Here is a 55,419-nt window from a genome sequence, read left to right as displayed (position 1 = left end):
TGGCGGTGTATAACCCCGCCAATGGGCAACAGATCGCCACCACCGCCGACGCCAACGAACACGACGTCGCGCTGGCGGTGCAGTCCGCCCACAAAGCCTTCAGCGAAGGCGTCTGGGCGCAGCGTCTGCCGGTAGAGCGCGAACGCATCCTGCTGCGCTTCGCCGATTTGGTGGAGCAGCACGCCGAAGAGCTGGCGCAGCTCGAAACCCTGGAGCAGGGCAAATCCATCAACATCGCCCGCGCTTTCGAAGTCGGCAGCACCCTGAACTGGATGCGTTACACCGCCGGGCTGGCGACCAAAATCACCGGCCAGACGCTGGACGTCTCCATTCCGATGCCGCCGGGCGCCAAATATCAGGTTTATACCCGCAAAGAGCCGATCGGCGTGGTCGCCGGCATCGTGCCCTGGAACTTCCCGCTGATGATCGGCATGTGGAAAGTGATGCCGGCGCTGGCCGCGGGCTGCTCCATCGTCATCAAGCCGTCGGAAACCACCCCGCTCACCCTACTGCGCATCGCCGAACTGGCAAGCGAAGCCGGCGTGCCGCCAGGCGCGTTCAACGTGGTCACCGGCCGCGGCACCGTGTGCGGCAAGGCGCTGACCGAACATCCGCTGATCGCCAAAGTCAGCTTTACCGGCTCCACGCCGGTGGGCAAAAGCATCGCGCGCGCGGCGGCGGATCGCCTGACCCGCGTGACGCTGGAGCTGGGCGGCAAAAACCCGGCCATCGTGCTGAAAGATGCCGATCCGCAGCAGGTGATCGAAGGCCTGATGCTCGGCAGTTTCCTCAACCAAGGGCAGGTGTGCGCCGCCAGCTCGCGAATTTATATTGAAGCACCGATTTATGATCGGCTGGTGGCCGGATTCGAACAGGCGGTGAAATCGCTGTCGGTCGGGCCGGGGATGGATACCGGCGCGCAAATCAACCCGCTGGTGTCGCTCGCGCACCGCAACAAGGTGGCGGCCTACCTGGACGACGCCCGGGCGAAAAACGCCGAGCTTATCGGCGGCGCGGCCGGGCCGGACGCCAACGGCTTCTACATTCCGCCGACGCTGGTGATCAACCCGGACGATCGGCTGAACCTGACGCGCGAGGAAGTGTTCGGCCCGGTGGTCAACCTGATTCGGGTGGCGAGCGCCGAAGAGGCGCTGAGCAAGGCCAATGACACCGACTTCGGGCTGACCGCCAGCCTGTGGACCACCAGCCTGCAGCAGGCGATGGCGCTGACGCCGCGCATTCAGGCCGGCACCGTGTGGGTCAACACCCATACGCTGATCGACCCGAACATGCCGTTCGGCGGGTTCAAACAGTCGGGCAGCGGCCGCGATTTCGGCCCGGATTGGCTGGATGCCTACACCGAGTCGAAATCGGTCTGCATCCGCTATTGAGTGAAGCGGCGCGGGCCTGGCCCGCGCCCTGACTTACTGATGCTGCCGACGGTACTCGCTCGGCGACATGCCGAAACGCTGCTTGAAAGCGGTCGAGAAATGGCTGTGATCGGCGAAGCCCCAGTCGAGGCCAATGCCGGCCAGCTTTTCTTGCCCGGCGGCGCTGCGCAGCGCCTGCGCGCACAGATCCAGCCTGCGGTTCCTGATGTACTGCGCCACCACCAGCCCCTGACGGGCGAACAACCGATACAGGCTGCGTAACGACACCCCCAACTCGGCCGCCACCCACTCAGGGCGCAGCTGCGCCGACTGAATATGCCTGTCGATCAACGCCAGCGCCTTGTCGAAGACCGATTGTTGTCCCTCCGGGCGCGCCTGTTCGAGCGCCAACGCCGGGCGCAGCAGCGCCGCCAGCGCATTCAGCACCGCCTCGCTTTCCGCCGCGGCGAGCTGAGGATCCTGCATGCTGCTCAGCACCAGCTGGCGGCTGAGGCGCACCGCGCTGAGCTCGGCTCCCAGACGCTGCGCGCAAGGCGGCGGCAGCGGCAGACAGCCGCGCGGCAGTAGCAAAGAGATTTGGCGCGAATCGCGCTGGAAGGTGAAGCTGCTGGGCTGTGAGGCGTCGATCAGCGTCATGTCGCCGGGAGAGAGCAGCGTTTGGCGATCGCCCTGCTCCATCAACGCGCTGCCGCGCAGCTGGATGACGGTGAAAAAGTGCGCGCCGTCGCTGCGGGCGATTTCACGCGGCGTGCGATACAGCCGGGCCTGGGCCACGTCGACCACGCTCAGGCGCAGGGCATGGGCGCGAAACTCCTGCATCGCCCCGCTGAAGCCGGGCCCCAACGTTTTCGCGCAGAATCGGCCGCAGGCGGTGTTGATTTTCCCCAGCCACTCTTCGAAGCCGACGTCCCGGAGCGTTGCCAATGCCGTCATGATCTCTCCCTTCAAACAGCAGCGGTGCTGCGCCGTTGAACAGAAAAACACCATAACAATCCGTTAACACACAATCAATGGCGAGCGGGGGATTTGGCGCCGCGATCACAGATCATCGGGCGCCGGGAGGCATCGCCTTAAGGCTGCGTATCCAACAGATAGCGCACCACCGCCGCGTACTCTTTGGCGTAGCCTTCAACGCTGGTGCTGGCCATGCCGGCATTGTCTATCTTGTATTTGCCTGCCACGTAGAACGACGGGGTGCCGCGCACCTCGAACGCTTTCACCGCTTCGTTCTGCTTGGCGATCAATCCTTTGACCAGCAGGCTGTGGCGCGCGTTTTCATAGGTGGCGGCATCGATGCCGGCCGCCGTGAACACCCGCTGAATATCGTCGGCGCCGTTGACGGCGCGCTGTTTCTGCACCGCGTCGAACATCGCGCCTTCAATCTTGTCTTCCACGCCCAGCACCGTCGCCACCGCCCAGGCTTCGGTCAGCTCATTGCCCAGTTTGCCCATCAGGCTGACGTGATATTTGGTGACTTTCTCACCGGCGGGCAGCGCCTGCGCCACGGTGCCGCCTACGCGGTAGGTTTCGGCGAACTGATAGCAAGGGCCGCAGTAGAAGGAGAAGAACTCCACCACCGCCGGCGCGGCGGCCACCGGCTTGTCCAGCCGGGTATATTGCTCGCCCGCACGGTAATCCGCGGCCTGAACCGCGGGCAGCGCCAACATCAATACGACGGCGGCGGCGAACGAACGCTTAACTTTTGCCAACATAAACACTCCTGGTTTCATCTATGAACATCGTCCTTAGCGGCGGTTTTTATAATCAAATAACCGCCAGAAGACCAGTTTTTATTACCTTCTATTTGTGAGGGATTAAGTCAGCGTCCTTCGTAGCCGTCCCAATAGGCACCCACCGCTTCCTGCGAGAGCACCTGGCGGCGCTTAGGATTGTCGGCGCTGCTGTAGGCGCGATTGATGAAAATGGTTTTGTGTTCCATGTTCTGCTGGAACTCCGCGCTGGCCAGGTAATCGGCCTTTTTCTGCGCCTCGCTGCGCGCCACGCCCGCCGCGCGATCCTTTTTCCCTTGCTGGTAGAACTGTTCGAACATCGGCACGGCGTTTTTAATGCTGCCGTTCACATCGGTGCGGAATTGCGGATCGAAGTCGTCGCGGGTTTGATAAACGTAGTGTTTGGCATGCTGCTCGGCGCTGCTGAGGTGATGAGTGCAGGCGCTGAGCGCCAACAGCGGCAACAACAGCGCCGCGCTTTTCAGTCTTTTCATGTCGTCTGTCCCTGTCAGTGAGGAAGGTTCCTTTAGCGCCACGAGCATAGCGCCGGCCCCCGGTAAACGTCAAACGACAAATCGCGCATCACTTTGTTTTATATTAATATTATATACATTGATTGGTATTCATTGCCTGAAACACTATGCTTTAACAGACAGGGTAAACACTCACCGACAGCGAGGCGGCCAATGAAACCGATCGACAAAAACGTGGGGGAGTACGACCTCACGGCGGAAAAAAAAGCGGGCATGATCACCGGCACCATCCGCGGTGAACTGCCGGACAGCGACGCGAATCTGCCGCTGGTGCCCTTCTCCGGCACTTTCGCAGGCCCCAGCGTGGCCGAAGCCATCGCCGATATTCAGCAGCAGTTCCCCGACATCGAACCGGCGATTATCGACGATTTGCGCGAGGAACTGCTGAAGGCCGGGTTCTAAGCCGGATCGCAGTGCCGCACGAACGGGCTGTACACCGGCGCGCCGGGCTTCAGCGCCAGATCGGCGTCAAAATCTTCATTGCGATTGAACGGCACCGCCGGCCAGGCGGAAAACGCGTTCAAACCGTCCCGGTACGCCTGTGTCACCTGCGCCAACGCGGCGTTTTGCGCCTGCAGAGCTTCACCCGCCAACCCGCCGCGCACGCCATAGACCAGGAACGGCTCCAGCACGCTAAAGCCGATATAGTGCAGCGCATGCATGATTGGCCACAGCATCAGCCGCATGTCGCCGTCGCGCCCGTCCGGCGCACAGGCCTGTGCGGAAGCGCCGGCGGTGACGGTCAGCAGCGCCCGCTTGCCGCGCATCACGCCATTCTCATGGCGGTGGCGGCTGTCGTAGATCCCGCCGTAAACGAACACCCGATCCATCCAGCCCTTGATGATGGCCGGCGCGCCGAACCACCAGAAAGGGAACTGCAGCACCAGCGTATCCGCCCAGCGCAGCAACTCGATATGCCGCCGGATCTCCGCCGGCAGCGCCTGGATCGTCCAGTGATGGCGCTGTTCCTGCATCGCATCGAACCTGTCCGCCTGCTTTCTGCTGGGGTAGTGGCCGGCGCCCTCGCGCGGATCAAACCCCTCCTGATACAGATCGACCGTTTTCACCTGATGCCCCTGCGCCAGCCAGGCCTGCCGCGCCTGTTCGGCCAAATGAGCATTGAAAGAATGCGGCTCGGGGTGAGCCAGCACAATCAGCACGTTCATCCTGTGTCTCCCGTTGTAAGGTGGTGCTGTTATGCTGTGGCTTTATCGCCCCCTTGGCAATTACGCACCTGAAGGTAACCCCCAATGGCTTATCCCGGCGACGTCTATTCGAGCAAGTGTTCCGCGCGCGATGCGCTGGCGCTGATTTCCGGCAAGTGGGTGATGCTGATCCTGCCTGCGCTGGCGCAGCGCCCGATGCGCAACGGCGAGCTGCTGCGCCGTATCGACGGCATTTCGCAGAAGGTGCTGACGCAAACGCTGCGCCAGCTGGAACGCAACGGGCTGCTCGAACGGCTGGATTTAAGTGAAAAGAATCAGGCGCATGTGGAATACCGGCTCAGCGCCGTCGCCCGCTCGCTGGTCGAGACGCTGACTGCGCTGGACCGATGGGCGGAATACCATTTCCCCGAGCTGGACGCCGCCCGCGAGCGCTATGATGCCGACCGCGGGCGCGAAGCCGATTAAAGCGGTTTGGCCCGCAGCGTCTCGCCGCTGCGCACGAAGTTGCCGGCCCCCAGATGATGAATGGTGTGCAGATCCGCATTGGCGGCGGTGAAGTTCCAGCGCCCTTGCTGGAACACCCGCTCGTCCGCCGCCGCGCTCAACACCTCGCCGAAGCAGGTGTCGTATTTTTCCTGCGCGCCGCTTTCCGGCAATAAGCGGCACTCCAGCCACGCCACGCAACCCTGTTCGATCAGCGGCACCTGCAGCGTAGCGCTCGGCGCTGCGGCGATGTGAAAGCGGGCGAACTTGTCGTCATCCAGCCCGGACACGCTGCCGACCGCGTAGGTGGCGTCGATGAACATGGCCGCCGGCACGCAAATGCCGAATGCGCCGCTCTCCTCGATCATTTGCCGGCTGTGCGCCCCTTTGTCCACCACAATGGCGATGCGCGGCGGGCTGAACTCCACCGGCATCGACCAGGCGGCGGCCATCACGTTGCGTTTGGCGCCGTCGCGGCTGCGGCTGGTGATCAATACCGTCGGGCCGTGGTTCAGCAGGCGGCTGGCGTGTTCGAGGGTGACAGGACGAAAGTGGCTCATCGGGAAATCCTTGCGAGTGACTGTTTGCCCAGCAGTGTAGATCTGCGCCGTAAAGGCGAGCAACGCGGGGCGCACAGAATGCACCGATGAGACGCTTGTTCCCGATCTCGCCATCCGTTATCTATAGTTAGATCAATTCGCCGGTAACGGCCCACTCCACCTGAGGATCTTGCCTTGACGTTTTTAAAACACCCTATCGCCGGATTGGTGCTGGCCGGCTGCGGCCTGTTGTCGGCGGGCGGCGCGCTGGCCGCTTCCGATGCGCTGGTGTACTGCACCGTCGCCTCGCCGGAATCGTTCAACCCGCAGCTCTCCAGCTCCGGGCCGACCTTTATCGCCACCTCGCAGGTGCTGTACAACCGCTTGGTGACGCTGCGCGAAAGCGATAAAACCCCCGCCCCGTCGCTGGCCACCGAGTGGAGCGTCAGCCCGGACGGCAAGACCTACATCTTTACCCTGCGCCAGGGCGTGAAATTCAACAGCAACAAATACTTCACCCCAACGCGCGACTTCAACGCCGAAGACGTAGTGTTCACCGTGATGCGGCAGAAGGATCCCGCTAACCCGTATCACAAGGTCTCCGGCGGCAACTATGAATACTTCACCGACATGGGCCTGGATAAGCTGATCACCAAGGTGGAAGCGGTGGACGAGCATCACGTGCGCTTCACGCTGAGCCAGCCCAACGCCGCCTTCGTCGCCGACTGGGCGATGGATTTCGCCTCGATCCTGTCCGCCGAATACGCCGACGCGATGCTGAAAAAGGGCACGCCGGAATACGTCGACAACTGGCCGATCGGCACCGGGCCGTTTGCGCTGCAGCAGTACAAGCAGGATTCGCTGATCCGCTACACCGCCAACCCGCACTACTGGCAGGGCGAAGTGGCCAGCAAGCACCTGATCTTCTCGATTACGCCGGATCCGCAAACCCGGCTGGCCAAGCTGAAAACCAACGAATGCCAAATCATCCCCGCGCCGCTGCCGGAACAGTTCGCCGCCATCAAGGCCGACGGCAACCTGCAGCTGCACGACATTACCGGGCTGAACGTCGGCTATCTGGCGTTCAACACCCAGAAAAAACCGTTCGACAACCTGCTGGTGCGCCAGGCGCTGAGCTACGCGGTAGACAAGAAAGCGATCGTCGCCGCGGTGTTCAAAGACAGCGGCACGCCGGCCAATTCGCTGCTGCCGCCGGGCATGCTGGGCTACAACGACAAACTGCCGGAGTACGCCTACGATCCGCAGAAGGCGCGCGAGCTGCTGAAGCAGGCAGGGCTGGAACAGGGCTTTGAAACCGACATTTGGTCGATGCCGGTACAGCGCCCTTACAACCCGAACTCGAAACGCATCGCCGAGATGATCCAGAGCGACTGGGCGAAGGTGGGCGTGAAAGCCAAGATCGTCACCTGGGAGTGGGGCCAGTATCTGGCCGGGCTGCGCAAAGGCGAGCAACAGAGCGCGCTGTACGGCTGGGTATCGGACAATGGCGATCCGGACAACTTCGCCACCCTGCTCGGCTGCGCCGGCGTGCAGAGCGGCGCCAATGTGGCGCGCTGGTGCGATAAGGATTACGACCGGCTGATCCAGCAGGCGATCCAGGAGAACCAGCCACAGGCGCGCGCCAAGCTGTATCAACAGGCGCAGGTGATCTTCGCCAAACAGGCGCCGTGGCTGCCGCTGGCCACCGGCAAAGTGTTCTACGCCACCCGCAGCAACCTGAGCGGCTACGTGGTGGACGTGAACGGCAGCGATTTCGCCAAGGCCAAATTGAACTGATCGCAGGCGCCGCAGCGAGGGCTGCGGCGTAATCCGCTTCATCGCTTAATAAGCTGCCAGCCTCTGAACCTATCGTTTATTAGCTTCATAACTTGCGAAGCTCACCTATCGCCAGGCGCATATCCCCCTAAACCAATAGCTTAATAAGTGAGTTGAACCTGGCGTTTTGCCTAAATTGCGCGCACGCGCTTTCCTCCGATGTAACATTTCGTTACCATCGGCGCACTGACCCTTTAACATCAAAAGGTAACCCGGTGCAGAACACCTACATGCCGTGGCAAATTCGCCTGCACTGGCTGGTGGCGATCCTGCTGGTCATCACCTGCGTCACCATCGAACTGCGGGGCCTTGCCGAACCGGGCAGCGCCCCCTGGTACGTGCTGGTTGTCACCCACTTCAGCTGCGGCGTAACGGTGTTTGCGCTGATGATCGCCCGCCTGTTCCTGCGCTGGCGCCGCCCCTCACCCGCCATCGCGCCCAAACCGCCGAAGTGGCAAACCGGCCTGGCGCACCTGACGCACACCCTGATTTACCTGCTGCTGCTGACGCTGCCGGTGCTGGGGGTGTATTCGCGCTATCTGGGCGGCAAGGAGTGGTTTCTGTTCGGCCTGCCGATGCCGTTCGCCGACGTGGCCGATCGGCCGCAGGCGCGGACGATTATCGGCTGGCACAAAACGCTGGCGTCATTCGGCTACTGGCTGATCGGCCTGCATGCCACCGCCGCGCTGTTCCACCACTATATCGTCAAGGACAATGCGCTGGTGCGCATGCTGCCGCTGATGAAAAAGCGCTGATCAGCCGGCGCCAGGGAAGAATTTTCGGGCCACGCCCGCTGACAGGGAATGATATGCAAACCCAATTTTTTAATGTGACCGTCGAACAATGCGCCTGCCAGCAGACGGCGCCCGACAACCTGGTGAGGATCATCGCCTCCGGCCAGACATTCTTTTTTTACCGTGACGACTTCAGCGACAGCGAAAATCTGCTGGCCAGGCTCGCCGCCGGCGATCGGGTGAAGATCGGCGCCCACCGCCTGCAAGACGGCAGCTACTGGCTGCACTGGCTGCTGCACGGGACAAAAGGCCGGCTGGAGCCGGACAGAACGCTGAAATACAAACTGAAATACTTCGCCCTGCTGCTGCTGGGCGCGGTGCTGGCCGGCGGTTTCCCGGCGGCCTTTTTCATCATGGACGGGGAAGATTCCTGGCTGACCGTCGTCCTGTTCTTTATCGCCATCATCGCCGGCCTTATCGGCATCGGCATAGTGCTGTTCGTCGGTTCGGAGCTTCTGCTGATCGGGCACCGCGGCCGCAGGCGCCTGCTCCGGGCGCTGGATCGCGTGCTGCTGGGGCAAGACGTCACGCCGCCCGGCTCGCTCAGCCTGAAAATCCCCGGCATCAAATACCGGGCTGTCCGCGCAGACGCTGTGCCGGCAACCGCACCGCTGCAGACCGCGCCCCCCCTCCCGGACGGCGTCGAGACCTCTGGCATCGAGACGGTCAACGCCCTGAACTACGAACTCTGCCAATATGAGATCCCGCGGCAGGTGCAGTATTTGGATACGTATGCATGGCGCCAGAAGGAGACGCACTTTGCGTTGACGACCCGCGCGCTCAACGTTTCCAATACCAAACTGCATCCGGTATTTCGTCGGCAACATCCGCTTTTCATCGCCAAAGGCGATCCGCTGCAGGTGCTGTATTGCGAGAACGACGTCATTCCCGAGTTGCCTAAAGTGCGTGGGATCATCAATCATCGCGATCGCCAAACCTATCTCATCGGCGGCAATCGCTACTTCACCGAAGCCGGTCTTAACCTGTGCGCGCGCGTTGTCTTCATTTTTGGGGCAATCGTGGCGTGTTTTGTGCTCGGCATGATGGTGGTGGATAACGCCGATACCCCGGCCGGCTTTCACCTGGATGCCTGGACCCTGAAGCGTCTCGGCAGCGAATTGCCGCCGATTATTCTGCTGCTGATGCTGATGGTCAGCGGCCTGGCGCTGTTGATCGAGGGGTTCGCCCAGATCTGCCGCCTGTACTCTTTTGACCAGCACCGCACGTTTAAAACGTTTAAATACCTGCGAAATCTGCGCCGCAGGTTATGGCGGCAGGCTCAGGTGACGGAGCTGAAATGATGACGTTAGCGCTTTATAAAAGACCCCTTATTATCCTGACGCTGTTTTTGGCCAGCGCGCTGGGCGTCTATTTGCTCGCCCCTGAGCAACGCTATGCGCAGTGGCAATGGACTCAGGGCGACCAGGCGTTGCCGACGATAGCCCGTTACGATCTCATCCACAGCTACCCGGCGCAGGACGGCGCTCTGCTGCTCACCAGCAAAAGAAGTGAAGACCGCGCGTACAATAGCTTTTACGGCTGGGCGGCCAACTACCTCAGCCAGGTGCTGTTTGCCGGCCCAAAAGGGTTACAGATGCTGGGGGAACTCGACGACTTGATCCACGATGCGGTGTGCGGCGAACAGGAGTGCGTGCTTTTTCTCTCTGAGGGCCGCAGGCTGGTTGACGTGCAACGGGGCACCATCGGGGCGCTGATCCCCTGGCCGGAAGGCGATGACAACCGGCCTTCCTTTGTCGGCGGCAAACTGGTGGCGCAACCGGGAAAATGCGCGCTGTATCTCATCAGCACCGAAGGCGTATTCTACAGCCCGGACTTCGGCGCCCATTGGCGGCAGACGCTGGAGCTGCCGGCGCTGCTGGACGCACGACAACTGCTGGGCTTTGAGCGCGGCGAAGAGGACTCACCGACGGCTTACGCCTCCGGTAAGCGCAAATCCATGCCCGAGATTTTTACCGCCGTTGATGGCGATCGCGTGCATTTCTGGATGAACCCGGTGCTCGGCTCCGGCGCGTTACACATCGCCGTTAACGGTAAAACCGGCGAGGTGACTGAACTGCATTGGCTGCTGGTGCGCGTCAAGGAAAGCGCGCAGGCCCCGGACGGCGGCATCTACCTGATCGCACAAACGCTGGACAGGGGACTGTATCAGCTTCTGCGTTATCAATCCGACGGGCAGTTGAAGGTGCTGCTGGAGACCGGCGATAAATCGCTGTATCAGCTCTGGGCGGGCAACGATAAGCTGGTCGCCCAAACGGATAACGGCGATGCGCGTCTTTCGCTGATTTTCGATCTGCGCTCATCCGAAGTGCGCTACCGACAGCCGTTGGAGTACCGGTACAACGGGCGCGACGACACGCGCCAAACCGTGATCGAACCGGAAAGCCACTATGACGATGACGGGGAGACCCCGGCGCTGCCTTACTTCGTTCGCTATCGCTCCACCACGCCGTGAACATAAGGAACTTGCCATGCTGTTAGGTTATGGCGCCGGCGTCGCCGGCCTGCTGGCGCTGTTATTGGCCCTGCTGCTCGCCGGCATCCTGCTCGCCTGGTGGGGCTGGCGATACGCCGCCGCCCGCTGCGGCCGCCCGCGCCCGCCGCTTTCCTGGGGCGGCTATCTGTTGGCCTCGGCGCTGGCGATCTACCCGGTGGCGTTCGCGCTGATGCTGATCGACATTGCCCTTCAGGATCTCAAGAGCCAGCGGGCGGAAGAACGCTGGAATCGGCGCAGTTACCTGACGCTCGAGGCGACAAAACCGTTCGGTGAAATCACCCTGCCAAAAGGCAGCTGGGTAAACCGGCAGGAGCCGCGCCAGCCCGGCACCGAAGACAGCCCCATCACGATGAACGGCGTGACCGCCGTGCGTTTTCCTCAGCCGCAAAGCGTGGCCGGCGTGCCGATCATCGCCTTCGAGGTTTTACCGCCGGTGATGGAGCTGGCGAGCGCACACACCTTTATCCGCCCGAGCGGCCAAAGGGTGCACTGCGAAGCCGGTTGGCTGGTCTCTTTCTCTTTACCGCCGGATAAGCCGGCCCCGCAGTGGGAGGAGTGGCAGGCCGGCCTGCCTGCGGCGGCGTTTCGGCCCAGCGATTGGATCTTTAGGGAGTGCTTCTCCGGCAGCCCGATCGCGGTGCTGACCTTGCACAACGGCGAAGTAAGGGTGTTGCCTTAAGCCTTACGCCGTGGCGTTGGGCAAGCGCACGGTCACGCGGTTGTTGGCCGTTGGCAACTGCAGCGGCGTTTCCTGCCAACTCACCGCGATAACCAATACCGGCGGGGCCGGCACGCGCGGCTCACGCCCGTCGGGCCCCACGCTGTAAGCATCCCATTCAATCACAAAAACCCCGCCGTCTTGCGGCTCGACCCGCTCGACGAAAAAGGTGGTGTCCGAACCGCGCCCGCCCGCCGGTTTATGCGCGTAAGAGAGCAGGCTGAACCACTCGCCGGCGAAGTACAGATGGTACAGACCATCGACGATATGCTCGCCGTGGAACTGGCAGCCGCCGACGCTCAAGCCGTCACCCGACGGGGATCCCGCCACGCGTTCAAGATCGCGCACGAAGCGATCGGTCGGCCGGTTATCCAGCAACAGCTCATAAGGCGGCGTGTGCAGCAGCGCGGCAGGATCGTCCGCCTGGCGCAGATCCGCCGGCAACATCGAGCGCGCCGCCAGCATCCGGCCGTTGGGTAAGGCGATCTCCAGCCGATCCGCCGGATCCGCTACCCACTGCGGCACCCACAGACCGCGTACAAGGTGCAACGGCGTAACCTCCGCCTGCCGGCATTTCTCCCGCAGCCACGCCAGCGCCTCGGCGGAGCCGGCGGCCAACGCGTCCTGCTCGCGATCGGTCAATGCCGGCAGCGCGTACATCATGCGGGCAGCAGGCTCGTAGACCGTCAGCCCCTCTCCCTCGCGGCCGCGGGTCGGGATCAGGCGCAGCTTGCCGTCGTCCACGTCCTGCGGCGCGGCACAGGCGCCATGCACAATCGCCCCGTCGCGCAGCAGCAGCGTCCAAAAGCTGGGGCCGCCCATGCCCAGTTCCCCCACGCCGCCAATCTGCCGATCGCTGTCGCCGGCGTGCGCCATTTCAATCGGCTGCGAATGCCAGTCGGTCTTGCGCCACTCTGCCGCCTCTTCGGGTTCTTGCCCGCTTTTAGCGGCGTACTTCGCCCATTGCAGCACGGCAAACAGCGCGATGCACAGCACACCCCAAACCGGGTGATCCTGCCAAATCAACACCCAACCGACGATCAAAAGCGCCCAGGCGGCCATGACGATATCCTTTTCCACGAGAAAACCGCCTGATTCTAGCGCAGGAAACGCAAGCGGTTGAAGCCTATACCATGAATAATTAGCCGTTAAATAGAAAGTTAATAATTTCAGCGTTATTTCTGTGACTATGAAGATTACATAAATAATGCTTCACTGCGTGATTTTAACGTAGAAAAGACAACTCCCTGTTTATCAATGCAATATTTATAACCCTGTTAAAAATAGAAAAATGAAAGTGAAAAAAACCGCAATAATTTGTGCATATTCTAAACATTGACTATGTTTATACGTACTCTTTATATGCAGGTAAACAGACTGAGAAACAAAAGATAAAGACTCTCAATATAATTAAGAAAACCTCGCGTACCGCGTGGGTGAAACGCTATTTATTATAAAAATTCCGAGGCTATTTTATCTCCACGGAACGGGTCACTTTGCGTTTTATCAGGCCAATAGGCTACACACCGCAATTAATATCATTATTAGCTTTCCGGAGATCGACAATGAAAATCGTTACGGGCATTATCCTTACCTCTGTGGCCGCCTTCAGCGGCGCGGCTTACGCGGCCGATGCGCAACCTACCACCGGCAACGCAGAAGTGACGCTGGAACACGTGCACGCCGTGATGGAAAACGGCAGCCCGGCGCCGCAGCATGACGCCGCCTGCAAAAAAGAACTTTCCATGCCGGAATCGAAATATATGGGCATGAAGGTTAAAACCGATTACACCATCAACAGCAGCACCATGATGATGTCGGCCAAATCGATGTTCCCATCGCCGGATTCCATGAAGCCCATGGAACTGACGGTCGATCTCTCCGCGCTGGGCCTGGCGGATGTGTATGCCTTCGGCGCCTTTAAACCGGCCGCATTGCCGCAGGCCTATATCTATTTCACCATCGACAAGGATTTTAAAAATCCGGTCAGCACCTTTATGATCATTAACCAAGGCAAGCAATATAACTGCGTAATTTCCAGCTCGAATAAAATGATGAGTGAAGAAATGCGCGGCAAGATGATGAAGAAACAATAACGGAATGAAAAACGGCGCTTCCCTTAGCAGGAAGCGCCGCCAGCAAAGCCTTAAATCAGACCAGGATTGTATTTCTGGTTGAACTTCTCTTCCGACTGGAACAGATAAATAATGCCTTCGATAAAGCCGACAATCGCCGGGATCCCCGTCCAGCAGAACAGCAGGTAGAACAGCCCCCACCACTTCATCCCCAGGTAAAACTTGTGAATGCCCAGCCCACCCAGGAAGATGGCCAGCAGGGCCGCCGCGAGCTTGTCTTTTCTGCTCATAGTGCACTTCTCCTTACTTCTCACCGAACCACCGGCATGTCCAAAAAACGGATGCCGCCCCGCAGAGCGCCGCATCGCAATGCTTGAGGAGAAAACATTCACCCATCAAGACTCAACAGGGGTAATTATAACAGTGATTAATTAAACGGTTGTTTAACCGGCGAAAGGGTAAGCACATGGAGTCTGGAGAGGGAGTGGTGCCGATAATAGGAGTCGAACCTACGACCTTCGCATTACGAATGCGCTGCTCTACCAACTGAGCTATATCGGCATCGAGCCGGACCTGCGGGGCAAGCCGGAAGTGCGTTGAACAAGGTAGACCCGTGCACGAAATGAGTCAATAGCCACCGGGGCGTTTGGTTGTTTTGCAAGCAGCCAGACTGCCGCGCGTTGCCCCCTTCACAAAAAAATCAGGGCGCAGCCCGCTGCGCCCTGACCTCTTTATGACCGCAATGCGGCCTTAGCTGCGCACCAGATCGTCGCCATAGCCGATCCACTTGTAGGTGGTCAGCGCGTCCAGGCCCATCGGGCCGCGGGCGTGCAGTTTCTGGGTGCTCACCGCCACTTCTGCGCCCAGGCCGAACTGGCCGCCGTCGGTGAAGCGAGTGCTGGCGTTAACGTACACCGCCGAGGAGTCCACCGCGCGCACGAAGTGCTCGGCGCTGCTCAGCGAACGGGTGAGGATCGCGTCGGAGTGGTTGGTGCCGTGGGTGCGGATGTGGTCGATGGCCTGATCGATATCGTCCACCAGCAACACGTTCAGATCCAGAGACAGCCATTCGTCGTCGTAATCCTCCGCGTTCACCGGCACCACCGTCGCCGGGCCGCCCTGCAGCAGCGGCAGCGCGTTTTCCGCCGCGTGCAGCGTCACGCCGGCCGCCGCCATTTTGGCGCTCAGCGCCGGCAGGAACTCGGCGGCGATGCTGCGGTTCACCAGCAGCGTTTCCAGCGAGTTACAGGCGCTCGGGCGCTGGATCTTGGCGTTTTCAATGACCGTCAGCGCCTTGTCGAAATCGACGTCGGCATCCACATAGGTGTGGCACACGCCGATGCCGCCGGTGATCACCGGAATGGTCGATTGCTCGCGGCACAGCTTGTGCAGGCCGGCGCCACCGCGCGGGATCAGCATGTCGACATAGCGATCCAGACGCAGCAGTTCGTTCACCAGCGCGCGATCCGGGCTGTCGATCGCCTGCACCGCCGCCGCCGGCAGGCCGCACTGTTCCAGCGCCTGCTGGATCACTTTCACCGTCGCCTGGTTGGTGTTGTGCGTCTCTTTACCGCCGCGCAGGATCACTGCGTTGCCGGTTTTCAGGCACAGGCTGGCGACGTCGATGGTGACGTTCGGCCGCGCCTCGTAAATCACGCCGATCACGCCGAGCGGCACCCGGCGGCGCTCCAGCTTCAGCCCGCTGTCCAGCAGGTTGCCGTCCAGCACGTGGCCGACCGGATCGTTCAGGCGGCATACCTGGCGCACGTCGTTGGCGATCGCCGCCAACCGCGCCGGGGTCAGCAGCAGGCGATCGAGCAGCGCTTCGCTCATGCCGGTGGCGCGCGCCTGCGCCATGTCTTGTTCGTTCGCCAGCAGGATCGCCTCACTGTTGGCTTCCAGCCTGTCGGCCATCACCGACAGCACCTGATTCTTCTTCGCCGTGCTCAGCACCGCCAGCTGCCAGGAGGCCTGCTTGGCGGCCTTCCCCATCTGCTCCAGCATGCTCACTCCTTAACTGACAATCATATCGTCGCGGTGCACTGCCACCGGACCGTATTCGTAACCGAGGATCTCGCTGATTTCCTGCGAGTGGTGCCCGGCGATCATGCGCATCGCATCGCTGTTATAGCGGCTGACGCCGTGCGCCAGATCGCGCCCCGCCAGGTTGCGGATGCGGATCACTTCGCCGCGCGAGAAATCGCCCTTCACTTCGCGGATGCCCTTCGGCAACAGCGAGCTGCCGCGCGCCATCATCGCTTCCACCGCGCCGTCGTCGACGGTGATCTCACCGGCCGGCGGCGCGCCGAAGATCCAGCGCTTGCGATTTTCCAGCGGGGTTTCCAGCGCGTGGAAACGGGTGCCCACCGGTTTGCCTTCGATCACGTCCGCCACCACGCCCGGCTTGCTGCCCGCGGCGATCACCACATCGATGCCGGCGCGGCAGGCCACGTCGGCCGCCTGCAGCTTGGTGCCCATGCCGCCGGTGCCCAGGCCGGAGACGCTGTCGCCGGCGATGGCGCGCAGCGCATCGTCGATGCCGTGCACTTCACGGATCAGTTCGGCCTGCGGGTTGTTGCGCGGATCGGCGGTGTAGAGGCCCTGCTGATCGGTCAACAGCAGCAGTTTGTCGGCCCCAGCCAGAATGGCCGCCAGCGCCGACAGGTTATCGTTGTCGCCCACCTTGATTTCGGCGGTGGCGACGGCGTCGTTCTCATTGATTACCGGCACGATGCGGTTGTCCAGCAGCGCCGTCATGGTGTCGCGCGCATTGAGGAAGCGCTCGCGGTCTTCCAGATCGGCGCGCGTCAGCAGCATCTGCCCGACGTGAATGCCGTAAATGGAGAACAGCTGTTCCCACAGCTGGATCAGCCGGCTCTGCCCCACCGCCGCCAGCAGCTGCTTGGAGGCGATGGTGGCGGGCAGCTCGGGGTAACCCAGGTGTTCGCGCCCGGCGGCGATGGCGCCGGAGGTGACGATGACGATGCGGTGGCCCGCGGCGTGTTGCTGCGCGCACTGGCGCACCAATTCGACAATGTGGGCGCGGTTCAGACGCAGCGATCCGCCGGTCAACACGCTGGTGCCCAATTTCACAACCAATGTCTGGCTGCCGTTCATAGTATTTCTGCCGTGTGTAATGATGAGAAGAAGAGTGCAAAGGTCTTTGTAACAGGAGAGACGCGTTATGCCAACAGGCACAACGCGAAATCAGCACAATACGTGGTCAAACGGGGTCAGGCGGAGAGTTTGATCAGTTTTTCTTTGAAATCGTCGGCGGGTTCCAGCCCCAGCTCCATGGTCGCCAGCAGCTCGCCCAGGCGGCGATGGAAGTCGCGCAGGGTGTCTTCCAGCTTGGCGTTCACTTCATCATCCTTAATGTTTTGCGCCGTCCAGTCGCCTTCCTTGTCGAACAGGCCGAATTGGTACGAATAGGTGAAGCGCGCCTCTTCCGCCTGCAGCTCCATCCACCAGCCCCAGAACTCACGCTTCTCCGGAGCGGGCTTTACATTGACGCAGACGGCCAAACAATCAAAGAAAAAACGGTCGTTTTCACATTGCCCTTCACGCAGGTACGGCCCCAAGCTGGCAAAACGTTTCATTAGTCGGCTTTTAGGGTGACCACTCGGTAACGTCATTCTCTAACCTCCTCAATGTAGACCACTCTTTTTAACAAACTGTTAAAATTTAGCAACTAATTAACGCATTTTGTCCCTCAGCCAACCGGACATCTGCAGCAACGCCCGGTGGAAGCTGTCGTAAACCGGGGTGCGCGGGATGGCGACCAGCTTGCCGCTCACCGAGGAGGTGACGATCAGCTGCGACTCCTCTTTCGGGCTGAGCGTATCGCGCTCCCAGTAGCCGGAGATCATCGGCGTCGGGCAACGGCGCCCCAGCAGCCCCTGCATTTTCAGCGAGTAGCTGTTCAGCTCCACCTTCAGCACGTTGTCCGAGGCGTTAGCCATGCCCATGCGGCTGGCCAGCACGTCCATATACATGTCCGGCACGTTCAACTGGGTGCTGCTGTCGCACAGCAGGCGATGCACCACCGGCCCCAGGCAGGCCACGCCGCGCAGCCGCTGCGGCTCCAGATAGGCCAAGCGCACCGCCACGTTGGCGCCGAAACGGAAGCCGAAAGCGCTCACCCGCTGATGATCCACCCACGGCACCGAGGCCAGCTGGATCAGCACCTGCTGGTGCAGGTAGCTGGAGTCCTGCGTCAGCTTCCACTTGCAGGAGGAGCCGATCGACGGCATGTCGAGCGTCAGCATGGCGATGCCGTGCGGCGCCAGGTAGTCGCGGAACAGACGGTGATAGTCGGTCTGCAGCGTATCGAGACTGCCGCACATCAGCACCGTCGGGAACGGCGCCTCGCCCTTCTCGGGCATGTGCAGGAAACCGGTGACGCAACCGCCGCCTTCGATGCGGAACTCCAGCTCTTTCAGCTGATACGGCAACAGCAGCGCCGCCTCTTCATAAGCGCGGTTGGCGAGCATCTCCGCCTGTTCAGCCAGCTCGTCGCCCTTCAGATGCGGGTAGCCGGCGATGCTGTACAGGCTCGCGGCCTTCAGCCAGTACTCGCCGCCGAGCAGCGGATCCTGCTGCTCCGTCGCCCGCTGCTGCCACTGCATGCCCTGATGGATCCACTCGTAGATCCAGTTGCCGTTGCGGTAGCCCACCACGGTATCCAGCCGCTGCGGGTTGCTGCGCTCGGCGTCCGAGGCGGCGATGCGCGCCAACACTTCGTGGATTTCGATCGGGCTGACGCCGCGCCAGGCCCACAGCAGCGGGTTCAGCATGCGATACCAGCTGCCGGTGGTGTCGCCTTCCAATGCGGAATGCATGGCGGCGCTCACTTTGTTGCGCGCGCGCAGCACCAGCGTCGAGGTTTCAGGGTGTTTGAATTTGGGCTTGAAAAGAATTTCAGAAAGGTTGGCCTGTGCCATGGTAACAACAGCCTCCGTAAATCTGGCGATAGGCCGCAACAGGCCTACTTAACTGGAGGTAGTGTACCTAACTCTGGCGGGATAAACCAAGATAACGCAAACGCCCGGCATAACCGGGCGTCAGGTGGCTGACAAAGGAGGAAAAAGCGTGGTTTTTCCTCCTTTGTGGTTAACGGCCGAAAATCAATAAATTGATTTTCCTGATTTTTTATATCTTGCCTTCGGTAAGCCTGACAACGCCATCACGTTTATCATTAAACAAACGCCCGGCATAACCGGGCGTTGACTTGGAACTGGCTGGGCTTAGCGACCGCCGATAGGGGGAACGAAGCTGACGCCCATGTCCCACGGCTGCTCAATCCAGGTGTCCTGCGGGATGTCGATCACGTAGTCGTCCACCAGCGGACGGCCCGCCGGCTTGGCGAAGATGGTGACGAAATGCGCTTTCGGGTACATGTCGCGGATCGCTTTCGCGGTGCCGCCGGTATCCACCAGATCGTCCACCACGATGAAGCCTTCACCGTCGCCTTCGGCGCGCTTGAGCACTTTCATTTCGCGTTGGTTGTCATGGTCATAGCTGGAAATGCAGACGGTATCCACATAGCGGATGCCCAGCTCGCGCGCCAGCAGGCCCGCCGGCACCAGGCCGCCGCGGCTGACGGCAATGATGCCGGTCCATTTGTCGGCAGGCAGCAGGCGGTGCGCCAGCTTGCGTGCATGTATTTGCAGCATATCCCAGGTAACAACGTATTTTTCGCTCATAGAATCGTGTCCCAGCCGGTTGGTGAAGCGGCTTACTTTATAGTTCAGGGGAAAAAAGGTTGCGCGAGATTATAGAGACTGGCCGCGTTGAATTCCAGCTGTACCGAGGAAAACCTCGCGATTTCCGCCGGGCGGCTTTTCGGTGATTGATGCTGAAAAAGCGAGCGTTCCCGCCGCAAAGCCGTGTGATCAAGCGCTTAAACCGCACAATACGGGGGGCGCACCGCCGGAAATAAAGTGATATTCTCTGACGATCGTGCCACGACGCACAGATACCCGCTCACCTTAACCGCGCGGCACGCCCGTCCTGTCGGAGCCTGCCGTCACAGGAGACTTATAGTGTCTGAATTGTCTCAGCTTTCGCCACAGCCGCTGTGGGATATTTTCGCCAAGATCTGTTCTATCCCGCACCCTTCTTATCATGAAGAAGCGCTGGCGCAGCACATCCTCACCTGGGCCAAAGAAAAGAACCTGCACGCTGAGCGCGATCAGGTCGGCAATATCCTGCTGCGCAAGCCGGCCACCAAAGGCATGGAAAACCGCAAGCCGGTCGCGTTGCAGGCGCACCTGGACATGGTGCCGCAAAAGAATAACGACACCGTGCACGACTTCGCCAAGGATCCGATCCAGCCTTATATCGCCGGCGAGTGGGTGAAAGCGCGCGGCACCACGCTGGGCGCCGACAACGGCATCGGCATGGCCTCCGCCCTGGCGGTGCTGGCCGACGACAGCGTTGAGCACGGCCCGCTGGAAGTGCTGCTGACCATGACCGAAGAAGCCGGCATGGACGGCGCCTTCGGGCTGCAGCCGAACTGGCTGCAGGCGGACATCCTGATCAATACCGATTCCGAAGAAGAAGGCGAAATCTACATGGGTTGCGCCGGCGGTATCGACTTCATCACCACCCTGCCGCTGCAGCGCGAAGCGGTGCCGGCCGGTTACCAAACCCTGAAGCTGACCCTCAAGGGCCTGAAAGGCGGCCATTCCGGCGCCGAGATCCACGTCGGGCTGGGCAACGCCAACAAACTGCTGGCGCGCTTCCTGTTCGCCCATGCGGCGGCGCTGAACCTGCGCGTGCTGGACCTGAACGGCGGCACCCTGCGCAACGCCATCCCGCGTGAAGCCTCCGCGGTGGTAGCGGTGCCGGCGGACAAGGCCGACGCACTGAAAGCGCTGAGCCAGGAGTTCCTGGCCGTGCTGCAGAACGAACTCTCCGCCAAAGAGAAGAACATCACCGTGCTGCTGGAACCGGCCACCAGCGCTTCGCTGGCGCTGAGCGCCGACAGCCAGCAGCGCTTCCTGGCGCTGCTGAACGGCACGCCGAACGGCGTGATCCGCATGAGCGACGCGGTCAAAGGCGTAGTGGAAACCTCGCTGAACGTCGGCGTGGTCACCACCAGCGAAAATGAAGCGGAAATCATCTGCCTGATCCGCTCTCTGATCGACAGCGGCAAAGATTACGTGGTCGAGATGCTGACCGCGCTGGGCCAGCTGGCCGGTGCTAAAGTGGCGCCGAAGGGCGGTTACCCGGGCTGGCAGCCGGACGCCGACTCGCCGGTGATGCACCTGGTGCGCGAGCTGTATCAGGATCTGTTCAACAAGACGCCGAACATCATGGTGATCCACGCCGGCCTGGAATGCGGTCTGTTCAAAAAGCCGTATCCAAACATGGACATGGTATCGATCGGGCCAACCATCACCGGCCCGCACTCGCCGGATGAGCAAGTGCATATCGAAAGCGTCGGCCTGTACTGGAAGCTGCTGACCTCGCTGCTGAAAGCGATCCCTGAGCGCGCGTAATCTGCGCGCTTAACGCAAAAAGCCGGCGACTCGCCGGCTTTTTTATTCCCAAGGCAGCGCCAGCTGCCGCTCCAGCTGCGGATCGAGCAGCGTCACATGCAGCCCCACCAGCCGCACGCCGCGCCCCTCGCGCCGCTCGCGCCACGCCTGCCGCGCCACCGCCAGCAAATCCTGCCGGTTCAGCACCGGGAACACGTGCTCCTGGGTGGTTTGCTGAAAATCCTGAAACTTCAGCTTCACGCCCTGCCGGGCGATGTGCAGATCCGGCTTCACCTTGCGCAGCCGCATCTCCAGCTCGGGATAGAGTTTGTCGATAATCAGCGTTTCGCAGTCTTCCCAGTCGTGAATATCCTCCGCCAGCGTGCGCTCCACCCCCACCGATTTGCGCAGCCGCTCAGGAGAGATTTCGCGCCGATCGATGCCCTGACAGCGCTCCCACAGCACCCGGCCGAACTTGCCGAAGCGCTTGAGCAACTGCGCCAAATCGTATTGCTGCACGTCGGCGCAGGTGATGAGCCCCACGTCCTCCAGCCGTTTGGCGGTCACCTTGCCGACGCCGGGGATCTTGCTGAGCGGCAGCTGCTGCAAAAACGCCGGCACCTGCGCCGGCGTGATCACGTATTGCCCGTTCGGCTTGTTCATCTCGGAGGCGATTTTAGCGAGAAACTTGATTGGCGCGATGCCGGCCGACGCGGTGAGGTTCAGCTCGTCGGCGATCGCCTGACGGATTTCCTGGGCGATCAGCGTCGCCGAACCGTTGCATTGCGGGCTGTCGGTCACGTCGAGGTAGGCCTCGTCGAGCGAAAGCGGCTCGATCAACGGGGTATAGCGGGCAAAGATTTCGCGGATGTGCAGCGAAGCTTCTTTGTAGGCCGCCATGCGCCCCGGCAGCAGGGTGAGATGCGGGCACAGTTTGAGCGCCATCGCCGTGGACATGGCGCTATGCACGCCGTAGCGCCGCGCCGGGTAGTTGGCGGTGCTGATCACCCCGCGGCGATCGGCGCTACCGCCAATCGCCAGCGGGATATCGCGCAGGCTGGGATCGTCGCGCATCTCCACTGCCGCGAAGAAGCAGTCCATATCGACATGAATGATTTTACGCATCGCACCCTCCAATAATACTGTATAAGTATACAGCCAGGTACCAAAAGCTCAAGGCCGCAGGCTTCGAGGAAAGCGGCGTTTCTGACAGATATTTCCGCGTTGTTAAAAAAGCTTAATTTTTCAATAGTATGATTTCCGCCATCCCGTGCGGCTCACCACAACGATAACGACAAGGTACCCTACATGATCAGATTTTCTCATTTGCTGCTGGCTTCCGCGCTGTCGCTAAGCGCGCTGGCGGCCAGCGCCGCCGCCGGTCATGCGCCGGCGATCGTCGCCCATCGCGGCGGCACCGCCGATGCGCCGGAAAACACTCGCATCGCCATCGAAACCGCGCTGAAAAACGGCGCCGACGCCATCTGGATCACCCTGCAAGCATCCAAAGACGGCGTCATCGTGCTGTATCGCCCCTCGGATCTGAAGGCGCTGACCAATCGGCAGGGCCCGGTTTCTGCCTATACCGCCGCGCAGCTGGCCGAGACCGACGCCGGTTGGGCGTTCGCCAAAGGCGATGCGCATCCGTTCCGCGGCCAGGGTATCGGCATTCCGCGGCTGGATGAGGTGTTGAAGGCCTTTCCGCGCGTGACTTTCTATCTGGACATCAAATCCCCGGATGCCGATCCGGCGCAGTTTGGCCAGGCGCTGCTGGCGACGCTGGAAAGCACCGACAGCCTGAATCGCACCCGCGTCTACTCTACCGACGCCAAATACCTGCAGGCGCTGCCGCCGGCCGTCCCGCGCTTCGAAAGCCGCGACGAAACCCGCACGCTGCTGGCCAACGTCACCATGGCGCACCAGTGCGATGTCAAACCGGACAACCGGCAGCCGCGCTGGTACGGGCTGGAGCTGAAGCGCGAGGTGGAAGTGGTGGAGAAGTACACCCTCGGCGAAGGGCGGTCGAAGGCGTTTCTGACCTGGGATAAAGAGTCGATGGATTGTTTCCGCTCGCAGGGCCCGGCGCACATCATTCTGTTCGGCGTCAACACGCCGCAGGCGTATCAGCAGGCGCTGGCGCTGGGCGCCGACGGCGTGATGGTCAACTCGCCGGCCGAGGCGAAAAGTTTCCGCAAGGCGAAATAAAAAAACCCGGCCAGGGCCGGGTTTTCACTTCGCTACAGAATGCGGTGCTTTTCCAACTGCTCGCGCCGCTGCGCCGCTTTGGCTTCGCGCTTTTTGCGCGCATCGCACGGCTCCGGGCAGTCGCAGACTTTCTCCATGCCCAGCGCGGTGATGCCGCCGCAGCTGCCCTGCAGGCTTTTGCGTTTGAACACATAGCCCAGCGACATGCCGCCGACGATCAGCAGGAACAACACGAAAGTAGCGGCGAATACCGTCAACATAGCAACCTCACGAACGCTTTTTCAGATAGGGCTTGAACGCGTCTGAATAACGCTCCTCAAACCCGTCGGCGGTTTTCACGATCATGAACACCGGAATGCCGAGCAGGTTGGCCAGCGCCATGCCGCGCTCCGGCCCCATCACGTTCAGGCCGGTGGACAGGCCGTCGGCGGTCATGCAGGTCGGGCTCAGCACGGTGATCGACACCAGCCGATGATGGATCGGGCGCCCGGTGATCGGATCGATGGTGTGCGAATAGCGCACCCCGTCCTGCTCGAAGTAGTTGCGATAGTCACCCGAGGTGGCGATCGACATCTCCCCCGGTTGGATCACCAGCTGCGCCTGCTGCTGCGCGCCGGCGGTCGGGCGCTCGATGGCGATGCGCCACGGCTTTTGCTCGCCGTTGCGCCCGCGGGTGCGAACTTCACCGCCGATATCCACCATGTAGTCTTTCACGTGTTGCGATTGCAGATACTCCGCCACCACGTCCACGCCATACCCTTTGGCGATCGACGACAGATCGACGTACAGCTCAGGGATGCTTTTCATCAGCGCGCTGCCCTGCACCGCCAGTTTATCGGCGCCGGTCCAGGCGCGGCGGTGCGCCAGCTCCGCCTCGCTCGGCACCTTATCCGGCCGCCCTTCCGGGCCGAAGCCCCACAGGTTGACCAGCGGCCCGACGGTCACGTCCAGCGCGCCATCGGTGACGCGATTGATGCGCAGCGCTTCGCGCACCACTTCGGCGGTGGCCGGCGAAACCGGGAACGGCCGGTCAATGTCGCGGCTGGCGTTGAAGCGGCTGAGCTCGGAATCCGGCCGGTAGGTGGACATCTGATCGTTCACCTGCTCCAGCCGTTTGTCGATCTCCGCCTGCATCTCGCGCGCCGACGGCGTATTGTCGCCGGCCACGTAACGGATCGAATACGAGGTGCCCATGGTTTTACCCGTCAGATCCACCTGTTCCGGCCCGCAGCCGGTCAGCAGCAGGGTGGCGCTCAGCGCCACGCCCGTCAGCCAGTTCTTCGTCGCCAATGCGCGCAATTTAGCCACCAAAGTCATCCAGCATGATGTTTTCGTCTTCGACGCCCAGATCTTTGAGCATCTTGATCACCGCGGCGTTCATCATCGGCGGCCCGCACATGTAAAACTCGCAGTCTTCCGGCGCCGGGTGGTTCTTCAGGTAGTTCTCCAGCAGAACATTATGGATAAAGCCGGTGTAGCCGGTCCAGTTATCTTCCGGCTGCGGATCCGACAGCGCCACGTGCCAGGTGAAGTTTTCGTTCTCCGCCTGCAGCTGGTTGAAATCGTCTTCATAGAACATCTCGCGCAGCGAACGCGCGCCGTACCAGAAAGTGATCTTGCGCTTCGAGTTCAGACGCTTGAGCTGATCGAAGATGTGCGAGCGCATCGGCGCCATGCCTGCGCCGCCGCCGATGAAGATCATTTCGGCGTCGGTGTCCTTGGCGAAGAACTCGCCGAACGGCCCGGAGATGGTCACCTTGTCGCCCGGCTTCAGCGACCAGATATAGGAAGACATGATGCCCGGCGGCACGTCCGGATTGTTCGGCGGCGGCGTGGCGATACGCACGTTGAGCATGATGATGCCCTTCTCTTCCGGGTAGTTGGCCATCGAGTAGGCGCGCACCGTGGTGTCGTTCACCGTCGAGCGGTAGCGGAACAGGTTGAACTTGTCCCAGTCGCCGCGATACTCCTGCGGCACGTCGAAGTCGGCGTAGCTGATGTCGTGCGCCGGCGCTTCGATCTGGATGAAGCCGCCCGCGCGGAACGGCACGTCTTCGCCATCGGGGATCTTCAGCTTCAGCTCTTTGATAAAGGTCGCTTTGTTATCGTTGGAGATAACCTCGCACTCCCATTTCTTCACGCCGAAGATCTCTTCCGGCAGTTCGATCTTCAGGTTCTGCTTCACGTTCACCTGGCACGCCAGGCGACAACCCTCTTTCGCTTCGCGCTTGTTGATGTGCGAGAGCTCGGTCGGCAGGATATCGCCGCCGCCCTCTTTGATCACCACCCGGCACTGGCCGCAGGAACCGCCGCCGCCACAGGCCGAGGAGACGAAAATCCCCTGGCTGGAGAGCATGTTGAGCAGCTTGTCGCCCGCCGGCGCATGGAAGCTCTTATCCAGATCGCCGTTGATTTCCACCGCAATGTCGCCGGTATTCACCAGCTTCGACTTGGCGAACAGGATCAGCAACACCAGCACCATCACGATGGCGGTGAACATTGCTACGCCTAAAATAATTTCCATAAATTCTTCCCGCCTTTACAACTGAACACCGGAGAAGGACATGAAGCCCAGCGCCATCAGTCCGGTGGTGATAAAGGTAATGCCCAGGCCGCGCAGCCCTGCCGGCACGTTGGCATACTTGAGTTTTTCGCGGATCCCCGCCATGGCGACGATCGCCAGCATCCAGCCGGTGCCGGAACCAAAGCCGTACACCACCGATTCGGCGAAGTTGTAGTCGCGCTGCACCATGAAGGACACGCCGCCGAAGATGGCGCAGTTCACGGTGATGAGCGGCAGGAAGATGCCGAGCGCGTTATACAGCGACGGGAAGAAACGATCGAGGATCATCTCCAGAATCTGCACCAGCGCCGCAATCACGCCGATGAAGGTGATGAAGTTGAGGAAGCTCAGATCGACGCCTTCCACCAGCGCGCCGTCGCGCAGGATCAGGTTGTAGACCAGGTTGTTCACCGGCACCGAAATGCCGAGCACGATGGTCACCGCGATGCCCAAGCCAAAGGCGGTCGAGACCTTCTTCGATACCGCCAGGAAGGTACACATCCCGAGGAAGAACGCCAGCGCCATGTTCTCAACGAACACCGCGCGCACAAACAGGCTGATATAGTGTTCCATCGGCCTTTACTCCTTTTCGATCTGCGCCGGCTTCAGGGTGCGCAGCACCCAGATCAGCAGGCCGATGATGAAGAACGCGCTCGGCGCCAGCAGGAACAGGCCGTTCGGCTGATACCAGCCGCCGTTCTGCACCGTTTCCAGCACCGGCACGCCGAACAGCTTGCCGGAGCCGATCAGCTCGCGCAGGAAACCGACCAGCACCAGGATCACCCCGTAGCCCAGCCCGTTGCCGATGCCGTCCATAAAGCTCTCGATCGGCGGCGACTTCATGGCGTAGGCCTCGGCGCGCCCCATCACGATGCAGTTGGTGATGATCAGGCCGACGAACACCGACAGCTGCTTGGAGATCTCAAACGCATAGGCGCGCAGCAGCTGATCGACCACGATCACCAGCGAGGCGATGATCGCCATCTGCACGATGATGCGCACGCTGTTGGGAATATGGTGACGGATCAGCGAGATGAAGAAGCTGGAGAACGCGGTCACCAGCGTCACCGCAATGGTCATCACCACCGCCGTCTCCAGCTTGGTGGTCACCGCCAGCGCCGAACAGACGCCCAGCACCTGCAGGGCGATCGGGTTATTGTCGAACAGCGGCCCCAGCAGGACCCGCTTTATCTCTTTGGAATCAGCCATTTTTCAGCGCTCCTTCACGAACTTTTTTCAGGAACGGGCCGAAGCCGTGCTCGCCCAACCAGAAATCAAACGTATGCTGTACGCCGTTGGAGGTCAGCGTGGCGCCGGACAGGCCGTCCACACCATGCACATCCCCCTGACGCGCGCCGCCTTTCACCACGCGGATCGCCGGCTGGCCATTGTCGTCGAACAGCTGCTTGCCGACCCACTGCTGGCGCCAGGACGGGTTCTCGACCTCCCCGCCCAGCCCCGGGGTTTCCCCCTGGTCGTAGTAGGTGATGCCCTTGACCGTGTTGCCGTCATTATCCAGCGCCACGAAGGCGTACATCATCGACCACAGACCGGTGCCGTATACCGGCAGCACAATCTTGTTCACCTGGCCGCTTTCATCGCGCACCAGGTAGATTTCCGCCTGGTTGCTGCGGCGCTTGATGCCGGCCGGATCGTCGCCCGCCGCCAGCGCCACGCTTTTGGCGTCGTCGCGCAGCGCGGCGCCCAGATCGAACGCCGCCGCCTTGCCGGCGACAAACTCGCCGCTGTTCAGATCCACCAGGCGCGGTTCGATGCGCTCGCTGTACAGGCGCTTGACCTGCTCGCTCTCCATTTTCGGCTGCAACAGGCCGGCTACGTCGAGAATATTGCGCTGCTTGTCGAGCAGCTTTTGCTCCTGCTGTTTGGACTTCAGGCCGACGGCGGAGCCCGCCACCACCACTGAACACACCAGACACAGCAGCAGCACTACCAGCAGCGTTTTACCGATGCCGTCGTTTTTCGCTTCATTCGCCACGGGCTTTTCTCCGCTTGATGTTGGCCTGCACCACCAGATAATCGAACAGCGGCGCGAACAGGTTGGCGAACAGGATCGCCAGCATCATGCCTTCCGGATAGGCGGGGTTGACTACCCTAATCAGCACGCACATCACGCCAATCAGAATGCCGTACCACCATTTCCCCTTATTGGTGAAGGAGGCGGAAACCGGGTCGGTCGCCATAAAGATCATGCCGAAGGCGAAGCCGCCCAGCACCAGATGCCAGTACCACGGCATGGCGAACATCGGGTTGGTGTCCGAACCGATGGCGTTGAACAACAGGGCGGAAGCCACCATGCCGAGCATTACGCCGGCGACGATGCGCCAGGAGGCCACGCGGCCGAACAGGATAATCGCCCCGCCGATCAGGATCATCAGCGTGGACACCTCACCGATCGAGCCGGGAATGTTGCCGAGGAAAGCGTCCAGCCAGCTGATGGACTGGCCGGTGGCCACGTTGCTCAGGCTGTGCGCCCCGCCCGCGCTCCACTGCGCCAGCGGCGTCGCGCCGGAGAAACCGTCCGCGGAGGTCCACACCAAATCGCCGGAGATCTGCGCCGGATAGGCGAAGAACAGGAAGGCGCGGCCGGCCAGCGCCGGGTTGAGGAAGTTGCGCCCGGTGCCCCCGAAGATCTCTTTGGCCACCACCACGCCGAAGGTGATGCCCAGCGCGGCCTGCCACAGCGGCAGGGTCGGCGGCACGATCAGCGCGAACAGGATGGACGTGACGAAGAAGCCTTCGTTGACCTCATGCTTGCGGATAATGGCGAACAGCACTTCCCAGAAGCCGCCGACGACGAATACCACGGCGTAGATCGGCAGGAAGTAACAGGCACCCAGCACCATCTTGCTGACCCAGCCGGCGTCGGCCGCCAGCGAGGCGCCGAGCCACTGCGCCAGGCGATAATGCCAGTCGCCCGCCAGCACCTGTTGCAGCGCGTCGCCGCTGTACAGATGGTGCAGCGCCGGGATAGCCTGCTGGCCGACGTTGTACATGCCCCAGAACATCGCCGGGAACACCGCCAGCCACACCAGGATCATCATGCGCTTCAAATCGATGGCGTCGCGCACGTGCGAAGCGCCGCGCGTCACCGTGCCGGGGGTGTAAAACACCGTGGTGGTCGCTTCATACAGCGGGTACCACTTTTCCAGTTTGCCGCCCGGCGTGAAGTGATGCTCTATCTTCTCGAAATAATTCTTCAGGCCCATCGGTTATCCTTCCTGCTCAATCTTGGTCAGCACCTCGCGCAGCACCGGCGCGTACTCATACTTGCCGGGGCAAACGAAGGTGCACAGCGCCAGATCTTCCTCATCCAGTTCCAGGCAGCCCAGCGCTTGCGCGCTGTCGCTGTCGCCCGCCAGCAAATCGCGCAGCAGCAGCGTCGGCAAAATATCCAGCGGCATCACCCGCTCATAGTTGCCGATCGGCACCATGGCGCGCTCGCCGCCGTTAGTGGTGGTTGAGAAAGCGAACAGTTTGTTCTTCAGGAAGTGGCCCAGCGTGGTGCGGGTAATGGAGAATTTGTTCGGTGAGGGCACGATCCAACCGAACAGCTCTTTGTCGCGCCCTTCCTCCAACACCGACACCTGCGAGTGGAAGCGGCCGAGCCAGGCGTTCGGCCCGGCGGCGTGCATGCCGTTCAGCACCGAACCGGAGATCACCCGATTCTCGCCGCCTTTCAGGCGGCCGGCGGTCAGCTCATCGAGGCTGGCCCCCAGGCGGGTGCGCAGCAGCGCCGGCTGCGCCACCTGCGGCCCGGCCAGCGCCACCACACGGCGGGTATCGAGCTTGCCGGTGGTGAACAGCGTGCCGATGGCGATGACATCCTGGTAACCGATGTGCCAAACGATTTTCTTCAGGCTGACCGGTTCAAGGAAATGAATGTGGGTGCCCGCCAGCCCGGCGGGATGCGGGCCGGCGAATTCGCTGTAGGCGATCTGCGAGCCGCTTTGCTGCCCAACCGAGGCGCCGGCGGCGTGGCATACGTGTACCTTGCCCGCCGTCAGACGCGCCAAGACCACCAGCCCGGCGTTGAACGCCGCCTGCTGTTCGGCGATGATCACCTGCGGATCGGCGGCCAACGGTTGGGTATCCATCGCGGTGACGAAAATGGCGCGCGGTTCACTGCCGGGGCTTGGCGTTTTGCTGAACGGGCGGGTGCGCAGCGCGGTCCACAGGCCGCTGGCGATCAGTTCGCTTTCGACCTGTTCACGCGGCAGCTGGCTCAGTTCACCCAGCGGATAGTGCGCAAACTCGAGCTGATCGTCGCCGCCGTTTTCCAGCGCAATCACCACCGATTGCAATACGCGCCGCTCGCCGCGGTTAATCGCGGCGATGCGGCCGCTGGCGGGTGCCGTGAAGAAAACCCCGGGGTTTTTCTTATCTTCGAACAACGCCTGGCCTTTCTTAACGGTATCGCCTTCCTGCACCAGCATGGAGGGGCGCATTCCGACATACTCTTCCCCAAGCAGGGCGACATGCTGAATGTTCGGGCCATCTTGGATCGCCTGAACCGGAACCCCGGCTATCGGCAGATCTAACCCTTTTCTGATCTTAATCATAGGATTTATACGATGTAGTTTGGTTTACACGTCTGCCCGGCCCCAGAGGCGGGTGCGGACGATGCCAGGATTGCCGGGCAGTGCGCACGACGGCACGCCCAACATGAACTTTCTCGCAGTGAATATATGGGGTAACGCGCATTCCCTTGATTCCCCCCTCTCCGTTATTTGCGTGACAATCGATGTGTTAACGGCCTGTAGCCAAATAACCACCGAAACGGCCGGGTTATATGCCATAACCCCCGCCGCTTCAATCGCCACCGCGCGTTAAATTGAAGAGAGAATATTAACATTGTTCGCAACATTGTTCTGCGTTCCGTCGTGACTTGGGTCAAGCAAACGCAATTAAATTTCGCCTGTTTTTCACTACTTATCGTTAAAATCTGCCGGTCATTTCACTTTTATCGAGCTTTGTCGTTTTTTTATACATATCACGTATTGCTAAAAATAAACGCGCTGGTAATCTGGCGGTGTTTTGCAGCAGTAAAAACAATAATCAGTGGCATGCTGGCCAGGTTGATTACGCCGGCAGATAAATATAAGCAGGAATTATAATGAGCAAAATCGCGCTGTTGTTTGCGATGCTTGTTTCTATGCCGATGATCACGGCCTGCAGCGCCAGCGAGCAGGTACCCGAAGCGCCGGTAGTTAAACAGCAATTATTGGGTTCGCCGGTCTATATTCAGATCTTCAAAGAGGAACGCAAGCTGGAATTGTATGCCAGAATGGGCAATGAATTCCGCCTGGTCAACACGTTCCCGATCTGTAATTTCTCCGGCGGGCTGGGTCCTAAACGTCGTGAAGGCGACTTTAAAAGTCCTGAAGGCTTTTATAGCGTTGACGCGCGCCATCTGAAACCCGACAGCAAGTATTATCGGGCGATCAATATCGGTTTCCCTAACGATTACGACAAGTCGCAGGGCTATTCCGGCGCTTATCTGATGATCCACGGCGAATGTAAATCGATCGGCTGTTACGCGATGACCAACACCTATATGGATGAGATCTATCGCTACGTCGAAGCCGCCTTCGCCTATGGCCAAAGCCGCGTCGACATCAGCATCTACCCGTTCCGCATGACCGAACAGAACCTGAAACGCCATGCGTCATCCAGCTATATCGCCTTCTGGCGCCAGCTGAAGCCGGGCTATGATTACTTCGCGAAGAACCGCCAACCGCCGACAATGGGCGTGGTCAATGGCCAGTACGTCTTGGGTCAACCGCTGATGAGCAGCGGCGGCATGATGACGCAGTACGCGTCAGCCAGCCCGACGCCCAACACCAACCCCTTCGCTCAGAACAAGCCGCTCACCGAAGTGAAATAACGCGAACTCGCCTGGCTCAATCTTGTGCCAGGTTTCGTTGGCGGTCAGCGGTTGGGTGGCGATCACCGTGACCACATCGTTCGGTGTGGTCTGTTGCTGAAAATCAATCTCCACGTCCTGATCAAGCAGCGTCGCCTTGCCGAACGGCGCGCGGCGCGTAATCCAATACAGGTTGGTGGAGCAATACGCCATCACGAAGCGCCCGTCCGACAACAGCATATTGAATACCCCTTTCTTGCGCAGTTGGCTCGCCAACAGGCCAATGTAGCGGAATACCGCCGGCCACTGGCTCGGGGTGCGCGGATATTTCAGCGCCAGCTGGTGCAACAGCCAGCAGAAGGCATATTCGCTGTCAGTCTGGCCGACCGGGCGGAACGTGCCGGTATCCAACTGACGATAGCCTTTCAATTGGCCGTTGTGCGCGTAGGTCCAGTTGCGGCCCCACAGTTCGCGGGTGAACGGATGGGTGTTTTCCAACGCCACTTCGCCGCGGTTGGCCTGGCGAATATGGGACACCACCGCGCAAGACTTGATCGGGTAGTCCTGCACCAGGCGGGCGATCGGCGAGTTGAAGCTCGGCTGCGGATCCTTGAATGTGCGGCAGCCGTTCCCTTCATAGAAGGTAATGCCCCAGCCATCCTTATGCGGCCCGGTGCGGCCGCCGCGCTGTACCAGGCCGGTAAAGCTGAAGCAGATATCGGTCGGTACGTTTGCGCTCATCCCGAGCAGTTCACACATCGCCAGCACCCCTTAACCACACTGACACAGACTGTGCGGACACGGCATACATGCGGCGCCCGCAGTCTTATTCATGGGGAGCCGCAGCCCCCCGAAGGCTATTACGCCTTAACCATCTCTTTTTCGATCAGCTGAATCAAGATGTGAATCGCTTTAATGTGGATTTCCTGAATGCGATCGGCGTAACCGAAGTGCGGCACGCGAATTTCCACATCGGCGGAACCCGCCATCTTGCCGCCGTCCTTGCCGGTCAGGGTGATCACTTTCATCCCCTTGGCACGCGCCGCGTCGATAGCCTTGATGATGTTGCCGGAGTTGCCGGAGGTGGAAATGCCCAGCAGCACGTCGCCTTCGCGGCCCACCGCTTCCACATAGCGCGAGAACACATACTCATAGCCGAAGTCGTTGCTGACGCAGGACAGGTGGCTCACGTCCGAGATGGCAATCGCCGGGTAGCCCGGGCGGTTTTCGCGGTAGCGGCCGGTCAGCTCTTCGGCGAAATGCATCGCGTCGCAATGGGAACCGCCGTTGCCGCAGGAAATCACTTTACCGCCGGCTTTGAAGGAATCCGCCAGCAGCACCGCCGCGCGTTGGATGGCGTCGATGTTGGCGTCGTCATTGATAAATTTCGCCAGGGTATCAGCCGCTTCGTTCAGTTCACTGCGAATAAGGTCGTGGTACATGAGGAACCTCTTGTTATCGTCAAATCTTCCGCTCCGCAGTGTACCGGATCGCGGAAACAGCGAGAAGCATTCTCGGCCAAACAGCGCGCCGGTTAAGGAAGCGGAGAGGTTTTTGATGATTGGTGCTGTCAGTTTGTGACCTGAGTTGTAATTAAACTGTAAACGCATTGATAAAAATTCTGCCTTGTACTAAAACCTATTACATACACACAACAGGTCAGACCTCTTACTACTTCGGAGCTTCTTATGATGGTTCTTAGTATCGTCGTTTTCCTGGCTCTCCTCGGCGTGGTGTTCTACCACCGAGTGAACCTTACCCTCAGCAGCCTGATCCTGGTGGCGTACACCGCCGTCATGGGCGCTATCGGCCTGTGGAGCTTCTGGCTGTTGCTGCCGCTGGCGATCGTGCTGCTGCCGCTGAACCTTTCCTCTGTGCGCCGTTCCCTGCTCTCCGCGCCGGCGCTGCGCGCCTTCCGCAAGGTGATGCCGCCGATGTCCACCACCGAGAAGGAAGCGATCGACGCCGGCACCACTTGGTGGGAAGGCGATCTGTTCCGCGGTGCGCCGGACTGGAACAAACTGCACAGCTACCCGAAACCGCGCCTGACGGAAGAAGAGCAGGCGTTTATCGACGGCCCGGTGGAAGAAGCCTGCCGCATGGCCAACGACTTCCAGATCACCCACGAACTGGCCGATCTGCCGCCAGAACTCTGGGCGTACCTGAAAGAACACCGTTTCTTCGCGATGATCATCAAGAAAGAGTACGGCGGTCTGGAATTCTCCCCTTACGCTCAGGCGATGGTGCTGCAAAAACTGGCCGGCGTTTCCGGCATCCTGGCGATCACCGTCGGCGTACCGAACTCCCTCGGCCCGGGCGAACTGCTGCAGCACTACGGTACCGAAGAACAGAAAAACCACTATCTGCCGGGCCTGGCGCGCGGCGACGAAATCCCATGCTTCGCGCTGACCAGCCCGGAAGCGGGTTCCGATGCCGGCGCGATCCCGGACGTCGGCACCGTGTGCATGGGCGAATGGCAAGGCAAGCAGGTGCTGGGCATGCGCCTGACCTGGAACAAGCGCTACATCACGTTGGCGCCGGTCGCCACCGTACTGGGCCTGGCGTTCAAACTGCATGACCCGAACCGCCTGCTGAGCGACAACGAATCCCCGGGCATCACCTGTGCGCTGATCCCGACCAGCACCCCGGGCGTGGAAATCGGCAACCGTCACTTCCCGCTGAACGTGCCGTTCCAGAACGGCCCGACCCGCGGCACCGACGTGTTCGTGCCGATCGATTACATCATCGGCGGGCCGAAAATGGCCGGCCAGGGCTGGCGCATGCTGGTTGAGTGCCTGTCGGTAGGTCGCGGCATCACCCTGCCGTCCAACTCTACCGGCAGCCTGAAATCCATCGCCCTGGCGACCGGCGCCTACGCGCACATTCGCCGTCAGTTCAAGATCTCCATCGGCAAGATGGAAGGGATCGAGGAACCGTTGGCGCGCATCGCCGGCAACACCTATGTGATGGACGCCGCCGCTTCGCTGATCACCTATGCGCTGGTGCAGGGCGAGAAACCGGCCGTGCTGTCGGCCATCGTCAAATACCACTGCACGCACCGCGGCCAGCAGTCGATCGTTGACGCCATGGATATCGCCGGCGGTAAAGGCATCATGCTGGGCGAATCCAACTTCCTGGCTCGCGCTTATCAGGGGGCACCGATCGCCATCACGGTGGAAGGCGCGAACATCCTGACCCGCACCATGATGATCTTCGGTCAGGGCGCGATCCGCTGCCATCCTTATGTGCTGGATGAAATGGCGGCGGCGCAGAACAACGATCTGAACGCCTTCGATAAATCGCTGTTCGGCCACCTGGGCCACGTCGGCAGCAACAAGGTACGCAGCTTCTGGCTGGGCCTGACCAACGGCCGCACCAGCGCCACGCCAACCAAGGACGCGACCCGTCGTTACTATCAGCAGCTGAACCGCCTGAGCGCCAACCTGGCGCTGCTGTCGGACGTTTCCATGGGCGTGCTGGGCGGCAGCCTGAAGCGCCGTGAGCGCATCTCCGCTCGCCTGGGGGATATCCTCAGCCAGATGTATTTGGCTTCCGCCGTGCTGAAACGCTTTGACGACGAAGGCCGTCAGAAAGAAGATCTGCCGCTGGTGCATTGGGGCGTGCAAGACAGCCTGCATAAAGCCGAACAGGCGCTGGATGATCTGCTGCGCAACTTCCCGAACCGCTTTATCGCCGGCGCGCTGCGCTTCGTGGTCTTCCCGTTCGGCCGCGTGCATACCGCGCCGTCCGATCGCCTGGATCATCAGTTGGCCAAGATCCTGCAGGTGCCTTCCGCCACCCGCAGCCGTCTGGGGCGCGGCCAGTACCTGACGCCGAGCGAGCATAACCCAATCGGCCTGCTGGAAGCGGCGCTGGCCGACGTGATGGCCGCCGAGCCGATTCACGAACGTCTGTGCAAGGCGGCCGGCAAAAACCTGCCGTTCACCCGTCTGGATCGTTTGGCGGAGCGCGCGCTGGAAGAAGGCAAGATCAGCGCCGATGAAGCGAAGATCCTGGTGAAAGCCGAAGAGAGCCGCCTGCGCTCCATCAACGTGGACGACTTTGCGCCGGATGCGCTGGCGGCCGCCAAACCGGAAAAGCCGGCGGCACAGTCTAAGCGCCAGCAGCAGACCGAAGCGGCTTAACGCCAATTCCCACTCCACGCATCCAAGGGGCGATCATCATCGCCCCTTTTTTCTTTTGCTTTCAGGACAAACTGCGCACCACGCCGCAGGTTGGCGCAACGGCGGATTTCACGGGAAGGAAGTTCGGGTAGACTGCGCGGCGGGTGCTCTGGATCTTTCTGTCCGGAGCCTTGGCAAAGGAGAGAAAGAGAAAGGCCCCGAGTCGATATTATCAACCCGAGGCCACTCTGATGCCTAGCAACATCAGGTTAGCCTCTTACCCGCCGCAAGGCAAGGATAGGGAGGTCAAAAATGCAGCAAAAACGGGTCGTGCTTAAACTGGTGATCGTCTGTATGACGCTGCTCGCGTTCATCTGGCTAACCCGCGGTTCGCTGTGCGAACTGCGCATCAGGTTGAGAGACTCGGAGGTTGCGGCCACTTTGGCTTACGAATCCGGACGGTAAGGCAACCCACCGGCGGGGTTCGCCCCGCCCGTTGGCTGATGGTGTCAGGCAGGATCCACGAGCACCCGCCTTTTCAGCCCTGCTGACGAATGCGCGCCAACAGCGCGTCGATATGCTCGATCTGCGGCGCATTGACGATCAGCGTGCGCCCCAATCCCAGGGCGTGACGCTGGCAGTCGAGGCGCATGTCGGCGTCGGCGATGCTGTCCAGATCGGCGACGTGCGCCAGGCCGATCGTGCGCCGAATCAGTTCGGTGCCGCAGTATCCTATCGCGTCGCTCCAGACCTGCTGCAGGAACTGCTCAGCGTAACCCGGCGTCGCCAGCGCCGCATCGCGGCTTTGCTGATGGCACAGCGCCAGAAAGCGATCGGCAAAGATCAGCCACAGCTCGCGCACATCCTGCAGCCGCTGCTCGCGCCCGGCGGCGGCGTCGCGCGGCCCGAACAGCCCCGGCTGGCCGCAATAGTTGAGCAGCAGGTTGCCTAACGCAGTGCCGACATCGAAACCGATCGGGCCGTAGAAACCGAATTCGGCGTCGATCGCTTTCAATCGCCCTTCCGCCACGAAGATCGAACCGCTGTGGATATCCCCGTGCAACAGCGCCTCCGCCTTGCTGAGGAAGCGATGTTTCAGGCCGGCGACCGCCAACTTCAGCGGCGCATCCTCGCGCAGCGCCTGCACCTGCGGCAACAGCGCCGCCTCGAACTGATTGCGCTCATGGTCGATATAGGGATCGGTAAAGAACAGATCCTCGGTGATCTGGCACAGTTCGGGGTTGGTGAAACGGCTGACTTCCGCCTTTTTCTGCTGCGCCGACTGATAAAAATCGGAGGTGTGAAACAGCGTCTGCGCCAGGTATTCCGCCAGCTGCCCGGCCGCCAGCGGATGATAGTTCCCCTGCACCAGTTCACTGCGCCAGATGCGATGATCGGAGAGATCTTCCTGCACCATCACCGCCAACTCGGGATCGTGATGCAAGACTTTTACCGTATGCCGCGGGCAGAAACCGCCGTGGACCAGCAGCGTTTCCGCTTCGATGCGCGCCCGATCCAACGTCAGCGGCCAGGATTCGCCCACGCAGCGCACGTAGGGCAGCGCCTGTTTGACGATCACCCGGCTCACGCCTTCACGATCGCGGATCTTGAACACCAGGTTCAGGTTGCCGTCACCGATCTCGTCGGCGCTCACCAGCGCCTGCGGTTCGGCCACCTGCCCGTATTGGCGGGCATATTCAACGGCATCGGCAGCCGTAAACGTACGATAAAGCGACATTCCCCAACCCCTCTGTTCTCTCTCACTGACCCAGCGACTTTGATTATTTAGACGTAAAAGCATTTGGACGTCTATACATCTGGAAGTCATGTTGGCAGAATAGCGTTTCAGATGCAATAACCACGCAACAAGGAATTAACCGCCGATGCAAGCGCTTAACACCACCAGTTTGACCCTGCGAGATAACCGCCTTTGGATCCTCGATCAGCAAGCCCTGCCGCAGGAAAAGCGGTGGCGCGCTTGCGACAGCGTGGAAGAGTTGGTCGTGCACATTCACAGCCTGCGGGTGCGCGGCGCACCGCTGATCGGGCTGTCCGCCAGCCTGCTGTTGGCGCTGCTCGCGGAACGCGGTCTGCCGCGCGCCGAGCTGGAGCAGGCGCTGCACACGCTGCGCGCCGCCCGCCCGACGGCGGTTAACCTGATGAACAATCTGGATCGCATGAAGTTGGCGCTGGCGGAGCCTGACTGGGCGCCGGCGATGGTGAACGAAGCGCTGCGGTTGGTGGAGGAGGATCGCCTGCTGTGCGATCGCATCGCCGATCGCGGCGCAGGGCTGGTCAAGCCCGGCAGCCGCCTGCTGACCCACTGCAATACCGGCGGATTGGCCACCGCCGGCGTCGGCACCGCTATCGGGGTGCTGCTGCGCGCCCACCAGCAGGGCAAGGTGCAACAAGTATGGGTCGATGAAACCCGGCCGCTGCTGCAGGGCGGCCGCCTGACCGCCTGGGAACTGGGCGAGCTGGGCATTCCCTATCGTCTGATCTGCGATTCAATGGCCGCCAGCCTGATGGCGCAAGGCCAGGTCGATGCGGTGTGGGTCGGCGCGGATCGCATCGCCGCCAACGGCGACGTCGCCAACAAGATTGGCACTTACAGCCTGGCGGTGCTGGCGCACTACCATGGCATTCCATTCTACGTGGCTGCCCCGCATACCACCCACGATCCGCACTGTCCGGACGGCGCCGCCATCCCGATCGAGCAACGCGCGGCGGCCGAAGTCACCGGCGTTTCAGGCAGCTTCGGCGCCTGTCAGTGGGCGCCGGCCGATGCGCCGGTCTACAATCCGGCGTTCGACGTCACGCCGGCGAAGCTTATCAGCGGGTGGGTGTTCGACAGCGGCGTGATCACGCCTCAGCAGGTTGAAGCGGGGATTTTCCAGCGGGCGCTGGGTTAACGCCCGCCGGTTGACGATCAGTCCAGACGCGGATAGGCATCGGCGATCGTGTCGCCGGTGAAATGCGCCACCCAGCCTTCCGGGTTGTCAAATACCCGGATCGCGGTAAAGTGCGGCGCCGAGCCCATATCGAACCAGTGACGGGTGTTGGCCGGCACTGAGATCAGATCGTTCTTTTCGCACAGGATCTGGAAGATCTTGCCGTCCAGATGCAGGCAAAACAGCCCCGCCCCTTCAACGAAAAAGCGCACTTCATCTTCGCCGTGCGTATGTTCGGACAGGAATTTTTCGCGCAGCGCCTGGCGCTGTTCGTGGTCCGGCCGCATGCTGATCACGTCCCAGCTCTGGTAGCCCTTTTCCGCCACCAGCCGGTCGATCTCATGCTGGTAGGCGGCGATCACCGCCTGCGGCTGCGGATTGTCGCCCAGTTCGCGATCCGCCTGCCAACGCTCAAAGCGCACGCCGATCTGCGCCAGCTGCCGCTGGATCTCCTGCGCGTCGCGGCTCTGCCACAGCGGCTGCTGCGGCGCTGTATCACTGAAAATGGTCAATCCACTCATGAGACAAACTCCCCTAAATCGATATGATCAAAACGGCTGACCTGCGGATGCCGGCTCTGTGCATCCGCCTCATCGCGGATCAGCTGGCAGGTATGCCAGCCGGCGGCCTGCGCGGCGTCCAGTTCCTGGTGGATATCGGACAGGAACAGCAGTTCGTCGGGCGCGATGCCGATAGCCTGCGCAATGTTGCGGTACGACGCGGTTTCACGCTTGGCGCCGACGTGCGTGTCGAAATAGCCGCTGAACAGCGGCTGCAGATCGCCGGCGCTGCTGTGGCCGAACAGCAGTTTCTGCGCTTCCACCGAACCGGAGGAATAGACGTAAAGCTTCAGCCCCTGACGCTGCCAGGCGGCCAACTGCCCCGCGACCTCCGGGTACAGATGCCCGCGGAAATCCCCTTCGCGATAGCCGCTGCGCCAGATGATGCCCTGCAGCGCCTTGAGCGCGGTGGATTTGCGGTCTTCATCCATAAAGCGGTACAGCGCGGCGATCAGCGCGTCGAGATCCGCCTGCGGCTGGTCAATTTCAGCGCGCAGCGCCGCCAGCGGCGCGGCAACTTCGCTCTCAGCGGCATGGCGGCGCACAAAATCCGCCAGCCGTTCACGGGCGTAAGGAAACAGTACCTGATGCACGAAGCGAATATCGCTGGTGGTGCCTTCAATATCGGTCACGATAGCGCGGATCATTTCGCCTCCAGCAAACGACGTTGCAGTTCACACTGGAACAGGAATTCCAGTCCTTCGAGATGGCGGCGGGCTTCCGCCACCTGGCTTCCCCAGCAATAGAGACCGTGGCCGCGCACCAGAAAACCGTACTGCAGCGGCGTGACCTCGGCATAGGCCGCGACGCGCGACGCCAGCCGGGGAATGTCCTGATCGTTATCGAAAATGGGGATCGCCACGCTGTCCAGGTGGCTGCGCTGACCGGCGAGCGACTTTTGCATTTCGTACCCCTGCAGCACCAACGCATCGCCGCGTTCCACCCGCGACAACACGGTGGCGTTGACGGAATGGGTATGCAACACCGCGCCAAGGTGCGGGTACAAGCGATAGAGCAGCGTATGCAGCCCGGTTTCCGCCGACGGTGTACGGCCGCTCGGCACATGATTGTCGGCGATATCCACCTGCAGAAAATCGGCGGCGCTCAGGCTGCCTTTGTCTTTGCCGGATTCGGTGACCAGGCACTGGCGTTCGTCGAGGCGCAGCGACATGTTGCCGCCGGTCGCCGGACACCAGCCTTTGTCGCCAATCCAGTGGCAGGCCGCCAGTAATGCGGTAAGTTGCGGATTCTCCGTCATTGTTATCGTTTCCCGTTCGGTAAGGCGGCCGGCAGATGAAACGTTGCCTGCCGCGTGGCGGGCTAAGCACTTTTTCGCATTTAGCCATCTAAGCGTCTTGATTGCCAAATACTAGCATCGTGTTATATTGACGGCAATATAAGCGCCTGGAGTATTCACCTGCTATGAGCACTTCCGCATTGATTCCCGAAAGTAAACTGCCTGCCCTGGGCACCACCATCTTCACCCAAATGAGCGCGCTGGCGCAGCAGCATCAGGCGATCAACCTGTCGCAGGGCTTCCCTGATTTCGACGGGCCGGACTACCTGAAAGAACGCCTGGCTTGGCACGTCGCCCAGGGCGCCAACCAATATGCGCCGATGACCGGCGTGGCGGCGCTGCGCGAAGCCATCGCCGACAAAACCGCCGAGCTGTATGGCTGGCAGCCGGACGCCGGCGGCGAAGTGACCGTCACCGCCGGCGCCACCGAAGCGCTGTTCGCCGCCATCACCGCGCTGGTGCGCCCCGGCGATGAGGTTGTCTGTTTCGATCCGAGCTACGACAGCTACGCGCCGGCGGTGACGCTGGCGGGCGGCGTACTCAAACGCCTCGCCCTGCAGCCGCCCGCGTTTGCCGTGGATTGGCAACGGTTCGCCGCCGCGCTGTCGCCGCGCACCCGCCTGGTGATCGTCAACACGCCGCACAACCCGTCCGCCACCGCCTGGCAGGCGGAAGACATGCAACAGCTGTGGCACGCCATCGCCGAACGCGAAATCTACGTGCTCAGCGACGAGGTTTACGAACACATCTGCTTCGCCAAAGGCGGCCACGCCAGCGTGTTGGCCCACCCGCAGCTGCGCCAACGGGCGATCGCGGTCTCCTCTTTCGGAAAAACCTTCCACATGACCGGCTGGAAAGTGGGTTACTGCGTGGCGCCCGCCGCGCTGAGCGCTGAGGTGCGCAAGGTGCATCAATACCTGACCTTTTCGGTCAATACTCCGGCGCAGCTGGCGCTGGCGGATAGCCTGCGCGCCGAGCCGGAGCACTGGCGACAGCTGCCGGCGTTCTATCGCGCCAAGCGAGATCGCTTTGTGCAGGCGCTGGCGAGCAGCCGACTGGAAATTTTACCCTGTGCCGGTACATACTTCTTGCTGGCGGACTACAGCGCCATCTCCGATCTGGACGATGTAGCGTTCTGCCATTGGTTAACCGAGCACGTGGGCGTGGCGGCCATTCCGCTGTCGGTCTTCTGTGCCGATCCTTTCCCCCATAAATTGATCCGGCTGTGCTTCGCTAAACAGGACGCCACGCTGGATGCAGCTGCGGAGCGGTTATGTCGACTTTAAAAATTACCCTGTTGCAGCAACCGCTGGTCTGGCGCGACGGCCTCGCTAACCTGGCCGCCTTCGACGCGTTGCTGGCGCCGATCGCCGGGCGTGATCTCATCGTCTTGCCGGAAATGTTCACCACCGGTTTCGCCATGGATGCCGGCGAGAGCGCCCTGCCCGAACAGCAGGTGATCGACTGGCTGCACGGTTGGGCGGTGAAAAGCCATGCGTTAATCGGCGGCAGCGTGGCGCTGAAAACTGACGAGGGCGCGGTCAACCGCTTCCTGCTGGTGGAGCCGGGCGGCCAGGTGCATGCCTATGATAAACGCCATCTGTTCCGCATGGCCGGCGAACACCTGCACTACCAGGCCGGCAACCGGCGTGAAATCTTCGAGTGGCGCGGCTGGCGCATCCTGCCGCAGATCTGCTACGACCTGCGTTTCCCGGTCTGGGCGCGCTATCAGCAGGATTACGATCTGGCGCTGTACGTCGCCAACTGGCCGGCGCCGCGCAGCCGCCATTGGCAAACGCTGCTGGCGGCGCGGGCGATTGAAAATCAGGTGTATGTGGCGGGCTGCAACCGGGTGGGCGACGATGCCAACGGCCTGAACTACAGCGGAGACAGCCTGATCATCAGCCCGCAGGGCGAGATCCTGGCGGATGCCGAGCCCGGCGCAGCCGCGCAGCTGGACGCTGAGCTGTCGCTGGAAACCCTGCAGAGTTACCGCAGCGCCTTCCCGGCCTGGCGCGACGCCGACAGCTTTCTGCGTCTCGACTGATTAAACACGCTCCCAGCCGGCGATTGCCACGTCGATGTTCGGCAGACAGATAAAGGCTCCGCGCCGCTCGCCGCCAGCTTGTCGCCGCGCGTCATCATCCGTGCGGCGGCCTGCTGCGCCTCCAGCGCCGATGCCGGAAAAGGACGGCGCACTCAACACCAGTAGGCCATGAAGTTAACGGTAGCGCGGTCCAGATCGCGTTCGCCGATCAGGTAACGCCGCAGCGTTTTCACCGTGGAAGACTCGGCCGCCACCCAGGCGTAGAAAGCGTTGCTGCCGGCCGCCCGCTCCCACAACACCTCGTCGCTCAGGCTGCTTTCCACCAGGGACTGCGCCTGCGCACAGGCCGACGCGGGGATATCCACCCGCTGGCGAACCGCTTCCACCAGCAACGTGCCGTGCGCCAACTGGCGGCCCACATCGCGCGGCAGCCAGTAAACCTCGGCGAACGGGAAGCGGGTCAAATCCAGGCAATCCCCCGCCTGCGGCACTTCGAAGAACGCCTGCACGCGCGGCGGATTAGCCTGCTGCGCCAATTGCTCCAGAATGCCCATCGCCGCCGGCACGGCCGTTTCATCGGCGATCAACAGCGCCTGCTGCAACTGCGCCGGCGGCGCCCATTCGTAGCCGCCGCTGTCGCCGTCGAAGTCAGCGTTGGGGGCAACGGTCTGAATGGCATCACCCGGCTCGGCGTGAGTCGCCCAGGCGGAGGCCGGGCCGTTCACGCCATGCAGCACGAACTCGACGTCCATCTGATTCTGCTCACGGCGCAGCGCACGCAGCGTATAAGTGCGCATCACCGGGCGCCGCTCTTTGGGGATCGCCATGTAATCGGCGTACCAGTCCGGGCTATTGGCCAATTGCGGGATCTGGCCGTCCGCCGCCGGCAACAGCAGTTTGATGCGCTGATCCGGCGCTTCCAGCTTCATCCGATGAATATCCGCACCTTCAAACACGCAGCGCACCAGCGAAGGTGAAATCAGCATTTTGCTTTTCAAGGTGATATCAAAAATTCTGTAGCTGGCGGACATGTTCTCGATTCTCCGGCAACGGCTGTCGCTTGAACGTATGGCCGATCGGCTGCCGTGTTGACGGCGTGGGTTGCTCGATCGCGCAGCGGGCAAAATGTTAATAAAACTAATTAATTACGTTAATGTATCGCAAAAAATCATATCATGATTTTATTGATAACAAGAAACGTTATTGATAAAAGAATCATTCTCAAAAATAACGCAATAACAATATCACCTGGGAAATAAATAACGATGAAACGCAAACACCTTTGGGTTTTGAACCCTTGTCTGCTGGCAATGCTTGCGCCAGCGGCCTGGGCCGAAGATCAGAAAGCCGGCGCCGAAGAGCAGATGGTGGTCTCAGCCAGCCGTTCACACCGCAGCATGGCGGAAATGGCGCAAACCACCTGGGTGATCGAAAGCCAGGAGATCGAACAGCAGGTTCAGGGCGGCAAAGAGATCAAGGACATGTTGGCGCAGCTGATCCCCGGCATGGACGTCAGCGGCCAGGGCCGCACCAACTATGGCATGAATATGCGCGGCCGCTCGATGATGGTGATGATTGACGGCGTGCGCCTGAATTCATCGCGCAGCGACAGCCGCCAGTTGGATTCGATCGATCCGTTCAATATCGATCATATCGAGGTGATTTCCGGCGCGACCTCGCTGTACGGCGGCGGCAGCACCGGCGGCCTGATCAATATCGTCACCAAAAAAGGACAACAGGAACAGCAGGTCGAGTTGCAGGTCGGCGGTAAAACCGGCTTTGGCGGCCATAACGATCACGACGAGAACGTGGCGGCGGCGGTCAGCGGCGGCAACGACAACGCCTCGGGGCGCCTGTCCGTTTCTTACCAGCGCTATGGCGGCTGGTATGACGGCAAAGGCAATGAGGTATTGATCGACAATACCCAAACCGGCCTGCAGTATTCCGATCGCCTCGACGTGATGGGCACCGGCACCCTCAACATCGACGATCATCAACAGCTGCAGCTGACCACCCAATACTACAAAAGCCAATCCGACGGCGATCACGGCCTGTTTCTGGGGGAGAACTTTGCGGCGGTGACCGGCAACGCCAAGGCGTACAACAGCGGTAACTTAAACTCCGATCGCATCCCCGGCACCGAGCGCCACCTGATCAACCTGCAATATTCCAACACCGATTTCCTCGGCCAGGATATGGTGGCGCAGGTCTACTATCGCGACGAAACGTTGACCTTCTACCCATTCCCAACGCTGGCGGGCAAAGCGCCGAACTATTACGTCAGCAGCATTGGCGCTTCGCAGCAAAAAACCGATTTTTACGGCGGCAAACTGACGTTAAACAGCAAACCTGTCGACGCGCTGACGCTGACTTACGGCATCGACGCCGAGCATGAAAGCTTCAACGCCAACCAACAGTTCTTCAACCTGGCGAAGGCTCAGCAGTCGGGTGGCATGACGCTGGAGAACGCTTACAGCACCGGCCGCTACCCGAGCTATACCACCAGCAACCTGGCGTCGTTCCTGCAGGCCAGCTACGACATCAACCCCATTTTCACCCTGAGCGGCGGCGTGCGTTATCAGTACACCGAAAACAAGATTGATGACTTCGTCGGTTATAACCAGCAGCAGGCAATCGCCACCGGCGCCGCGACGTCCGCCGACGCTATACCGGGAGGGAAAACCGACTACAACAACGCGCTGTTCAACGCCGGCCTGTTGGCACATCTGACCGAGCGCCAGCAAACCTGGTTCAACTTCTCTCAGGGCTTCGAGATCCCGGATCCGGGCAAATATTACGGCAACGGCACCTACGCGTTGAACGGCAGCCATTACCAGTTGTTGAAGAGCGTCAACGTCGGCGATTCCAAGCTGGAAGGCATCAAGGTCAACGCCTACGAGCTGGGCTGGCGCTATACCGGTGATAACCTGCGCACGCAAATCGCCGCCTACTACTCGCTGTCCGACAAGAGCATCGCCATCAACAAAACCGACATGACCATCAACGTCAATGCGGACAAGCGGCGCATCTATGGGCTGGAAGGCGCGGTGGATTATTTCTTTGAAGACAGCGACTGGAGCGCCGGTACCAACTTCAACCTCATTCGTTCCGAAACCAAGGTCAACGGCGAATGGAAGAAGCTGGTGGTCGATACCGCCAGCCCATCGAAAGTCACCGCTTATGTCGGCTGGGCGCCGGGCGACTGGAATCTGCGCTTACAGTCGCAGCAAACCTTCGACGTGTCGGACGATGGCGATTACACCAAAGCCAACTCCACTCAGGGCCGCAAGATCGATGGCTACAACACCGTCGACTTCCTCGGCAGCTATACCCTGCCGGTAGGAAAAATCAGCTTCAGCGTGGAAAACCTGCTGGACAAGGAGTACACCACCGTTTGGGGCCAACGCGCGCCGATCCTGTACAGTCCGACCTACGGCTCGCCTGAGCTATACAGCTATAAAGGCCGCGGACGCACCTTCGGCTTGAACTATTCGGTGTTATTCTGAGGATAAGGGGCCGGTCCGCCGGCCCCGTTGATTGGGCCGCACCGTTTTTCAGAGAACGGAAACGACGAAGCCCTGAGTTATCGCTAACTCAGGGCTTCTGAATAGTGGCGGAACGGACGGGGCTCGAACCCGCGACCCCCTGCGTGACAGGCAGGTATTCTAACCAACTGAACTACCGCTCCGCGCCATTCCCTCTTGCGGGGGAACGAGGCGCATATTACGGACGCCTCTCGGTTCCGTCAACGCCTTTTTCTCCGCAAATGAACCGTTTGCACAGTTTTTCAACGAAGATTCATCCGGTGAGGTTTTTTCACGCAAAAACGCCGTTATTCCGCCGGCGCCCCGCGCCACAGGCAGCTACCGCCCTTTTTTGCCACCAGATCCAGACGCGCCTCATGCGCCTTCACTTCTTCGTCGCTGGCGTAGACCACTTTCATCGCCGTCGCCGGACGGACAATGCGCTGTATTTCTTGCGCGGCGTCATTTTGCTGGGTATCCCCCTCCATCTGGAACGCTATCGAGGTCTGACCGCCGGTCATCGCCAGATAGACTTCCGCCAGGATCTCGGCATCGAGCAATGCGCCGTGCAGCGTACGCTTGCTGTTATCTATCTCATAACGGCTGCACAAGGCATCGAGGTTGTTGCGCTTGCCCGGGAACAGGCGACGCGCCATCAACAGGCTGTCGGTGATGGTGCAGAAGGTCTCGGTTTTCGGGATGCCCTGCTGCAACATGCGGAATTCGTGATCCATAAAGCCGATATCGAACGCCGCGTTATGGATCACCAGCTCGCCGCCGCGGATAAAGTCGAGGAATTCCTCGGCAACCTGATCGAAGGTCGGCTTGTCGGCCAGGAAGTCGTCGCTGATGCCGTGTACGCCGTAGGCTTCCGGATCCACCAGCCTATCCGGCTTGATGTAAACGTGGAAGTTGCGCCCGGTCAGGCGGCGGTTAATCACCTCCACCGCACCGATTTCGATGATACGGTGCCCTTCGTAGTGCACCCCAAGCTTGTTCATACCGGTGGTTTCGGTATCGAGGACAATCTGTCTGGTGGTTGTAGAGATCATATTGCAGTGCTCACAGCGCTCGTTTATGTCAGACTTGGCTTTTATAAAACTGATAGGAAGAGTCTACCAGAGATGCTCAAACAGGTAGAAATTTTCACCGACGGCTCCTGCCTTGGCAACCCCGGCCCCGGTGGCTACGGCGCGATACTACGCTATAAGCAGACGGAAAAAACCTTCAGCGAAGGATTTCGTCTGACCACCAATAACCGCATGGAAATGATGGCGGCGATCGTGGCGCTGGAAGCGCTGACCGTCCCCTGTGCCGTGACGCTCAGCACCGACAGCCAGTACGTGCGCCAGGGCATCACCAGCTGGATCCATAACTGGAAGAAACGCGGTTGGAAAACCGCCGACAAAAAACCGGTCAAAAATGTCGATCTGTGGCAGCGGCTGGATCAGGCCATTCAGCGCCACGAGGTGAAATGGGAATGGGTCAAGGGCCACGCCGGCCATCCGGAGAACGAACGTTGTGACGTGCTGGCGCGCGAAGCGGCCGGCAAACCGACGCAGGAAGACGTCGGTTACCAACCGGAAGCCTAAGGCAGCTTGCGATAGCTCTTGGTCGCGCCCACCGCGCGGCTGAGAGACGGCTTTCTCGCCCCCAGTTTCATCGGCGTAGGCGTCAGCGGCAAGGTGCGCTTACGCGCCACAATCACGCTCATGCAGCCCAGCGCCGGCAAATGGGTACATAAAAACTTGCCGCCCTTGCGGTGCCACGGCAGCACGTGAAAACGCGCCTGGTGCAACACCTCGTAATTCAGCAGGCTGAGCCAATCCAGCAGCCGCATCTGGGTAAACATGCGGCTGACATAGGGCTGGCGGCGACGCAACCCGGGCACCAGCTTGCCCAATCCCAGCAGGCTGAACGGATTGAAGCTGCTGATGACCAACCAGCCGTCGTCGATCAACACCCTGTCCACTTCACGCAGCATGCGGTGCGGATCGTCCGCATAGGACAGCGTATGCGCCAGCAGGCAGGCATCTACCGACTTGGCGGCGAACGGCAGTTGATAAGCATCGGCAACCACCTGCAGCCCTTCCCCCTCCAGCCCTACGTTAACCTGATGGGAGATTGCGCATTTGTCCGTGGCCAGCTCGGCGCTGAGCATGCCCATCTTCAGCAGATGGAAACCGAACAGCTTGGGCCACCAGGGTTGCAACTGCCGCTCGAGCGCTTCACGATAGTACTCCCCCCACGGCAGCTCAGCCCAGGACTGCGGGCCGGTGAGCTTTTGTAGAGTATGGGCTGGTTTCATGATTTATTATCTTCTTTCAAGCCGTTGCCAACGAGAGGTACACCATGAATCTTATCAGCATTCCCGCCTTCCAGGACAATTACATTTGGTTATTGGATGACCGACAGGGGCGCTGCATTATCGTCGATCCGGGTGAAGCGCAGCCGGTACTTGAAGCGTTGCAGCGCCTGCAGCTGGCGCCGGCGGCGATCCTGCTGACCCACCATCATCACGATCACGTCGGCGGCGTGGCGCAGATCGTGACGCAGTATCCCGGCCTGGCCGTCTATGGGCCGCAAGAAACCGCGGACAAAGGCGCCAACCACATCGTCCGCGATGGCGACACCTTTGACATCGATGGCCGCCACTACAAGACTATCGCCGTTCCCGGTCATACGTTGGGCCATGTGGCATTCTATAGTGCCCCTTATCTGTTCTGCGGCGACACCATTTTCTCCGCCGGCTGCGGCAGGCTGTTTGAAGGCACCGCCAAACAAATGTACGACTCATTTCAACAACTCGCGCAACTTCCCGATAACACCTTAATTTGCTGCGCGCATGAATATACTCTTTCAAATCTTAAGTTTGCGCGGGCTATTTTGCCGGAAGATCGAGAGATTGAAACATATCAACAACATGTTGAAGCGTTAAGGGCAAAAGGCCAAGCCAGCGTGCCGACTACATTGCAATTAGAGCGCAAAATTAACCTATTTTTACGCTGCCATGACACTGATTTACAAAAGAAATTAGGCTTTAATTCACCACCCCAAAGCCTTCATTCAGTTTTTTCCGAATTACGCCTGCGGAAAGATAACTTCTAAGCTTTTAGTTGTGTTATTTGGCGAAGCAAAGTATTATTGCTCGTCTTTTAAGCAACTACATTGACACACACATGAAGGCTAAAGCGATATTTCTCGCCTCAGTCTTGCTAGTGGGTTGCCAGTCGTCCAGGCAGGACGCACCGGCGCCAGAACAGCATGCACAGAGTTTGTCTTCGGCTGGTCAAGATGGTGAAGCAGGAGAGTACACAGCAAATGGCCGAGCGAGCTCGGCGCGGTGGTTGGATAACAACAGTCCCGCCGCGCAACAGGACCTGTGGAACTTCATTAGCGACGAGCTGAAGATGGAGGTTCCGGAAAATTCCCGGATCCGTGATCAGAAAAGAAAGTACTTAAAAAGTAAGAGCTATCTCCACGATGTAACATTACGGGCAGAGCCGTACATGTACTGGATAGTCGGGCAGATTAAGAAACGTAATATGCCGATGGAACTGGTACTGCTACCCATAGTGGAGAGCGCTTTTGACCCACACGCCACGTCAAGTGCCAACGCCGCAGGGCTATGGCAAATCGTGCCGCAAACGGGTCGCAATTATGGTTTGAAAAACAATCAGTGGTATGACGGTCGACGCGATGTCGTCGCCTCAACAACCGCTGCGCTTAACATGATGCAGCGCTTGAACCGCATGTTTAACGGCGACTGGTTACTGACCGTAGCCGCCTATAACAGTGGTGAAGGCCGCGTGATGCAAGCGGTGAAGGCAAACAAACGCCAGGGTAAGCCAACCAATTTCTGGGCATTGTCGCTTCCGCGTGAAACGTCAATCTATGTCCCGAAAATGCTGGCGCTGAGCGACATCATCAAGAACAGCAAGAAGTACGGCGTGAAACTCCCGAAAACGGATGAAACCCGTGCGCTGGCGCGTATTGATGTCGGACAGCAGATCCAGCTGACTCAGGCGGCTGAGATGGCAGGACTTTCAGTCACCAAGATGAAAGCGTATAACCCAGGCTACAAAAAAGGCGTTACGGCACCCAACGGGCCCCATTACATCATGGTTCCCAAAGGACATGCCGAGCAACTGAAAGACTCGCTGGCCGATGGCCAGATCGCCGTGACTCAGCCAACGACGCAGTTGGCGAAGAACAGCGGTTTGACCGGTGGCAGTTCGTATAAAGTGCGCTCCGGCGACACCTTATCGGGCATTGCCAAGCGGCTGAACGTTAAGACCAGCGATTTGCAGAGTTGGAACAACTTACGCGCCAAGAGCGCCATAAAAGTTGGGCAAACCCTGCAAGTGGCCAGCAATACTGGCAGTAACAGCAGTATCACCTACCAGGTTCGTAAAGGTGATTCGCTCGCCAGTATCGCACGTCGTCACGGCGTCGATATTAACGACGTGATGCGTTGGAATTCAACGCTCGCCAAAGGCAACCTGCAGCCAGGTCTGAAGCTGACCCTGTTTGTCGGCAACAAGCTAACGCCGGATACCTAAGTTTCCGGCACAAAAAAGCACCCTGCGGGGTGCTTTTTTATTACCTGCGATTCACCAGACGGGAGAGTCTTTTTCCGGGTGGAACTCCACCAACAACGGATTGTGATCCGACGCGCTGGTCACCAATACCGACGCCTCCACCACCCCCAGATTGCGGTAAAATACGAAATCCAGCGGACGGCCGAAGGCCTTGCGGCGATGATCGTCGGCGAAGCTCACTTCGCGCAGCGCCATCTCTCCGGCGAAGTCATACAGCGCATTGATGCGCTTGCGGCTCCAGGCGTTGAAGTCCCCGGCCATGATCACCGGCCCCCGGTGGCTGGCGATCTGCTCACCGATTGGCCCCAGTTGCTTGCTGTAGACGTCGACGCCCAGGCTAAAGTTCACCGCATGGATGTTCACCACCATCAACAGCTCGCCGTTGTACAGCGGATAAACGGTGATCAGGGCCGACTTGGACAGCCGCAGCAGCGGCTCTCGCTCGCGCAGCGGGCAACAGTAAACAGGATGAGCGGCCGCCAGCGTCATCACGCCGGAAGGGTGCTGCGGCAGCACAAAGGCCGGTACCTGATCGGCCGCCAGGTAGTTGGCGGTAGCGTAGCTCACCAGCTCCGGCGTGGTTTGCGCCTCTTGCAACAGCACCAGTTGCGCGTCTTTGCCATGGTTTTTCAGCACCGAAAGCCAGTCGGCTCGCTGCTGTTTGAAAATATTCCACACCATAACGCGCAAGGCGCCGGTCGTCGGCAGCGCCGCCCCTGGCGGTAACGGCTGGTTAACGGCGCCAGGAAAGATTCGCTCAACTGGCTGACCTGCAACATACCGCATTGCATAAGTTCGTTTCGGCACGCGATTCGCCTATTACCCAGTAACATGAAAACTGGCGATGAAGACTCGCCAACGATGAATTGATTATACGCCTACCCCGTATAGAGGGCATGGCTTTTGCGGGCATCACCTTTTCAGTTATAGGGGCCACCTGCAGCGATTTCAATCTTCTGACGGTATAGCTGTGTAAAGGTGGGGGGATAATAGGTGAAAAATGCGAAAAGGCCCGCAAAACGCGGGCCAGGCAGTAATGGTTGCCTATCAAGCTGTTTGCCGCTGAGACTTTTTATCCAGACGGCCACTGAGGCTAACCAGCAACAATGCAACCACCACGATCAGCGCGCCAATCCAGGGGGTCTGCGCCAGCCCCAGCGAGGCAACGGTCTGGCCGCCAATCACCGAACCAAGCGCAATGCCGATGTTGAACGCCGCGATGTTGAGACCGGACGCCACATCCACCGCATTTGGCGTGTATTGCGCGGCTTTTTGTACCACATAGACCTGCAGCCCCGGCACGTTGCCGAAAGCGAACACGCCCATCGCAATCACCGTCAGCAAAGCGGCGATACTGTGGCTGGCGGTAAACTGAAACACCAGTAACAAAACGGCCAACGCGGCAAAGATAAAGCTCAACGCACGCACCGCCCCATGGCGATCGGCCAGCTTGCCCCCCCAGATGTTACCCACCGCCACCGCGACGCCATAAGCCAACAGTATCCAGCTCACGGTCGGAGCAGAGAAGCCCGCCAGTTCCTGCATCATGGGCGCAAGGAAGGTAAAGGTCGTGAAGACCCCGCCGTATCCCAATGCGGTAATTGCGTAAATCAGCAGCAGACGAGGATGAGTCAGTACTTTCATCTGTTCCCGCACGCCGGCGCTGCCCTGGTTCTTGATATTGTTCGGCACCAGAATAATGCTGGCCACCGTAGCGACCGCGCCAATCAGAGAAACGGCCAGGAAGGTTTCACGCCAGCCAAACTGCTGGCCGATGAACGTCCCTAACGGTACGCCGGTCACCAGCGCCACCGTCAGGCCACCAAACATGATGGCGATGGCGGAAGCCGCCTTCTCTTTCGCCACCAGGCTCGTCGCGATAGTGGAGCCGATAGAGAAGAACACGCCGTGCGCCAGGCCGGTCAACAACCGGGCAATCACCAGCGATTCATAGCTGGGTGATTGCCAGGCCAGCAGGTTGCCGAGAGTGAACAGCGCCATCAGGCCAACCAGCAGCAGCTTGCGCGGTATACGGCTGGTCAGGGCCGTCAGCACCGGCGCGCCAATGGCCACGCCGAGGGCATAGATAGTCACCAGCAATCCAGCGGACGGTACGGTCACCCCAAGCTGTCCCGCGATAGTCGGGATCAACCCGACAATCACGAACTCGGTCGTGCCGATAGCAAAAGCGCTGATGGTTAAGGCAAGTAATGCGAGTGGCATTTTTTACTCCGAAATAGCATTCAAGTTGATGACGGCTATTATCGGCCTATGCTTAAATGATAAAAATGCTCAAAATTTCAAATTAACTTTGCTATCGGAGCAAAAATGAAAGCAAACTCAGACGAGCTGATCACCTTTGTCACCGTAGTGGAAAGCGGCAGCTTCAGCCGCGCGGCCGAACGCCTGGAACAAGCGAACTCCGTAGTCAGCCGAACGGTGAAAAAACTGGAAAGCAAACTGGGCGTGACGTTGCTCAACCGCACCACGCGCCAAATCAGCCTGACTCAGGAAGGAGAGAGTTACTTTCGCCAGGTGCAGAAGGTACTGAACGACATGGCCGCGGCGGAAAATGCGCTGATGGAAAGCCGCCAGCGTCCGCAAGGCCTGCTGCGCGTCGACGCGGCAACGCCGGTGGTGCTGCACATGCTGACGCCTTTAGTGGCGGAGTTCCGCGAACGTTATCCTGAAATGTCGCTATCGCTGGTGTCTTCGGAAAACTTTATCAATTTGATCGAGCGAAAAGTGGATATCGCAATCCGCGTAGGCGAACTGACCGATTCCACCCTGAAAGCACGCAAACTGATGACCAGCTATCGGCATGTGCTCGCCTCTCCCGCCTATCTGGCTCAACACGGCACGCCGCTAACGGTAGAAGATCTTGCACATCACTGCTGCATCGGCTTCAACGACCTGCCCAGCCTGAACCGCTGGCCGCTGGCTTGTTCAGATGGCAGCCAGTTGGAAATCACCCCAGGCTTGACGACCAATAGCGGAGAAACCCAGCGCCATCTCTGTCTGCATGGCAACGGTATCGCCTGCCTGTCGGACTTTATGAGCGACGAAGATATCAAACGTGGAGATTTGGTTCCGATTCTGGTGGAAGCGACACTGCCGGTCGCCATGCCGATCAACGCGGTTTATTACAGCGACAGCGCCGTCAGCAACCGTCTGCGCAGCTTTATTGATTTTGTGAGTGAATACCTGAAACGATAAAAAAGGCGCCCCGATGGGCGCCTTATGCTGACTACTGCGAGGAATGATTAATCCCAGTTTGGCGCCAGACCTTCCGGGCTAACCAGACGGCCGTTGCACTCCAGTGCGGCAATCTGCGCCATATCTTCGTCGGTCAGCGTCAGTTGCTGCGCCAACAGGTTGCTCGCCAGGTTTTCACGCTTGGTCGAGGAAGGAATAACTGCATAGCCCAGCTTCAATGCCCAAGCCAGGACAACCTGTGCTGGAGTTGCATTGTGACGAGCGGCGATGCTTTTGATCGTTTCATCCTGCAGCGCTTTGCCGTAGGCCAACGTCATGTAAGAGGTGATGGCGATGCCGTGCTGCTGCGCGAATTCTACCACCTTGCGGTTCTGCAAGAACGGTGACAGCTCGATTTGGTTGGTGGCGATTTCATCGGCGCCAATCGCGTCAATCGCTTGCTGCATCAAATCGATGGTGAAGTTAGATACGCCAATTTGGCGAGTCAGTCCCAGCTTTTTCGCTTCCAGCAGCTCAGCCATAAATTCGGCAACCGGCACTTCGTCGTTGGGTGACGGCCAGTGGATCAGCGTCAGATCAACGTAGGACGTTTGCAGTTTTTTCAGGCTTTCTTGCAGGCTTGGGATCAGCGCGCCTTTCGCCAGGTTCGCGATCCAAATCTTGGTGGTGATGAACAGGTCTTCACGTTTCACGCCGCTGGCAGCGATAGCCTGGCCAACAGCCGCTTCGTTTTCATAGATCTGCGCGGTATCGATAGTGCGATAGCCCAGCTCGAGTGCGGTGCTGACAGAATCGATAACAACCTGATCCTGAAGGCGGAAAGTACCTAAACCAAATGCAGGGATGCTCATAATGTTTTCTCTCATTAACAGGTAGATGTGGTATGAGGAAGATTATGGCAACTTTTTTATTGATCAAAAACGCCTGGTTCGGCATAAGACTTTTGATCTAACGGCAACAATATGGGGGGTAAGGCGGTAAGGAAGGACAATTCCGGCCTGAAAAGCGCAAAATGCAGATATGAAAAAGCCCTGAGTCGAGACTCAGGGCTTATCAATTAAGTGGCGGAACGGACGGGGCTCGAACCCGCGACCCCCTGCGTGACAGGCAGGTATTCTAACCAACTGAACTACCGCTCCACCGATTCTTTTACGTTGCATCTTTCGATGCCGGCAACATCGCA

At 60.2% G+C, this 55,419-nt stretch carries 55 protein-coding genes and 3 tRNA genes (1 of these 58 only partly in view); 22 read left to right on the top strand and 36 right to left on the bottom strand.

Annotation, left to right across the window (positions count from 1 at the left end; genetic code table 11):
• Nucleotides 1-1,391 carry the 3' portion of an aldehyde dehydrogenase family protein gene (locus tag ACP39K_RS06875; RefSeq protein ID WP_004940628.1) on the top strand. 109 nt of this gene lie to the left of the window's left edge, so the window shows 1,391 of its 1,500 coding nt (coding positions 110-1,500); its start codon lies off the left edge, out of view; its stop codon occupies nt 1,389-1,391.
• Nucleotides 1,392-1,424: 33 nt separating this feature from the next.
• Here ACP39K_RS06875 and feaR read toward each other — a convergent pair whose 3' ends face one another.
• From feaR to ACP39K_RS06860, 3 genes are all read right to left on the bottom strand, one after another.
• Complete coding sequence (gene feaR, locus ACP39K_RS06870; RefSeq protein ID WP_033641191.1) at nt 1,425-2,324, bottom strand: transcriptional regulator FeaR; 900 nt, start codon at nt 2,322-2,324, stop codon at nt 1,425-1,427.
• 137 nt (nt 2,325-2,461) lie between these two features.
• Nucleotides 2,462-3,103 carry a DsbA family protein gene (locus ACP39K_RS06865; RefSeq protein WP_033641192.1) on the bottom strand — a complete coding sequence of 214 codons (642 nt, stop codon included), beginning with the start codon at nt 3,101-3,103 and terminating at the stop codon, nt 2,462-2,464.
• Between the two features lie 107 nt (nt 3,104-3,210).
• Nucleotides 3,211-3,615 carry an Exc2 family lipoprotein gene (locus ACP39K_RS06860; RefSeq protein WP_016928937.1) on the bottom strand — a complete coding sequence of 135 codons (405 nt, stop codon included), beginning with the start codon at nt 3,613-3,615 and terminating at the stop codon, nt 3,211-3,213.
• Nucleotides 3,616-3,807: 192 nt separating this feature from the next.
• Here ACP39K_RS06860 and ACP39K_RS06855 point away from each other — a divergent pair, with 192 nt between their 5' ends.
• Nucleotides 3,808-4,056 carry a hypothetical protein gene (locus tag ACP39K_RS06855; protein WP_016928938.1) on the top strand — a complete coding sequence of 83 codons (249 nt, stop codon included), beginning with the start codon at nt 3,808-3,810 and terminating at the stop codon, nt 4,054-4,056.
• Here the strand turns inward: ACP39K_RS06855 and ACP39K_RS06850 are convergent.
• Nucleotides 4,053-4,820, bottom strand: coding sequence for an NAD(P)H-dependent oxidoreductase (locus ACP39K_RS06850; protein WP_033641193.1), 768 nt, complete (start codon nt 4,818-4,820; stop codon nt 4,053-4,055). The genes ACP39K_RS06855 and ACP39K_RS06850 overlap by 4 nt on opposite strands.
• An 84-nt stretch (nt 4,821-4,904) precedes the next feature.
• Here ACP39K_RS06850 and ACP39K_RS06845 point away from each other — a divergent pair, with 84 nt between their 5' ends.
• Nucleotides 4,905-5,285, top strand: a complete 381-nt coding sequence (locus ACP39K_RS06845; RefSeq protein WP_016928940.1) for a winged helix-turn-helix transcriptional regulator — start codon at nt 4,905-4,907, stop codon at nt 5,283-5,285.
• Here ACP39K_RS06845 and ACP39K_RS06840 read toward each other — a convergent pair.
• Nucleotides 5,282-5,863, bottom strand: coding sequence for a flavin reductase family protein (locus ACP39K_RS06840; RefSeq protein WP_089184280.1), 582 nt, complete (start codon nt 5,861-5,863; stop codon nt 5,282-5,284). The two genes, ACP39K_RS06845 and ACP39K_RS06840, sit on opposite strands and share 4 nt — an antisense overlap.
• A 174-nt stretch (nt 5,864-6,037) precedes the next feature.
• On the opposite strand from ACP39K_RS06840, the gene ACP39K_RS06835 reads away from it, so the two are divergent.
• From ACP39K_RS06835 to ACP39K_RS06815, 5 genes are all read left to right on the top strand, one after another.
• The gene (locus ACP39K_RS06835; RefSeq protein WP_016928942.1) at nt 6,038-7,639 is read left to right on the top strand and encodes an ABC transporter substrate-binding protein; all 1,602 of its coding nucleotides are present in this window, start codon (nt 6,038-6,040) and stop codon (nt 7,637-7,639) included.
• A 269-nt stretch (nt 7,640-7,908) separates the two neighbouring features.
• On the top strand, nt 7,909-8,433 hold the full coding sequence (cybB, locus tag ACP39K_RS06830; protein WP_497008463.1) for a cytochrome b561: 525 nt from the start codon (nt 7,909-7,911) through the stop codon (nt 8,431-8,433).
• A gap of 53 nt (nt 8,434-8,486) precedes the next feature.
• Nucleotides 8,487-9,773 carry a hypothetical protein gene (locus ACP39K_RS06825; protein ID WP_497008387.1) on the top strand — a complete coding sequence of 429 codons (1,287 nt, stop codon included), beginning with the start codon at nt 8,487-8,489 and terminating at the stop codon, nt 9,771-9,773.
• Entirely contained in the window at nt 9,770-10,945 is a 1,176-nt protein-coding gene (locus ACP39K_RS06820) for a hypothetical protein (RefSeq protein WP_222398508.1), read from the top strand. The genes ACP39K_RS06825 and ACP39K_RS06820 overlap by 4 nt, the downstream gene beginning before the upstream one ends.
• 16 nt (nt 10,946-10,961) lie before the next feature.
• Complete coding sequence (locus tag ACP39K_RS06815; RefSeq protein WP_033641198.1) at nt 10,962-11,666, top strand: hypothetical protein; 705 nt, start codon at nt 10,962-10,964, stop codon at nt 11,664-11,666.
• 3 nt (nt 11,667-11,669) lie between these two features.
• Here the strand turns inward: ACP39K_RS06815 and ACP39K_RS06810 are convergent, their stop codons facing one another.
• Nucleotides 11,670-12,785, bottom strand: a complete 1,116-nt coding sequence (locus tag ACP39K_RS06810; protein ID WP_243810902.1) for a hypothetical protein — start codon at nt 12,783-12,785, stop codon at nt 11,670-11,672.
• A 485-nt stretch (nt 12,786-13,270) separates the two neighbouring features.
• Between ACP39K_RS06810 and ACP39K_RS06805 the strand changes: the two genes are divergently transcribed.
• The gene (locus tag ACP39K_RS06805; protein WP_033641199.1) at nt 13,271-13,801 is read left to right on the top strand and encodes a hypothetical protein; all 531 of its coding nucleotides are present in this window, start codon (nt 13,271-13,273) and stop codon (nt 13,799-13,801) included.
• A 50-nt stretch (nt 13,802-13,851) separates the two neighbouring features.
• On the opposite strand, the gene ACP39K_RS06800 is transcribed toward ACP39K_RS06805, so the two are convergent.
• The 7 genes from ACP39K_RS06800 to gpt form a co-directional block, all read right to left on the bottom strand.
• On the bottom strand, nt 13,852-14,070 hold the full coding sequence (locus tag ACP39K_RS06800; protein WP_015376761.1) for a TM2 domain-containing protein: 219 nt from the start codon (nt 14,068-14,070) through the stop codon (nt 13,852-13,854).
• A gap of 195 nt (nt 14,071-14,265) precedes the next feature.
• Nucleotides 14,266-14,341, bottom strand: a tRNA-Thr gene (locus ACP39K_RS06795).
• A gap of 189 nt (nt 14,342-14,530) precedes the next feature.
• On the bottom strand, nt 14,531-15,784 hold the full coding sequence (gene proA / locus ACP39K_RS06790; protein ID WP_015376739.1) for a glutamate-5-semialdehyde dehydrogenase: 1,254 nt from the start codon (nt 15,782-15,784) through the stop codon (nt 14,531-14,533).
• Between the two features lie 9 nt (nt 15,785-15,793).
• Complete coding sequence (gene proB, locus ACP39K_RS06785) at nt 15,794-16,897, bottom strand: glutamate 5-kinase (protein WP_015376738.1); 1,104 nt, start codon at nt 16,895-16,897, stop codon at nt 15,794-15,796.
• Between the two features lie 116 nt (nt 16,898-17,013).
• On the bottom strand, nt 17,014-17,415 hold the full coding sequence (gene crl, locus ACP39K_RS06780) for a sigma factor-binding protein Crl (RefSeq protein ID WP_004930258.1): 402 nt from the start codon (nt 17,413-17,415) through the stop codon (nt 17,014-17,016).
• A gap of 60 nt (nt 17,416-17,475) precedes the next feature.
• Nucleotides 17,476-18,723, bottom strand: coding sequence for an esterase FrsA (gene frsA / locus ACP39K_RS06775; RefSeq protein WP_016928979.1), 1,248 nt, complete (start codon nt 18,721-18,723; stop codon nt 17,476-17,478).
• A 303-nt stretch (nt 18,724-19,026) separates the two neighbouring features.
• The gene (gene gpt / locus ACP39K_RS06770; RefSeq protein ID WP_004930253.1) at nt 19,027-19,485 is read right to left on the bottom strand and encodes a xanthine phosphoribosyltransferase; all 459 of its coding nucleotides are present in this window, start codon (nt 19,483-19,485) and stop codon (nt 19,027-19,029) included.
• Nucleotides 19,486-19,824: 339 nt separating this feature from the next.
• Here gpt and pepD point away from each other — a divergent pair, with 339 nt between their 5' ends.
• Nucleotides 19,825-21,285, top strand: a complete 1,461-nt coding sequence (gene pepD / locus ACP39K_RS06765; RefSeq protein WP_147827512.1) for a beta-Ala-His dipeptidase — start codon at nt 19,825-19,827, stop codon at nt 21,283-21,285.
• A 42-nt stretch (nt 21,286-21,327) separates the two neighbouring features.
• Here the strand turns inward: pepD and dinB are convergent, their stop codons facing one another.
• Nucleotides 21,328-22,389 carry a DNA polymerase IV gene (gene dinB, locus ACP39K_RS06760; RefSeq protein ID WP_212563024.1) on the bottom strand — a complete coding sequence of 354 codons (1,062 nt, stop codon included), beginning with the start codon at nt 22,387-22,389 and terminating at the stop codon, nt 21,328-21,330.
• A gap of 183 nt (nt 22,390-22,572) precedes the next feature.
• Here dinB and ACP39K_RS06755 point away from each other — a divergent pair, with 183 nt between their 5' ends.
• Nucleotides 22,573-23,469 (top strand): glycerophosphodiester phosphodiesterase family protein, encoded by an 897-nt coding sequence (locus ACP39K_RS06755; protein ID WP_060444094.1) that lies wholly within the window; start codon nt 22,573-22,575, stop codon nt 23,467-23,469.
• A gap of 32 nt (nt 23,470-23,501) precedes the next feature.
• Here the strand turns inward: ACP39K_RS06755 and nqrM are convergent, their stop codons facing one another.
• Genes nqrM through ACP39K_RS06715 form a run of 8 tightly spaced genes read right to left on the bottom strand, consistent with a single transcriptional unit; the run spans nt 23,502 to nt 30,612 of the window.
• The gene (gene nqrM / locus ACP39K_RS06750) at nt 23,502-23,729 is read right to left on the bottom strand and encodes a (Na+)-NQR maturation NqrM (RefSeq protein ID WP_016928987.1); all 228 of its coding nucleotides are present in this window, start codon (nt 23,727-23,729) and stop codon (nt 23,502-23,504) included.
• Nucleotides 23,730-23,736: 7 nt separating this feature from the next.
• The gene (locus ACP39K_RS06745) at nt 23,737-24,786 is read right to left on the bottom strand and encodes an FAD:protein FMN transferase (RefSeq protein ID WP_497008386.1); all 1,050 of its coding nucleotides are present in this window, start codon (nt 24,784-24,786) and stop codon (nt 23,737-23,739) included.
• On the bottom strand, nt 24,770-25,993 hold the full coding sequence (gene nqrF, locus ACP39K_RS06740) for an NADH:ubiquinone reductase (Na(+)-transporting) subunit F (RefSeq protein ID WP_028127828.1): 1,224 nt from the start codon (nt 25,991-25,993) through the stop codon (nt 24,770-24,772). The genes ACP39K_RS06745 and nqrF overlap by 17 nt, the downstream gene beginning before the upstream one ends.
• Before the next feature lie 15 nt (nt 25,994-26,008).
• Nucleotides 26,009-26,605 (bottom strand): NADH:ubiquinone reductase (Na(+)-transporting) subunit E, encoded by a 597-nt coding sequence (gene nqrE / locus ACP39K_RS06735; RefSeq protein ID WP_004930235.1) that lies wholly within the window; start codon nt 26,603-26,605, stop codon nt 26,009-26,011.
• A 6-nt stretch (nt 26,606-26,611) separates the two neighbouring features.
• A complete protein-coding gene (locus tag ACP39K_RS06730) occupies nt 26,612-27,241 on the bottom strand; it encodes an NADH:ubiquinone reductase (Na(+)-transporting) subunit D (RefSeq protein WP_004930232.1) in 630 nt (209 codons plus the stop codon).
• Nucleotides 27,234-28,028 (bottom strand): Na(+)-translocating NADH-quinone reductase subunit C, encoded by a 795-nt coding sequence (locus ACP39K_RS06725; RefSeq protein ID WP_015376731.1) that lies wholly within the window; start codon nt 28,026-28,028, stop codon nt 27,234-27,236. Before ACP39K_RS06725 ends, ACP39K_RS06730 begins: the two co-directional genes overlap by 8 nt.
• Nucleotides 28,018-29,259, bottom strand: coding sequence for an NADH:ubiquinone reductase (Na(+)-transporting) subunit B (locus tag ACP39K_RS06720; protein ID WP_016928991.1), 1,242 nt, complete (start codon nt 29,257-29,259; stop codon nt 28,018-28,020). Before ACP39K_RS06720 ends, ACP39K_RS06725 begins: the two co-directional genes overlap by 11 nt.
• Before the next feature lie 3 nt (nt 29,260-29,262).
• Complete coding sequence (locus ACP39K_RS06715; protein ID WP_028128252.1) at nt 29,263-30,612, bottom strand: Na(+)-translocating NADH-quinone reductase subunit A; 1,350 nt, start codon at nt 30,610-30,612, stop codon at nt 29,263-29,265.
• 554 nt (nt 30,613-31,166) lie between these two features.
• Here ACP39K_RS06715 and dpaA point away from each other — a divergent pair.
• Nucleotides 31,167-31,937 (top strand): peptidoglycan meso-diaminopimelic acid protein amidase, encoded by a 771-nt coding sequence (gene dpaA, locus ACP39K_RS06710; protein ID WP_004930225.1) that lies wholly within the window; start codon nt 31,167-31,169, stop codon nt 31,935-31,937.
• On the opposite strand, the gene ACP39K_RS06705 is transcribed toward dpaA, so the two are convergent.
• Both ACP39K_RS06705 and lpcA read right to left on the bottom strand, forming a co-directional pair.
• Nucleotides 31,872-32,675 (bottom strand): class II glutamine amidotransferase, encoded by an 804-nt coding sequence (locus ACP39K_RS06705; RefSeq protein ID WP_004930222.1) that lies wholly within the window; start codon nt 32,673-32,675, stop codon nt 31,872-31,874. The two genes, dpaA and ACP39K_RS06705, sit on opposite strands and share 66 nt — an antisense overlap.
• Before the next feature lie 101 nt (nt 32,676-32,776).
• Nucleotides 32,777-33,358: a D-sedoheptulose 7-phosphate isomerase gene (gene lpcA / locus ACP39K_RS06700; RefSeq protein ID WP_004930220.1), complete on the bottom strand. Its 582-nt coding sequence runs from the start codon at nt 33,356-33,358 to the stop codon at nt 32,777-32,779.
• 246 nt (nt 33,359-33,604) lie between these two features.
• Here lpcA and fadE point away from each other — a divergent pair, with 246 nt between their 5' ends.
• Together fadE and ACP39K_RS06690 are read left to right on the top strand one after the other, a co-directional pair.
• Entirely contained in the window at nt 33,605-36,061 is a 2,457-nt protein-coding gene (gene fadE, locus ACP39K_RS06695) for an acyl-CoA dehydrogenase FadE (protein WP_016928993.1), read from the top strand.
• Nucleotides 36,062-36,352: 291 nt separating this feature from the next.
• On the top strand, nt 36,353-36,505 hold the full coding sequence (locus tag ACP39K_RS06690) for a Hok/Gef family protein (RefSeq protein ID WP_147827514.1): 153 nt from the start codon (nt 36,353-36,355) through the stop codon (nt 36,503-36,505).
• A gap of 73 nt (nt 36,506-36,578) precedes the next feature.
• Here ACP39K_RS06690 and mtnK read toward each other — a convergent pair whose 3' ends face one another.
• Nucleotides 36,579-37,778 carry an S-methyl-5-thioribose kinase gene (gene mtnK / locus ACP39K_RS06685; protein WP_016928995.1) on the bottom strand — a complete coding sequence of 400 codons (1,200 nt, stop codon included), beginning with the start codon at nt 37,776-37,778 and terminating at the stop codon, nt 36,579-36,581.
• 145 nt (nt 37,779-37,923) lie between these two features.
• On the opposite strand from mtnK, the gene mtnA reads away from it, so the two are divergent.
• Nucleotides 37,924-38,952 carry an S-methyl-5-thioribose-1-phosphate isomerase gene (gene mtnA / locus ACP39K_RS06680; protein WP_497008385.1) on the top strand — a complete coding sequence of 343 codons (1,029 nt, stop codon included), beginning with the start codon at nt 37,924-37,926 and terminating at the stop codon, nt 38,950-38,952.
• Between the two features lie 17 nt (nt 38,953-38,969).
• Here the strand turns inward: mtnA and ACP39K_RS06675 are convergent, their stop codons facing one another.
• From ACP39K_RS06675 to ACP39K_RS06665, 3 genes are read right to left on the bottom strand one after another with little or no spacing between them, the layout of a single operon-like run.
• The gene (locus ACP39K_RS06675) at nt 38,970-39,512 is read right to left on the bottom strand and encodes a 1,2-dihydroxy-3-keto-5-methylthiopentene dioxygenase (protein ID WP_028127829.1); all 543 of its coding nucleotides are present in this window, start codon (nt 39,510-39,512) and stop codon (nt 38,970-38,972) included.
• Nucleotides 39,509-40,198 carry an acireductone synthase gene (gene mtnC / locus ACP39K_RS06670; RefSeq protein ID WP_147827517.1) on the bottom strand — a complete coding sequence of 230 codons (690 nt, stop codon included), beginning with the start codon at nt 40,196-40,198 and terminating at the stop codon, nt 39,509-39,511. Before mtnC ends, ACP39K_RS06675 begins: the two co-directional genes overlap by 4 nt.
• On the bottom strand, nt 40,195-40,809 hold the full coding sequence (locus ACP39K_RS06665) for a methylthioribulose 1-phosphate dehydratase (RefSeq protein WP_016928999.1): 615 nt from the start codon (nt 40,807-40,809) through the stop codon (nt 40,195-40,197). The genes mtnC and ACP39K_RS06665 overlap by 4 nt, the downstream gene beginning before the upstream one ends.
• A gap of 164 nt (nt 40,810-40,973) precedes the next feature.
• On the opposite strand from ACP39K_RS06665, the gene ACP39K_RS06660 reads away from it, so the two are divergent.
• The gene (locus ACP39K_RS06660) at nt 40,974-42,134 is read left to right on the top strand and encodes a pyridoxal phosphate-dependent aminotransferase (protein WP_016929000.1); all 1,161 of its coding nucleotides are present in this window, start codon (nt 40,974-40,976) and stop codon (nt 42,132-42,134) included.
• Nucleotides 42,122-42,895, top strand: coding sequence for an amidohydrolase (locus ACP39K_RS06655; protein ID WP_033641301.1), 774 nt, complete (start codon nt 42,122-42,124; stop codon nt 42,893-42,895). The genes ACP39K_RS06660 and ACP39K_RS06655 overlap by 13 nt, the downstream gene beginning before the upstream one ends.
• Before the next feature lie 152 nt (nt 42,896-43,047).
• Here ACP39K_RS06655 and ACP39K_RS06650 read toward each other — a convergent pair whose 3' ends face one another.
• Nucleotides 43,048-43,926: a siderophore-interacting protein gene (locus ACP39K_RS06650; protein WP_048795657.1), complete on the bottom strand. Its 879-nt coding sequence runs from the start codon at nt 43,924-43,926 to the stop codon at nt 43,048-43,050.
• A 234-nt stretch (nt 43,927-44,160) separates the two neighbouring features.
• Here ACP39K_RS06650 and ACP39K_RS06645 point away from each other — a divergent pair, with 234 nt between their 5' ends.
• Nucleotides 44,161-46,401: a TonB-dependent siderophore receptor gene (locus ACP39K_RS06645; RefSeq protein WP_147827520.1), complete on the top strand. Its 2,241-nt coding sequence runs from the start codon at nt 44,161-44,163 to the stop codon at nt 46,399-46,401.
• A 105-nt stretch (nt 46,402-46,506) separates the two neighbouring features.
• Here ACP39K_RS06645 and ACP39K_RS06640 read toward each other — a convergent pair.
• Both ACP39K_RS06640 and dnaQ read right to left on the bottom strand, forming a co-directional pair.
• Nucleotides 46,507-46,583, bottom strand: a tRNA-Asp gene (locus ACP39K_RS06640).
• Nucleotides 46,584-46,727: 144 nt separating this feature from the next.
• Entirely contained in the window at nt 46,728-47,471 is a 744-nt protein-coding gene (gene dnaQ / locus ACP39K_RS06635; protein WP_004930195.1) for a DNA polymerase III subunit epsilon, read from the bottom strand.
• 72 nt (nt 47,472-47,543) lie between these two features.
• Between dnaQ and rnhA the strand changes: the two genes are divergently transcribed.
• The gene (gene rnhA, locus ACP39K_RS06630; protein ID WP_004930193.1) at nt 47,544-48,011 is read left to right on the top strand and encodes a ribonuclease HI; all 468 of its coding nucleotides are present in this window, start codon (nt 47,544-47,546) and stop codon (nt 48,009-48,011) included.
• Here rnhA and ACP39K_RS06625 read toward each other — a convergent pair.
• A complete protein-coding gene (locus tag ACP39K_RS06625; RefSeq protein WP_016929004.1) occupies nt 48,008-48,727 on the bottom strand; it encodes a class I SAM-dependent methyltransferase in 720 nt (239 codons plus the stop codon). The two genes, rnhA and ACP39K_RS06625, sit on opposite strands and share 4 nt — an antisense overlap.
• Nucleotides 48,728-48,771: 44 nt before the next feature.
• Between ACP39K_RS06625 and gloB the strand changes: the two genes are divergently transcribed.
• On the top strand, nt 48,772-49,527 hold the full coding sequence (gene gloB / locus ACP39K_RS06620) for a hydroxyacylglutathione hydrolase (RefSeq protein ID WP_089184248.1): 756 nt from the start codon (nt 48,772-48,774) through the stop codon (nt 49,525-49,527).
• Nucleotides 49,528-49,598: 71 nt separating this feature from the next.
• The gene (gene mltD, locus ACP39K_RS06615; RefSeq protein WP_004930188.1) at nt 49,599-50,981 is read left to right on the top strand and encodes a murein transglycosylase D; all 1,383 of its coding nucleotides are present in this window, start codon (nt 49,599-49,601) and stop codon (nt 50,979-50,981) included.
• A gap of 51 nt (nt 50,982-51,032) precedes the next feature.
• Here mltD and ACP39K_RS06610 read toward each other — a convergent pair whose 3' ends face one another.
• Entirely contained in the window at nt 51,033-51,827 is a 795-nt protein-coding gene (locus ACP39K_RS06610) for an endonuclease/exonuclease/phosphatase family protein (RefSeq protein ID WP_028127832.1), read from the bottom strand.
• Between the two features lie 240 nt (nt 51,828-52,067).
• Nucleotides 52,068-53,243 (bottom strand): MFS transporter, encoded by a 1,176-nt coding sequence (locus ACP39K_RS06605; RefSeq protein ID WP_115116194.1) that lies wholly within the window; start codon nt 53,241-53,243, stop codon nt 52,068-52,070.
• 105 nt (nt 53,244-53,348) lie between these two features.
• Between ACP39K_RS06605 and yafC the strand changes: the two genes are divergently transcribed.
• Nucleotides 53,349-54,236: a DNA-binding transcriptional regulator YafC gene (gene yafC, locus ACP39K_RS06600; protein ID WP_048796425.1), complete on the top strand. Its 888-nt coding sequence runs from the start codon at nt 53,349-53,351 to the stop codon at nt 54,234-54,236.
• Nucleotides 54,237-54,283: 47 nt separating this feature from the next.
• Here yafC and dkgB read toward each other — a convergent pair whose 3' ends face one another.
• A complete protein-coding gene (dkgB, locus tag ACP39K_RS06595) occupies nt 54,284-55,087 on the bottom strand; it encodes a 2,5-didehydrogluconate reductase DkgB (RefSeq protein WP_016929009.1) in 804 nt (267 codons plus the stop codon).
• Nucleotides 55,088-55,298: 211 nt separating this feature from the next.
• A tRNA-Asp gene (locus ACP39K_RS06590) sits at nt 55,299-55,375 on the bottom strand.
• Nucleotides 55,376-55,419: the final 44 nt, after the last annotated feature.

Source organism: Serratia sp. EC4, assembly GCF_059652115.1.
The sequence above is the reverse complement of the archived record's forward strand: the minus strand, read 5'-3'. Positions and strand labels throughout refer to the sequence as shown.

Coding starts and splice junctions, on each gene's coding strand:
- ACP39K_RS06605 (WP_115116194.1), bottom strand. CDS start 53,243: ATGCCACTCGCATTACTTGCCTTAACCATCAGCGCTTTTGCTATCGGC.
- dnaQ (WP_004930195.1), bottom strand. CDS start 47,471: ATGATCTCTACAACCACCAGACAGATTGTCCTCGATACCGAAACCACC.
- mtnK (WP_016928995.1), bottom strand. CDS start 37,778: ATGTCGCTTTATCGTACGTTTACGGCTGCCGATGCCGTTGAATATGCC.
- rnhA (WP_004930193.1), top strand. CDS start 47,544: ATGCTCAAACAGGTAGAAATTTTCACCGACGGCTCCTGCCTTGGCAAC.
- ACP39K_RS06855 (WP_016928938.1), top strand. CDS start 3,808: ATGAAACCGATCGACAAAAACGTGGGGGAGTACGACCTCACGGCGGAA.
- ACP39K_RS06660 (WP_016929000.1), top strand. CDS start 40,974: ATGAGCACTTCCGCATTGATTCCCGAAAGTAAACTGCCTGCCCTGGGC.
- ACP39K_RS06655 (WP_033641301.1), top strand. CDS start 42,122: ATGTCGACTTTAAAAATTACCCTGTTGCAGCAACCGCTGGTCTGGCGC.
- nqrM (WP_016928987.1), bottom strand. CDS start 23,729: ATGTTGACGGTATTCGCCGCTACTTTCGTGTTGTTCCTGCTGATCGTC.
- ACP39K_RS06715 (WP_028128252.1), bottom strand. CDS start 30,612: ATGATTAAGATCAGAAAAGGGTTAGATCTGCCGATAGCCGGGGTTCCG.
- nqrE (WP_004930235.1), bottom strand. CDS start 26,605: ATGGAACACTATATCAGCCTGTTTGTGCGCGCGGTGTTCGTTGAGAAC.
- dpaA (WP_004930225.1), top strand. CDS start 31,167: ATGAGCAAAATCGCGCTGTTGTTTGCGATGCTTGTTTCTATGCCGATG.
- ACP39K_RS06860 (WP_016928937.1), bottom strand. CDS start 3,615: ATGAAAAGACTGAAAAGCGCGGCGCTGTTGTTGCCGCTGTTGGCGCTC.
- ACP39K_RS06755 (WP_060444094.1), top strand. CDS start 22,573: ATGATCAGATTTTCTCATTTGCTGCTGGCTTCCGCGCTGTCGCTAAGC.
- dkgB (WP_016929009.1), bottom strand. CDS start 55,087: ATGAGCATCCCTGCATTTGGTTTAGGTACTTTCCGCCTTCAGGATCAG.
- ACP39K_RS06850 (WP_033641193.1), bottom strand. CDS start 4,820: ATGAACGTGCTGATTGTGCTGGCTCACCCCGAGCCGCATTCTTTCAAT.
- gloB (WP_089184248.1), top strand. CDS start 48,772: ATGAATCTTATCAGCATTCCCGCCTTCCAGGACAATTACATTTGGTTA.
- proA (WP_015376739.1), bottom strand. CDS start 15,784: ATGCTGGAGCAGATGGGGAAGGCCGCCAAGCAGGCCTCCTGGCAGCTG.
- ACP39K_RS06720 (WP_016928991.1), bottom strand. CDS start 29,259: ATGGGCCTGAAGAATTATTTCGAGAAGATAGAGCATCACTTCACGCCG.
- ACP39K_RS06675 (WP_028127829.1), bottom strand. CDS start 39,512: ATGAGTGGATTGACCATTTTCAGTGATACAGCGCCGCAGCAGCCGCTG.
- ACP39K_RS06650 (WP_048795657.1), bottom strand. CDS start 43,926: ATGTCCGCCAGCTACAGAATTTTTGATATCACCTTGAAAAGCAAAATG.
- fadE (WP_016928993.1), top strand. CDS start 33,605: ATGATGGTTCTTAGTATCGTCGTTTTCCTGGCTCTCCTCGGCGTGGTG.
- mtnA (WP_497008385.1), top strand. CDS start 37,924: ATGCAAGCGCTTAACACCACCAGTTTGACCCTGCGAGATAACCGCCTT.
- nqrF (WP_028127828.1), bottom strand. CDS start 25,993: ATGGAAATTATTTTAGGCGTAGCAATGTTCACCGCCATCGTGATGGTG.
- gpt (WP_004930253.1), bottom strand. CDS start 19,485: ATGAGCGAAAAATACGTTGTTACCTGGGATATGCTGCAAATACATGCA.
- ACP39K_RS06815 (WP_033641198.1), top strand. CDS start 10,962: ATGCTGTTAGGTTATGGCGCCGGCGTCGCCGGCCTGCTGGCGCTGTTA.
- frsA (WP_016928979.1), bottom strand. CDS start 18,723: ATGGCACAGGCCAACCTTTCTGAAATTCTTTTCAAGCCCAAATTCAAA.
- ACP39K_RS06665 (WP_016928999.1), bottom strand. CDS start 40,809: ATGACGGAGAATCCGCAACTTACCGCATTACTGGCGGCCTGCCACTGG.
- yafC (WP_048796425.1), top strand. CDS start 53,349: ATGAAAGCAAACTCAGACGAGCTGATCACCTTTGTCACCGTAGTGGAA.
- ACP39K_RS06845 (WP_016928940.1), top strand. CDS start 4,905: ATGGCTTATCCCGGCGACGTCTATTCGAGCAAGTGTTCCGCGCGCGAT.
- ACP39K_RS06805 (WP_033641199.1), top strand. CDS start 13,271: ATGAAAATCGTTACGGGCATTATCCTTACCTCTGTGGCCGCCTTCAGC.
- dinB (WP_212563024.1), bottom strand. CDS start 22,389: ATGCGTAAAATCATTCATGTCGATATGGACTGCTTCTTCGCGGCAGTG.
- ACP39K_RS06865 (WP_033641192.1), bottom strand. CDS start 3,103: ATGTTGGCAAAAGTTAAGCGTTCGTTCGCCGCCGCCGTCGTATTGATG.
- cybB (WP_497008463.1), top strand. CDS start 7,909: ATGCCGTGGCAAATTCGCCTGCACTGGCTGGTGGCGATCCTGCTGGTC.
- ACP39K_RS06625 (WP_016929004.1), bottom strand. CDS start 48,727: ATGAAACCAGCCCATACTCTACAAAAGCTCACCGGCCCGCAGTCCTGG.
- ACP39K_RS06645 (WP_147827520.1), top strand. CDS start 44,161: ATGAAACGCAAACACCTTTGGGTTTTGAACCCTTGTCTGCTGGCAATG.
- ACP39K_RS06825 (WP_497008387.1), top strand. CDS start 8,487: ATGCAAACCCAATTTTTTAATGTGACCGTCGAACAATGCGCCTGCCAG.
- lpcA (WP_004930220.1), bottom strand. CDS start 33,358: ATGTACCACGACCTTATTCGCAGTGAACTGAACGAAGCGGCTGATACC.
- mtnC (WP_147827517.1), bottom strand. CDS start 40,198: ATGATCCGCGCTATCGTGACCGATATTGAAGGCACCACCAGCGATATT.
- ACP39K_RS06840 (WP_089184280.1), bottom strand. CDS start 5,863: ATGAGCCACTTTCGTCCTGTCACCCTCGAACACGCCAGCCGCCTGCTG.
- ACP39K_RS06705 (WP_004930222.1), bottom strand. CDS start 32,675: ATGTGTGAACTGCTCGGGATGAGCGCAAACGTACCGACCGATATCTGC.
- ACP39K_RS06745 (WP_497008386.1), bottom strand. CDS start 24,786: ATGACTTTGGTGGCTAAATTGCGCGCATTGGCGACGAAGAACTGGCTG.
- ACP39K_RS06690 (WP_147827514.1), top strand. CDS start 36,353: ATGCAGCAAAAACGGGTCGTGCTTAAACTGGTGATCGTCTGTATGACG.
- ACP39K_RS06730 (WP_004930232.1), bottom strand. CDS start 27,241: ATGGCTGATTCCAAAGAGATAAAGCGGGTCCTGCTGGGGCCGCTGTTC.
- ACP39K_RS06820 (WP_222398508.1), top strand. CDS start 9,770: ATGATGACGTTAGCGCTTTATAAAAGACCCCTTATTATCCTGACGCTG.
- proB (WP_015376738.1), bottom strand. CDS start 16,897: ATGAACGGCAGCCAGACATTGGTTGTGAAATTGGGCACCAGCGTGTTG.
- mltD (WP_004930188.1), top strand. CDS start 49,599: ATGAAGGCTAAAGCGATATTTCTCGCCTCAGTCTTGCTAGTGGGTTGC.
- ACP39K_RS06800 (WP_015376761.1), bottom strand. CDS start 14,070: ATGAGCAGAAAAGACAAGCTCGCGGCGGCCCTGCTGGCCATCTTCCTG.
- crl (WP_004930258.1), bottom strand. CDS start 17,415: ATGACGTTACCGAGTGGTCACCCTAAAAGCCGACTAATGAAACGTTTT.
- feaR (WP_033641191.1), bottom strand. CDS start 2,324: ATGACGGCATTGGCAACGCTCCGGGACGTCGGCTTCGAAGAGTGGCTG.